Below are 57671 nucleotides of genomic sequence, written 5' to 3'. Positions count from 1 at the left end.
GGACTTGATGGAGCTGATCGGCACCTCGTACGCGTGCTCGCCCAGGCTGCGTTTGAACGCCGCCGTCTCGTGCCGGTCGTTCTGCTTGGTGCCCGAGCCGTGCGCGTTGATGTAGTCGATGGCCCCGGGCTCGAGGCGGGCCTCGTCCAGCGCGACCCGGATCGCCTCGGCCATCTCGCGTCCGTCGGGGCGCAGGCCCGTCATGTGGAAGGCGTTGCTGCGGGTGGCGTATCCGGCGACCTCCGCGTAGACACGGGCCCCGCGCCGCCTGGCGCTGTCCAGGTCCTCCAGGACGAACACGGCCGAACCCTCGCCCAGCACGAAGCCGTTGCGCGTCCCGTCGAAGGGACGCGAGGCGTGCTCAGGGTCGTCGTTGCGCGGGGTGGTCGCCTTGATCGCGTCGAAACAGGCCACGGTGATGGGCGAGATGGGCGCGTCCGTCGCGCCGGCCACCATGACGTCGGCCGAGCCCTCACGGATCAGCTCGGCGGCGTAACCCACGGCGTCGAGACCGGATGTGCAGCCGGTGGAGACCACGGTGGTCGGGCCCTCGGCCCCCACCGACCAGGCCACCTCGGCGGCGAACGAGCTGGGCACCAGGTAGTTGTAGAGGTGCGGCACGGCGTACTCGTGGTCGACGAGGTCGAGCCGGCCGCTGTCGCTGACCGTGCGGTACTCCTGGTCGAGGCCCATCGTCGCACCCACGGCGCTGCCGATGGTCACGCCGGTGCGGTGCGGGTCCAGCGACGTGAACTCCACGCCGCTGTCCGCGACCGCCTCCCGCGCGGTGACCACCGCGAACTGTGCGGCTCGGTCCATCCGCCGGATGTCCTGGGCGCCGAGACCCAGTAGTTCCGCGTCGAAGTCCACCTCGGCGGCGACCTGCGAGCGAAACGGCGACGGGTCGAAGAAGCTGATGCGGCGGGTGGCGGTGCGGCCGTCGGACAGCAGGCTCCAGAAGCTCTTGGCGCCCACGCCGCCGGGCGCGGTGACCCCGATGCCGGTGATCACGACCCGCCGGCCGTGCGGGCCGCTCACCGCGCGGTCCACTGGTAGAAGCGCTGTGCCATGGCGTCGGCGGGGGAGCGCCAGGTGGCGGGATCGTAGGCGGTGATGAACGGCTTGAGGTCCTCGCTGATGCCGATGAACCGCGGGTCCGTCTTCGCGGCCTCTATTCGCTCGCCGCCGTCCTCGGTGTCGAAGTCCTGAAGGTGGAAGTAGAGCCCGCGGTACGAGAAGAGCTGGCGGCGCCGGGTGCCCATCAGATGCGGCATCTCCGTGCCGTCGAACTCACCGAACAGGCGGGCGACGTCCTCGGCAGAACGGGGTTCCATCCGGGCCACGATCAACGTGCTGTGCATGAGTGTCTCCTTGTCAGGACTGCTGGGTCCGGGACGGGCCGAACCAGCGCTCCAGTGCCATGGGCAGGTCGTGATGGCTGCCCGGTGCGACCCAGGCCACATGCCCGTCGGGACGTACCAGGACCGCCGAGGTGCCCGAGAGCGGGCTGCCGGCCAGGACGCCGTGGGGCTCCGCGGTGACGATGTCCACCCGGTCCGCCCAGTCGGCCGCGCGGTCGCGGAGGACGGCGTTGTCCTCCAGGTCGAGCAGCACGCCCCGGCCCGCGCGCAGCAGTTCGGTGCTGCTGGTCTTGCGCCGGTCGCCCACCAGCTCCAGGTGCGGCATGCGCAGCCCCAGCAGCGGATGCCGGCCCGCGCCGACGTCGTAGCGGATCTCCAGGCCGCTCACCATGCCGGCGAGATGACGGCTGACCTCCTCGTAGCGGACCAGCTCCGCCAGCACGTCGCGCAGCGGCTGGACCTCCTCGCCGCTGAGGAAGAGCAGGCCTTGGGCCTTGGTGTTCATCATCAGCCGTTCGCCCACCCGATGGCGCTCGCCGTGGTAGGTGTCCAGCAGTGCCTCGGGCGCGGTGCCGCGGACCACGGCGGCCAGCTTCCACCCCAGGTTCACGGCGTCCTGGACACCGGTGTTCATGCCCTGGCCGCCGGCCGGCAGATGGATGTGCGCGGCGTCCCCCGCCAGCAGCACCCGGCCGCGCCGGTACTCGGTGACCAGACGCGTCGCGTCGCCGAACGCGCTGACCCACTCGTGGTCGGCGTGCGAGATGTCGATGCCGGTGATCCGCTGCCAGGCGGCGGCGACCTCCGCGTAGGCGGGCGGCTCGGTGCGCCGACGGGGCGGGGTGCCGCGCTCGCAGACGATGATGCGGGTGACCCCGCGGTCGCCGAGCGGGCCGCACATGACCATGCCGCCGGGGTACGTCTCGCCGATAAGACGGGGCTCGAGGTCCACACCCTTGATGTCCGCGAGGTACATCTCCATGGTCGCGGCGGTGCCCGGGAAGTCGAAGCCGGCGGCCTTGCGCACGGTGCTGCGACCGCCGTCGCACCCGACGACATAGGGAGCCGTCAGTCGGTTCGCCTCGCCGTCGGGGCCGCGCACCTCGACCTCGACATGGTCGCCGTGGTCGCGCAGGGTGACCAGCTCGTGGCCGCGCCGGATGTCAGCGCCCAACTCACGCACCCAGTCTTCGAGCATGGTCTCGGTGTCCGACTGGGGCACGGTCTTGGCCGCTTGGTGAATGCTGTCGAGCACCCCGAAGTCGACCGGGGTACCGCCGAAGTGCCCGGCGTTGCTGGTCCCCATGTCACCGAAGCGGTGCAGCAGGCCGCGCTGGTCGAAGACCTCCATGGTCCGGGTGGTGAAGCCCAGTCCGCGAGATTCGCCGGTGCGCTCATCGAGCCGGTCCAGCACGATGACGTCGATCCCCGCAAGGCGTAGTTCCCCGGCGAGCATGAGTCCGGTGGGCCCGGCGCCGGCGACGATGACGGAAGCGTCCATGGATGTGTCCTCCGGGGGCGTCGGAAGGGTGGATACGACGAAGCGGCGCACCGGAAGAGGTCATCGGTGCGCCGCCTGGAACGGGCCGCCCGCTGGTGGCCCTGATGGGTGTGCCGGTTGCACAGACACACTGCTGCGGAAGCTAATGAAGAGCTTCTTCGGAATCGCTGCGGATGTCAATGCAGATTTTCCAATTCAACAACAAACTTGTGTCAAACCCGCGTCAAATCAGATTTGTGGCCACCGACAAAGAAGCTCCGCCAGGGGCGGTTCGCCCTTGGCGGAGCTTCCTTTTTTCCGGTGCTTTCCGGCGTTGGTCAGGTGCGGGGACCGAGCGATGCGTGGACGTCCTGCGCGTGATAGTAGGTGCGCCCGTTGCGGGCCTGTCGGCGCCAGCGGTCCTGGCTGGCGCGGCGGTAGACGCTGCCGGGTGCGATGCTCCACAGCAGGGCGATGTCACGGGCGGTCATCCAGCGCACCGCCGGCTCCTGCTCGGGCGTGGGACGGGCGCCGCGCCGCAGCCACTCCTGACCGGACCAGCGGTGCGCGGGATCGCTGTCGCAGCTGATCTCCACGGCGGACTCGGCGCCCTCGCGCCGGGCCGCAGCGGTCAGCAAGCCCGCGCAGTCGGGCACCACGCACCCGCCGACCGGTGTCCGGTGCCGGGGAGCGGGGTCGATCACCCGGCGGGCCCGGCGCACACACTGGGCGACCTCGTCGGACAGCTCGCCCGCGGCCCCATGGGCGACGAGCCAGTCGGTGTGCCGGAGCAGGAACGCGGCGATCTCCTCCGGGGCGTCGCGCGGGGCGCCGGCACCCCGTTCCTCGATCACCAGTGCGGCCCAGGACCGCAGGGTCCCGACGATCGCCGAGCGGGCGTCGGCGGCCGCGGTGTTGAAGGCCATGCCGGGCAGCGGGCCGCCGGAGGTGCGGTCCCGGGGTCGGTCGGCGCCCGTGAGGAGCTGTCCGCACTCGTCGTACAGGCGCGGCAGCCGTCGCAGATCGTGGGTGAGCCGGAGCCGGCAGGTCGGGCAGAGCCGGCTGCCGGCGACGGCGAGATCGCGGGCCCGGCCCGCCGCCTCGCTCCGCCGGCACATGGCGCCCTCGCACTCCAGCGGCCGTGCCGTCGTGTGTGTGGTCTTCGTGGTGTCCGTGAATCCGTGTGTCATTTCCCCCACCGCTTCCAAGTACGGTGAACCTATTTCGCGGATTCCGGAACGGACAAGCGAAAGCCCGCTACATGTAATTTCCCTGTAGCGGGCTTTCGTTTTTCCTGAGTGTGCTGTTCGGGAGATGTGGTCAGACCGACAGACGGGCCGCGATGCCGTCGAGGACGCAGTCCAGGCCGGTCTCGAACTGCCACAGCGGGTCGTCCTTGCGGTCGGCCTCGCCGATGTAGTGCGCGTACATCGGGAAGCGGCCGGTGCTCATGAGCCAGGCCATCTGCGAGGCGAGTCCCGAGCGGGCCTCCTCGCGGCTGGTCCAGCCGCGCACGCTCAGCAGTTGCATCAGACCGACCTCGGAGTCGACCGCGCCGTGCACATACGCGGTGACGGTGCTGTAGACCGCCATTGCCGTGTCCGCGTCGAGCCCGAGACCGTCGAGCGCGGCCAGCGCGGCCTCCGGAACGGCCAGTTGGTTCGGGGTCGGCGCGCACCAGGTCGCCCGGGTCACCCACGAGTGCCGCAGCAGGACCTCCCGGATCCGCAGGGCCAGCGTGCGCATGGTCGTGCGCCAGCCCTCCGTTCCGTCCGGCAGGTCCAGTTCGCCGTAGACGAAGTCGACCATCAGCTCCAGGAGCTCGTCCTTGCCGGTGACGTAGCGGTAGGCGGCCATGGGTGCCACGCCGAGCTCGGTGGCCAGGCGTCGCATGGTGACGGCGTCCAGTCCCTCGGCGTCGGCGATGCCCACCGCGGCCATGGCGATCCGCTGCGGGGTGAGCGTGGTGCGCGGGGCCGGTGCCGGGCGCTCGAGACGTTCCCACACGGAGACGTGGTCCCGGTCCTCGGTCTGTGGCTGTCTCTGCTGGGAGGCCATCGCCTGGGTTCCTTCCTCCGGACGGTGCTGCGTACAGCGTATCAGGAGTGGACAACGTACACGCCCATGTGTACGTTGTACGTGGAAGATACGACGTACACACCCGGAGGTGCTTTCCATGGCTGACGTGACCGGCGGCCCGCTGCGGACCGCGGTGATCATCGGCAGTACGCGGGACGGACGTTTCGGTCCGGTCGTCGCGGACTGGATCACCGAACACATCGCCCAACGCGAGGACATGACGGCCGACCTGGTCGACCTGGTCGACACGCCCCTGCCGACCGTCTTCCCCGCCTTCGGCCAGCCCCCCTCCGACGAGGTCGTGGCCCAGCTCGGCGCGGTGTCGCCGCGGCTCGCCGAGGCCGACGCCTTCGTGATCGTCACTCCGGAGTACAACCACAGCTTCCCGGCGTCGCTGAAGAACGCCATCGACTGGCACAACGAGCAGTGGCACGCCAAGCCGGTCGGCTTCGTCTCTTACGGCGGCCTCGCCGGCGGCCTGCGCGCCGTCGAACAGCTCCGCGTGGTCCTCGCGGAACTGCACGCGGTCACCATCCGCAACACGGTCAGCTTCCACAACTACGGCCAGATCTTCGGCGCCGACGGCAAGCCGACCGACCCCGGCTGCGACGGCGCCGCCAAGGCCATGCTCGATCAGCTCACCTGGTGGGCGCACGCTCTGCGTGACGCCAGGCGTGTCCGCCCGTACGCCGTCTGACGTCCCGCCACTCGCGAACTGGGGGCAGCGATGAACGACCGCCCGACACCCACTCCCGCACCCGCACCCGCACCCGCACCCGCACCCGACCGCCCCGCCTTACCCCGGCTCGGCGTCTTCGGGCTGATGCTCGGCATCTTCCTGGCGACGCTCGACGGACAGATCGTCAGCACCGCGCTGCCCACGATCGTGGGCGACCTCGGTGGCCTGGACCACTTCTCCTGGTCGGTGACGGCGTACCTGCTCACCATGGCCGCCGCCACCCCGCTGTGGGGCAAGCTCGGCGACCTCTACGGTCGCAAGGGCGCGTACACCAACTCCGTGCTGCTCTTCCTGATCGGGACGGTGCTGTGCGGCCTGGCGCAGAGCATGGGGCAGCTCATCGCCTTCCGGGCCGTCCAGGGCCTCGGTGCGGGCGGCCTGATGGTCGGGGCTCTCGCGGTCATCGGTGTGCTGGTGCCCCCGGAGGAGCGCGGTCGCATCCAGTCGATGGTGGGCATCATGCTGCCGGTGTCGTTCGTCGGCGGCCCCCTGCTCGGCGGATTCATCACCGACTACATGGATTGGCGCTGGACGTTCTACGTCAACGTCCCCATCGGCGTCGTCGCCCTGCTGGCCGTCGCCAAGGGCGTACGACTGCCCGCGCAGCGCGTCACGGGACGGGTCGACTACCTCGGCGCGGGCCTGCTGACCACCGGCATCCTCGCCCTCACCCTCCTTGCCAGCTGGGCCGGCACCACCTACGCCTGGATGTCCTGGCAGATCGCGGCGCTCGCGGTGGCCGTCGTGCTGAGCCTCTTCTGGTTCGTCCGCGTGGAACAGCGCGTCGCCGAACCCATCACGCCGCCGCGGCTGTTCAAGAGCCGGGAGTTCACCCTCGCCCAGGTCCTCAGCTTCCTGGTCGGCGCGATCCTGGTGTCCGTCATCAACTACCTGCCGCAGTACATGCAGTTCGTCCAGGGCACCTCGCCCACGGTCAGCGGCATGCTGATCCTGCCGCTGATGCTCGGCATGCTGACGGCTCAGCTGACCACCGGGCGGCTGATGGACCGCGGAGGGCTGGAGCGTGTCGTGCCGCTCACCGGAGGCACCGTCACCGTCGTCGGCGCCCTGCTGCTGCTCCTGGTCGGTTCGGGCACCCCGCTCGCCGCGGCCTCGGCACTGACCCTCGTCGTCGGAGTCGGCGTCGGGATCCTCATGCAGAGCACCCTGCTCACCACCATGAACAACGCCGCCCCCCGCGACATGGGCGCCGCGACCGGCACCGTCACCCTGGTACGTACGATCGGCGGCTCCCTCGGTGTCGCCGTCCTCGGAGCCGTGCACAGCAGCCGCATGGCCGACGTCATGGCGGGGCGGCTCGGCTCGGCCGCCGAGGAGCGGCTGACCGCCGGCGGCGAGCTGACGCCCGCCCTGCTGAAGGACATGTCCGCCGGTGTGCGCCACACCGTCGAGGACGCCGTCAGCAGCGGACTGCACGGTGTCGTGGTCGGCGCCGCCGTGCTGTCCGTGATCACCTTCGCCACCGCGTGGTTCATCCGCGCGGTACCGGCCCACGATCCGGCGACGGCGGCGACCGCCACCGGTAGCGCCCCGGATGCGGACTCCGTCCGCACTCCGCCCGGGGACTGAGCGCGGGCCCGGGCCCCGCCCGGACGCCCCGGTACCGGGCGGCTCCGCCCGCCCCCAGGCTGCACCAACCCATCCGAGCTGCCGACCGCACGGTGTGAATCCAATCCCCCGTCGCGCCGTGCGGTCGGCTCCCTACCGAAGGCAGACACTGATGCCCACGAATCCGGTCGAGCGTGCCAAGGACATCCTGGCCCGTCCCTTCTCCCTGGGAGGCCTCAGCCTGCCCAACCGTGTCGTGATGGCGCCGATGACGCGCGAGTTCTCCCCGGGCGGCGTCCCGGGCGAGGACGTGGCGCGCTACTACGCCCGGCGGGCGGCCGGCGGCGTCGGCCTGATCATCACCGAGGGCACGTACGTCGGCCACGACTCGGCGGGCAACAGTGCGCGGGTCCCGCACTTCCACGGTGACGACGCCCTGGCCGGCTGGACCGCGGTGGCCGACGCGGTCCACCAGGAGGGCGGAAGGATCATGCCGCAGCTGTGGCACGTCGGCATGGACCGCACGGTCGGCAACCCGCCCGTGCCCGACGCTCCGCGGATCGGCCCCTCGGGCATCGCCCTGGACGGCACGCAGCCGGGCCACGCGATGACCCAGGCCGACATCGACAACGTGGTCGCCGCCTACGCCTCCGCCGCTGCCGCGGCCGAGGCCCTGGGCTTCGACGGCGTGGAGATCCACGGCGGACACGGCTACCTCATCGACCAGTTCCTGTGGCCCCACACCAACCGGCGCACCGACGGCTACGGCGGTGACGTCGCCGGCCGTACCCGCTTCGCCGCCGAGATCGTGGCCGCCTGCCGGGCCGCCGTGTCCGACGAGTTCCCGATCTCCTTCCGGTTCTCCCAGTGGAAGGTGAACCACTACCAGGCCCGGGTCGCCGAGACCCCGCAGGAACTGGAGACTCTCCTCGGCCTGCTGGCGGAGGCGGGCGCCGACATCTTCCACTGCTCCACCCGCCGCTTCCACCTCCCCGAGTTCGAGGGGTCCGACCTCAACCTCGCCGGCTGGGCGAAGAAGGTTTCCGGCAAGCCCGCCATCAGCGTCGGCTCGGTGGGCCTGAGCAACGAGTTCCTCCAGGTCTTCCAGGGCGAGCAGGCCAGCGTCACGGCCATCGGGGAGCTGCTCGACCGCATGGAGCGTGACGAGTTCGACCTCGTGGCGGTGGGGCGGGCCCTTCTGGGCGACCCCGAGTGGCTGGCGAAGATCCTCTCCGGGCGCCACGACGAGCTCAGCCCCTTCCACGTGGGTCTCGTCGGCAGCCTCGACTGAAAGCCGTACCACCCGGCGGTCCCAGCGGGTCCCAGGCCCGCTGGGACCGCGGGCCCGACGAACCCCCGTCGCTCCGGCCGGCCTCCGGAGCGGTGGACCGCGGCCCGCAGGCTGCCCGACATCGCCCGTTCGTCACCGCCGAACTCACCCACCGGATCATCCGACGCCGTGAGGAAGGCGCGGCGGCGGCCGACGGTGCCGTGCCCGTTCTCGACTCCCTGAGCCTCAAAGAGGCCTGACGGGCGGCACAGTGCTTTCTCCCTTTCCCCCATGGAAAGCACGCACAGCTCTTGCTAGTGTGTGGGCGAAGCTCCGCCCAGGGACGGGTTTACATACCCGGGGATCCGCGGCAGTTCGCCGAGTCAAGCGGTCATCGGCCCATTGAGAAACGTCAATGGAGCCGTCCAGACGGAGCATTTCTTCCGTGCAGCCGTGAGTGGCCCCGATCACTGTTGGTCAGGTGGTCCCTGGCACGCCTTCACATCTGGTTGCGCGGTTTCCGGGGCACCCGCCTGCGCGGTGTCTCGTTGATCAGCAAAGGGGGAATGTTGATCGCCCTGCTCTCTGGGACCTGGCATGAAGTGGCAGACGGCAGAGGGGAGTCCGGACAGGAGTGGAGACGCATCAGCTCGCTGATAGGTGAAAGCGGTGCCGACTGGGTGGCCGACCCGGTGCGCCGTATCGAGGAACTGACGGACCGGGAATTCGACGTGTTCATCCTCCTCGGCCGAGGGCTGTCGAACCAGGCGATCTCGGCATCCCTCTACGTCACCGAGCGCACGGTGAAGTCCCATGTCACGCGCATCCTCGCCAAGTTGCGTCTGGACTCGCGGCTGCAGGCCGGCCTGGTGGCACAGGCCTACACGCACTGTGTCGCGCTCGGCTCGAAGTAGGCGCGCGACTGTCAAGTGTACTTTCGTCCGGTGCGCCGCGCGTCCGGGCGATGGTTGACTGTTTCGGTACCTATCAAGCTCCTCAAGTACTGGGTTCCGCGAGTGCTTTGACACTTCAATACGAGTGGAGTCACGACGGGGATGACGACAGCGGAAACGGCAGTTCTCTTTCCGGGCCAAGGTGCATTCGACGGAGCGGCGCTGCGTGCCGCCAGAATGAAGTACCAGCAAGTCGACCAAGTTTTCAAGGCAGTTGACACGGTCGCCGAGGAAATCTTCGGAAGCGCGGTTTCCACCGCACTCTTCGAAGGCGCTCCACTGACCGCGGAAGACCTGCTGCAACAGCCGATCCGGGTGTCCCAGCTGGCGATCTACGGCAGTGATGTGGCCGCCTGGCGCATTATGCGGGACAACGGCCTGAGGGCGCGCTTTCTCGTGGGCCACAGCCAGGGCGAGATCGCGGCACTCGTCGCCGCCGAGGCGTTCTCGGTGGAGGACGGAGCGCGCATCGTGGCCGAGCGCCTCCGTGTCCTTCAGGACGCGGAGGCCGCCGTCGGCCGGATGGCGGCCCTGGCGCTCGACGGACAGCGCACGCGGCGACTGCTCGCACTGCTCGACGACCCCGCCCTGGTGGTGGCCGCCGAGAACCACGACCGGCAGACGGTGATCAGTGGCCCCGAGCGCTCCGTGCTGGCCGCGCTGCGCGTCGCCCGTGAGCTGAGCGCCGGCGGCGTGCTGCTGAAGTCGCCGTTCGCATTCCACACCCCGGCGCTGGAGCCCCTGCGGGCGCCGCTCGCCGCCAGGATCGCCCGCCTGCCCCGGCAGGCGCCGCAGGGGGCGGTGTACTCGCCCATCCTGGAGCGGACGTACCGCGCGGACGACGACCTGCCCGCCCTCATCGCCGAACACCTCGTCAGGCCGGTCGGCTTCCTCGCGACGGTGCGCACCCTCCACGGCAACGGCGTCACGACGTTCGTCGAGGCGGGCGGGCTGAATTCCCTCGGCCGCTGTGTCCAACGCGTCCTGGCCGAAGCCGGGGACATCACCGTCCGGTCGACCTTCACGCTGGACTCCGCCGGACGGCTCGGAGTCGAGGAGGCCGTCACCGGGCTCTCCGGTCCCGGGGCGGAGTCCTTCGAACAGTTCTGGGCGAGGTACGGAGCGCAGCTCGTCGAGCGCGTGCGGACACGGTTGTCCGACGGGACAGTGGTGTCCGCCGGGTCTGCCGCACCCGGCGCCGAATCCGCCGCCGCGCCGGCCGCGACCACAGTGCCTGCCGGGCCGGCCGAATCAGCGCCGCCGCCGGATGCGGCCGGTGTGCCCGCCGCCGCCGGGGTGCCGGACCGGACGGAGCTCCTCGCCGCGGTCCGCTCGCTCTACGCTCAGGCGCTGGAGTATCCCGAGGAGGTCTTCACCGAGGACGTACTGCTGGAGGCCGAACTCGGCATCGACTCCGTCAAGCAGGTGGAGCTGCTGAACCGCGTCACCGGCCGCTACGGCATCGTGCCCACGGACAGCGGCTTCCGGCTGTCCGACTGCGACACCGTCGGCAAGGTGGTCGATCTGCTCCAGGCCCGTCTGACGGACAGCGACGTGCCCGTCGCCGCAGTCTGAGCGACCCACCACTTCCGGGTGCCGCGGCCCGCCTCGCCACCCGGTCCCGGACCGCGCGACAAGGAGCAATCCCGCGATGCAGCAGCTCAGTGGCAGACTGGCCCTGGTCACCGGTGGAGCCAGGAACATCGGCCGGAGCGTGGCCAGGGTCCTCGCCGAGCGTGGTGCCCACGTCCTGGTCAACTACTTCCACTCCCACGACGAGGCCCTGCGCACCCGCGCGGAACTCACCGCCCTCGGCGCCCGTGTCGATCTGATCAGGGCCTCCGTGGCACGGCAGGACCAGGTCGACCGGATGTTCGCCGAGATCGACGAACGCTTCGGCCATCTCGACATCCTGGTCAACAACGCGGCGAACGGGGCGCTGCTCCCGCTCGACCGGATCACCGACGCCGCGCTCGACAAGGCCCTCGACACCAACTACAAGGGCAGCCTGCGCTGTGCCCGGGCGGCGGCGCCGCTGATGGCCCGGCGAGGCGGCGGATCGATCATCCAGATGTCGGCTCTCGGCAGTTCGCAGATGGTGATGGCCAACTACCTTGCGTGCGCGCCGGCGAAGGCCGCCGTCGAGGCCGTCACCCGTTATCTGGCCGTGGAGTTCGCCCCGCTCAACGTCAGGGTCAACACCGCGTCCGCGGCCATGCTGGTCAGTGAGGTGGCCGACGCGTTCCCGGACGCCGAGGCGATGCAGAAGGTCGTCCGGGACGCCACTCCGCTGGGCCGACTCGGCTCGCCGGAGGAGTTCGCCGCCCTCGTGGCCTTCCTCGCCTCCGACGACTCCCGCTGGATCACCGGCCAGACCGTTCTCGCCGACGGGGGACTGTCTCTGGGAGCGGCCCTTCTGTCGCCACCGCGCGGAGAGCGGGGGATCGAGCGGGGGCCGGAGCAGGGTGACCCGGCGGCGGAGGCCGACGACGACGACGTCGTTGCCGTGAACGCCGAACCGGCGGTGGGCGACGAGGCCGCGTCCGACGACCCCGTGGCCGACGACATCGCCATCGTCGGTATGGGGCTGGCCGTCGCCGGTGCCAACAGCCCCGAGGAGTTCTGGGAGTTGCGCACCAAGGGGGCAGACCTGTTCACCCCCGTGCCCGCCGACCGCTGGGATCGCTCGACCTTCCACTCGGCAGACGCCACGGCGCTCGACAAGTCGTACCAGGACACATGCGTCTTCATCACCGACTTCCAGCCGGTGACCGGAGCCGCCGAGACGATGGACACGACGGGTGGTGACACGGACGGCGCGGCAGACCAAGAGCTGACGACCACCTGGCTGCGCCACAGCCTGGTGCAGGCGCTGCGCGGCGTACGGCGCGATCCGTCCGCCCGTCATTCCTTCCTGGTGGGCTACACCCCCGACGGCAGCCAGCACCTCGAGGAGGCCGGCGTCCTCGCGGGCACGGACGCACGGGCCCGGCGCGTGGCCGACTCGCTCGACCTCACCGCGCCACAGCGTGGCCACCTCCTGAACGCGGTCCACGACACCCTGGCCCGGCGGTACCGGCGCGGTGCGCACGCCCCGGAGCGGTTCCTGCCGCATCGAGTCGGTCAGCTCGCGATGGCGGGCGTCCTGCCTGCCGACACCGAGTTGCAGATGATCGACACCGCCTGCTCGTCCTCGCTCTACGCCATCGACCTCGGCGCCAAGGGCCTGTTGAGCGGCAAGCACGACATCGCCGTCTGCGGCGGCGCGTTCGCGCTCGCCCCGCGCGGCACCGTGCTGTTCTCGAAGCTGCAGGGCCTGTCCCGGCGCGGGGTGGTCCACTCGCTCGACGCGGACGCGGACGGCGTGGTCTTCGCCGACGGCGCGGGCGTCGTCGTGATGAAGCGGCTCAGCGACGCGCGACGCGACGGCGACCACGTCCTCGGCGTGCTCAGATCGGTCGGAGCCTCCTCCGACGGCCGGGGCAAGGCGATCTACGCGCCGAACCCGTCCGGCCAGGACCTCGCCGTCCGCTCCGCCTTCTCCGAGGGCGGCTCGCCCGCCGACGTCGACTGGATCATCGCGCACGCCACGGGCACCCCGGCCGGGGACCTCGCCGAGTTCAGCACGCTCCGCGAGCACTTCGGCAGGGTACGACCGGCGTACGTCACCTCCAACAAGTCCCTCATCGGACACACGGGCTGGGCGGCCGGCGTGGTGTCCGTCATCGAGGCGCTGCTGGCCATGGAGCACGGCACGATTCCGAAGCAGTTCCGGTTCACCCGGGCGCCCGAGTCGTTCGGCCTGGACGACACCCTCCTGGAGATCCCGACCGAGAACGTCACCTGGCCCGCGTCGGACGGCCGGCCCCGTACCGTCGCCGTGTCCGGCTTCGGCTTCGGCGGTACCAACGCGCATCTCCTCCTGCAGGAACACCGCGGGCGGGAACGCCGCCCACGGGCCCTGCCTCCCGCGGCGCCCGCCGGCACCGGAGACCGGGTGGTCGTCGTCGGATGGTCGGCGCACGTCCCCGGCCTCGACCGGGACGGTGTCGTCGAGTGGATCGCCGGGCGCGGCAGCGGACCGGCCGACAGCTTCGGCTCCGCCTACCCGACGCCGCCCCTGCACCGGGTACGGCTGCCTCCCGCGACGGTCCGCACCATCGACCGCTGCCAGCTGATGATCCTGGAGTGCGCCCACGACCTGCGCGGTCGGCTCACGGAGTTCTGGGACAGCACCACCGCCTCGGCGGGTGTGTTCGTCGGTCACATGGGCCCCACCCGGGCGGCCATGCTGTACGCCAACCGCTGCTTCCTCGACGACATCGGGAAAGCCCTCACCGAGGACCCGGCCACGGCGGCGCTGCCCGGACTGCCCGAGCTGCTGACGGGGCTGCGGCAGCTCGTGCGCGACGAGATACCGGCGTCGAACGAGGACGCGTTCCCCGGCATGATGCCCAACGTCATCTCGGCCCGGGTCGCCAACTACTTCGACCTCAAGGGCCCCAACATCACCCTCGACTCCGGGTACGCCTCGAGCCTCACCGCCGTCGAGACGGCCGCGCGCTACCTCCGGTCCGGCCGGCTGGACTTCGCCCTGGCGGGCGGGATCAACGGCAACAGCCTCCCGGAGTACGCGACCCTGCTGGCCGGGCTCCCCGAGGGCGGGCCCGGTGCGGAACTCTCCGAGGGCGCCTTCATGTTCGCCCTCACCACCGAGTCCCGGGCCCTCGCGGAGGGGCTGCCGATCCTCGGCCGGATCGCGGACCTCACGGTCGGTGACATCCCGCCCGGCGACCGCGGCGTCGACCTCCTGCCGCCCCCGACGCCCAAGAGCTCCGCTCAGGCGGGGCCGGCCGCGCCCCCCGCAGCCCGTTACCTCGGCGCCGCCGGTGCCCTGAGTATCCTCCGGGCCCTGCTGGGCAAGCCCGGCACCGTGGGCGTCACCTGTGCGACAGGAGCCCCGAAGAGCACAGTCGGCCTCACCCTCGACATCCCCGCCGTACCCCACCCCGACCCCCTGCCCGCCCGCCGCTCCCAGCCATCACCACCGCCTGTCGCGACCCCCGCCGTCGCGTCGGCCCCCCGCGGCGAGCCGCGGCCCGGGCCCCTGCCCGTCCGCCGCCCGCGGCCATCGGCACCCGACCTCTCCCTCCGGGCGGCGCGCTCCGGGGCGTTCCAGCTGCCCGCAGTCTTCCTCGATGGAGAGCGGGCGGCCACGGGGGACGCGCTTGAGACGGTTCGTCACGTGGCCGAGCTGACCGAACTGAGCGGACCCGAGCCGCACGAGCGCGTCGACTTTCTGCCTCCCGGTGCCGTCGTCCTGACCGATCTGCCCGACCTGGACGCCGCCCTGCAACACATGCCGCCCGACGTCACTGTCCTGTCCACCGCACCGGCGGGCGCGACCGGGACCCGCCGGCACCACCTGCCGGAGCCCACCGCGGAGGCGGTGCGCGCGGCCCTCGCCGACCACGGCCCCGTACGGCATCTGCGGATCGTCACCGACCTCGCCCGCCCGGCACCGCTGGACGGCTCCACCGGCACTCCGGACGGCCTCGTCCCCTCCCTCACCGCCCTGCACGACGTGGCGTTCCTCGTACTGCAGGCCGCCCACCCGGACTTGGCGACCTCCGGCGCTTCGTTCCTCACCCTCCTCCTCGGCGCCGTCACCGACGGTGTTCCGCACCCCTGCACCGGCCTGTTCTCCGGGCTGGTCAAGTGTGCGGGCCTGGAGCTGCCCGACGCCCTGGCGTTCCTGCTGGCCACCGACGAACGGGAGCCGCACACGGGCGCCCTCCTCGTGGAGCGGGAGACACGGGCCGTACGCACCTTCCCCGTCGTCATCCACCTGGACGGCCGGCGCCACGCCCCCGCGCTCCGGCCGGAGAAGGCCCTCCCGGACGCCGAGGGCCGCGGGACCGTCGCGGCCCGCCTCGGCCTCGACTCCGTGGTGGTCGCCGTCGGCGGTGCCCGCGGCATCACGGCCGAGGTGGTCACCGCACTGGCCGAGCACTTCGCCCCGCGGGTCTATCTGCTCGGCAGCAACCCGCTGGACGACTACCCCGACGACGTGTTCGACGGCAGCGACGACACCTTCGCCGCCGGCCGACAGGCGTACATCCGCGAGCACCTCGCGGCCGGCGGCCGCACGGTGGCGGACATCAACCGCGCCTTCGACCGGCTGCTGGACGCACGCGCCGCCCGCCGCACCATCCGCCGCCTGGAAGAATTCTGCGGACCCGGCCGGGTCACCTACCTGACCTGCGACGTCCGGGACGAGGCAGCGGTCGCGCGGACCGTGGACCGGATACTGGCGGAGCAGCCCTCCGTGGACCTGCTCATCAACGCGGCCGGACGCAACAGGTCCGCCCTGATCAAGGACAAGGACTTCGCCGAGTTCCGGGCGATCCGGGACCTGAAGACCCTCGGCTACCGCAACCTCAAGCGCGCGTTCGCCCGCAGGCCGCCGACGACCTGGTGCAACTTCGGCTCGCTGCTCGGTCACTTCGGTCAGCTCGGCGAGCCCGACTACGCGGCCGGCAACGACTACCTGGCGACGGCCGCGGCCTCGGCCGCCGCGCAGGGCACCGACGAGTTCACCATCGGCTGGACGCTGTGGGACGGCGTCGGCATGGGAGCCGGCGAACTGACCAAGGCGTACTTCAAACGCGCCGGGTCCTACAGCCACATGCCGGTCGGCGAGGGCGTCCACCACTTCCTGCAGGAACTCCACGCGGACCGCCGCAGGGCGTCCGTGGTGCACATCGGCGCGGCGGAACGGGAGACCGTCGAGCGTTTCTACCCCGGCTATCTGGCGACCGGCGCCGCCCTGCCCGGCGTACCCGGCAAGGGCACCTTCTACCTGCGCCGGCCGGTCTCCGCGGACGCCGACTCCACGGTCTTCGACTGCACCTTCGACCTGGGCACCGACGGCTACCTCGCCCACCACACCGTCGGTGGCGTACCGACCCTTCCGGGCACGTTCGTCGTGGAGATCGCCGTCGAGGCGGCACGCCATCTGGTGCCCGGCTGGAAGGCCCTCGCCCTGGAGGACCTCCGGTTCGACAACTTCCTGCGCGTCCATGCGGGCGTCCGCTCCGCGCCCAAGAAGATCACCGGCCGGGTGGTGGACCGCGGGGACGACCTCACCGTGGTCGACGTGGCCGTCACCGGAGACGTACGAGCCCCCGGCGGCGTCCTGCTGGTCGAGAACAAGGTGCACTTCACCGCACGCGTGCTGCTGCGCCGCGACACCCCCGACGCCCCTTCCTGGGAGCACTGGGACGACGGCGACGACACCCCGGTCGCCGACCCCTACCACGTACCGGCGTCCCCGGTGTCCCTGACGGGCCCCTTCGTCTCCACCGGGCGCACCCGGCTGCACCCCCTCGGCAAACGCTCCCTCTACCGGGCCGCCGTCCCCGACCGGGACCCCGCCCTGTCCCGGTTCCTCACCCCCGCGATCCTGCTGGACGGCCTGGCCCGCACCGGGGTCCTGCACCTGGAGGACGGCCGGCTCGTGCCCATCGCCGCGCCCCTGTCCATCCGCCGGGTGGACCTGTACGAGGAGGCCAACGACATCGAACTGACCAGGCGATACGGCCGGCTCCACCTGTACGCCACACCGCCCGCGTTCGACATGACGGGGCCCGCGCCCCACAACCGGTTCGTCGCCGTGACACCGGACGGCCGGGTCGTCGCCCAGATGCAGGACATGACCGCCACCGTCGTCGGATATGCGGACGCGGTCTCCGGGCGTCTGTACTCCCCGGACAAGCAGCCGCTGTCCGACCCCGCCGACACCGAGACGCTCAGGAAGGCCGGCTGATGCGGCACCGAACGACGATCACCGATCCCGGTGGGAAGCAGCAAGAGCAGGCCCCGGGCCCCACCGGCAGTGTGCTGTTCGGCGCGCTCAGCAGCTTCAGGAAGGACACCCTGCGCCTGCTGACGGAGCTCCAGCGTCAGTACGGCGGCGTGGTTCGGATGAAGATGGGTCCCTACCTGGTCCACCAGGTCACCGACCCCGAGGCGGTCAAACACGTCCTGCAGGACAATGCGCGGAACTACGTGCGCGGAAGGTTCTACCGGGGCTTCAACCTGTTCTTCGGCCGGGGCATGCTCACCACCGACGGCGCCGAGTGGCGGACCCGGCGTGCGGTCAGCCGGCCCTTCTTCCACCGGGCCGCGCTGCGCGCACGGTCCGCCACCGTCACCGACACGGTGGAGGAACTGCTGGACCGATGGGAGCCCCACGCGCGCAGCGGCCAACCCGTCGACATCACCGACGACATGATGTGGCTGGCCATGGGCGTCCTGGGCCGCATGATGTTCGGCGTCGACCTGCGCCCGTACGCCGACCGGCTGTTGCCCGCGGTCCGCTTCTCCCTGAAGGCCATGATCCTCACCGGCGAGGTCAAGCAGATGCTGCCCCGCTGGGTGCCGACTGCGTACCAGCGCAGGCTCAAGCGGCACCAGCGGACCCTCAACGACGTCATGGACGAGATCATCGACCTCCACCGGTGCGGCGGGGGCAGCCCCGACAGTGTGGTGGCCGCCCTCCTGAAGGCGACCCACGAGGTCACCGGAGAACCGTTCACCCAGCGGCAGATACGCGCCGAGCTCAAGACCCTGTTCCTCGCCGGCCATGAGACCACCGGCTGCGCCCTCGCCTGGACCCTTCACGCGATCGCCCGGCAGGAGGACGTCCGCACCCGGCTCGACGCCGAAGTGACCACGGTGCTCGGCGGCCGGGTGCCCACGGCCGAGGACGTCGACGACCTGCCGTATCTGCGCGCGGTCGTCGACGAGTCGCTGCGCCTGTATCCGCCGATCTGGCTGTTCCCCCGGGACACCGTCGCCGACGACCGCATCGGCGGCCACCACGTCCCGGCCGGCAGCACGGTGCTCGTCCCGGTGTACGCCGCCCACCACAACCCCGACGTCTGGGACGACCCCGAGGCCTACGCTCCGGAGCGGTTCTGCCCCGCGCACGCGGGCCGCGGTGCCGACGGCGCCGGCCGGGCCGGGGGGACGCCGCGGCAGCGCGACCGCTACGACTACTTCCCCTTCGGCGGCGGCGCCCGCAAGTGCATCGGCATGGACCTCGCCCTGCTGGAACTGCGGCTCGCGGTCGCCATGGTGGTACAGCGCTACCGGCTCCAGCCGGCCGAGGGCCACCCGGCACGGCCCACGGCGCTGGTCTCCCTGCGCCCGCAGCCCGGTGTCGTCGTGCACATCAGGCACCACAGCCCGGGGGAGCGGAAGGCCCCCGCGGCATGAGCCGTCTCGCCCCGGCGCACCCCACGGCGACCCGCCCGGTGGCGCCGGTCCACCGCGTCCGCTGGCGGACCGTGGCCGAACCCGACCTGCCCCCGCCCGCGCCGGTCCTGCGCGGGGCCAAGGTCCTCGTGCTCGGCGGAACGCCGCCGCTCGCCCGGGCCGTCACCGAGGCCCTGCGCGCCGCCGGCGCCGTCGCCCGCGTCGCCGGGGACGGGATCTGGCCGGTGCCGGGCGAGGTGCCCGACGGCCTGCTGGACCTGGGCCACGCCGAGCCCTTCGTACCCGGGGAACACCATGGCTACCGTCGTGCGCTGCTGCGCTCGGTGACCGCGTTGCGGGCCTGCTATCCGCACTGGCGCAAGGAACGGGACGCGCGCCGCCTGTTCTACATGGCCGTCACCTACCTCGGCGGATCCATGGGGTACGACACCTCCGACGAGCCGTCGGCGGTGCAGCCGCTGGGCGGGGTCTGGGCCGGCCTCGCCAAGACGGTGCACCGGGAGATCCCCAACTGCAACATCCGCGTCGTGGACACCAGCCTCACCGATCTGGCGGACCTGCCCCGGCGGATCACTCGGGAGCTGTACCGCTGGGGCCCGTTCGAGATCGGTCACCGGGCCGGGCGCCGCCGCACCCTTCAGGCGGTCCAGGAGGAGGCCGGCCCGTCGCAGGTGTCCCTGGGCGCCGGAGACCTGGTGCTGCTCTCGGGCGGCGGACGCGGCATCGGCTGGCGGCTCGCGCGGACGCTGGCGGCCCGCCACGGCTGCGCGGTGGTCGTCACGGGGCGCGCTCCGCTGCCCGGCGCGGACGCCCCGTCCCGGACGCGCGACGACGAGCGGTTCACGGCGTACGAGCGGAGCCTGTGGGCGCGGCGGCGCCAGGGGCGCCCACTGGCCGATGTGCGCGCCGCGATCGACGCAGCCCGGCGCGACCGGGAGCTGATCCGCCACCTGGACGAGGCTCGAGAGGAGGGATTGCGCATCTCCTACGAGGTGTGCGACGTCACGGACCCCGATCAGACCGCGGCCCTCGTCGCCCGGTACGGGACGGCGATCACCGCTGTCGTGCACAACGCGGGCGTCGACACGCCGGCCCGGCTGCCCAAGAAGACCGACGAGGACTTCCTTCGCACCGTCGCCACCAAGGTCGACGGCTTCGTCAACCTGTTCTCCGCCGTACGCGGGCTGCCTCTGAAGTTCTTCTGCAACGTCGGTTCCCTCACCGGTCGGCTCGGCGGCATGGTCGGCCAGCTCGACTACGCCGCCGCCAACGACGGACTCGCCCGTCTCGGCCTCTGGGCGCAGACCCGGGTCGCCTTCCCCGTCATGACGCTGTGCTGGCCCACCTGGGACCGGCTGGGCATGGTCGCCAACTTCGAGGCCACTCTGCGCTACATGGCCGCGCTCGACGTGACGGAGGGCATCGACCTGTGGACGCGGGAACTGACGGCGGGCTCCCGCGGCGAGATCACCTACGTCGGCCCGCTGGGCCGTGCCCTCGGTCCGCAGCAGAGCCGCGGATACCGCGTGAGCGCGGACCTGCCGGGCCACCGTGAGCTGCTGTCGGCGGTCTTCCATCTGGGCGAGCCGCGTACACATGTGCCGCATGCGGAACAGACCGCGCTGATCACCCTGGACCGCGCGCACGCTCCGGTCCTCACCGACGTACTGGTCGGTGAGGAGGCGGCACTGCCGGTGTCGTTGCTGCTGGAGAACGCGGTGCGGGGCGCGGCCTGGGTGCAGCCGGAGGACTACGCCCCCCTGACCCTGCGGGGCGTGCGCGACGTACACGTCACCCTCGCGCACCTTCGCCTGCGGCACGGCCGGATCGCCCTGTACCGGTCCGTCACCGCGGGCTACACCGACGGTACCTGGACCGCGGACGTCCACTACCGCACCGCCGACGGCGACCGTCCGGCCGCACGCCTGCGGCTCGTGTACGCCCGCGAGACACAGGACGACGGCCCGCACACCGAGCGCCCGGCGTACGCCCGGCCTCTCGACGGGGACGGGCCGGGCGCGTCGTACGGCCGGCGGCTCGACGGGGACGGCGGCGTGCGGCCGGACGATGGTCTGTCCCTGCGGTGGCCGGGCCTCGTGCTGCGGACGGCCCGCTGGCGCACCGGGCCGCAGGGGACCTGCGAGGCCGAGGTCCTCGAGACCCCGGCCGGCGATCTGTGGGTGCTGCCCAGCTGGCCCGTCAACGCCCTTCCGCTGACCGCCCTGGAGAACACCTTCCGGCGCACGGCCGAGCACTCCCCGGGCCCCGTGCTCACGATCCGCCACATCGACGTACGGGAGGGGATTCCCACGCCGGACCCGGGCGCGGCTCTCGTCGTCCGGGGCAGTCCGCGCTCCGGCTGCTGGACGGTCTCCGGCGCCGGCGGCGACCGCCCCGCCCTCCGGCTTTCTGGTGTCAGCTACCGAGGAGACCTTCGATGACGCAGCCGACCGACCCCGATGTGTCGCTGTCCGACGTCTACCGCCCCGAGTTCATCGACGACCCGTATCCGCTCTATCGGCGGGTCCGTGAGACGGACCCGGTGCTGTGGGACCCGCGGATGGGCGACGTGGGCGCCTGGATGGTCACCGGCTACGACCCCGCGCTGACCGCGCTGCGTGATCCGAGGCTGTCCGCCCGCCGCCCCCAGTGGGATCCGGCGACCGGCACCGAGCAGACCGCGTCCGCCCTGCGCGCCCTGGACGCCCAGGTCTTCGTCAGCGACCCACCGGACCACCAGCGCCTGCGCAGAGCGATGTCCCAGCCGTTCCTGCCACGGGCCGTGGACGCGATGCGCCCCGACCTGGAGCGGGCCGCGCACCGCCTGCTCGACGCGGTCCTGCCCCGTGGCGGTATGGACTTCATGGCGGACTATGCCCTGGCCCTGCCCTCGGAAACGGTGTGCCAGGTCCTCGGCATCCCCGAGGAGGACCGGGACCGGATCTGGAAGTTCATCCTCAGCTGGGGGCTGCTCGTGGACGACGGGCCGTTCGGCAAGGAGAACCCCGAATACCACCTGGCCGGGATCGGGGGGTACATGGACTACTTCCGGCGCCGGCTGGACCTGCGCCGCACCCGGCGCACCGGAGACCTGATGCAGATCGCGCTGGATGCCTGGGACAACGGCGAGTTCCGCAGCGAGGAGGAGCTGCTCGGCAATCTGATCTTCCTGCTGACGGCCGGTCAGACCACGACCGCCCACCAGATCGGCAACACGGTGCTGGCGCTGCTGTCCCAACCGGACGTGTACACCACCGTGGCCGCCGATCCGTCCCTCGTGCCGGCGGCCACGCCCGAGTTCATGCGGTACGACAGTTCGGTGCAGCTGACCCGTCGGCGGGCGACGGAGCCGGTCGAACTCGGCGGCCGGACCGTCGATGCGGGCCAGGAGGTGTTCGTCTGGATCGGCGCGGCCCATCGCGACCCGGAGGCCTTCCCCGACCCCGACCGGATCGATCTCCACCGGCCCCGCAACACGAACCTCGCACTGGGGCACGGTGCCCACTACTGCCTGGGCGGCCGGCTGGGCCGGCTCGTCAACGAGATCGCCGTACAGGTCTTCCTGGAACGGGTGGCCCGGCCGAAGGCCGACACGTCCGGTGTCCGGCGTGCCCGCACTCCTACGTTCCGCGGTCCTCACGTCATGCCGATGACCTTCGAGGCGAAGAAGACCTCATGAGTACGGCCGGCCAGGGCGACAGAGATCAAGCTCTCCCAGGGGGCCGAGCCGGGCCTGGGCGGGATGTTGCCCGGTGCGAAGGTGACGCCGGAGATCGCCGAGATCCGCGGCATCCTCCAGGGCAAGGACTGCGCCTCGCCGTCGCGCCGCACCGCGTTCAGCGACGTCGGCTCGATGCTGGACTTCGTCGAACTGATCGCCGCCGAGACCGGGGTGCCGGTCGGCATCGGGAGGCGAAGCTGCCGTAGACCCGGGAGAAGCCCATCCGGAAGGGCAGCGACACGGATGCGCAGGGAGCTGACGAAGATTTCGGCGGCCGTCGGCGTGGCCCACCCGGGGCTCGTCACGGCCACGGACATCGAGATACGGACGCCGTCCGGGACGCTCGGCAGCCCTGACAGGCCCTCCCGCGGTGCCGGTCCTGCCGGGGCGGGGCGCCGCCGTCCCGCCCCGGGAGGCTCACGCTGCCGACGGGGCTACTCCACCGCCATCTCGCCCAGCTCCGACCAGCCGTCCTGGTCGACCTTCGTGTTCAGCACGCGCGGCGTGCGGGCCAGGTGGCGGGGCAGCTTGTCCTGGGCGGCGCGGAAGTGCGCGGACTGGACGTGGGCCGCGCCCGCCTCGTCGTCGCGGAAGGCCTCCACCAGGACGTATTCCGTGGGGTCGTCGAGGCTGCGCGACCAGTCGAACCAGAGGCAGCCGGGTTCCGCCCGGGTGGCCCGGGTGAACTCGCCGGCGATCTGTGGCCACTGGTCCGCGTGTTCCGGGAGTACCTGGAACTTGGCGGTAATGAAGATCATGTGTGTGCCTTCCGTGGTCGCGCGGGCCGGGGACGGAGCGAGTACCTCGCCGTGCGCATCCGTACCCCGTCCCGCGCCGCGGGCACCGTCGGCTCCGCCGGGCGGGTGCGGCCGCCGGCGCTGCCGTCCCGTACGGCGCCGGGGATCAGGCGTTCGCCCGCGTCCGTCCCCGGCCCACCAGCCGCTTCACCAGCGGCCAGGCAAGGAGCAGCACGATCACCGCGTAGACCGTCACCGAGAACGGCGTGTTGACCAGGCCCGACACACTGCCGTCGCTGATCTGCAGGGCGCGGCGCAGCTGCTGCTCGGCGTTCGGGCCGAGGATGACGCCGATGACGGCGGGCAGGATGGGCAGCCCGTAGCGGCGCATGCCGAAGCCGATCAGACCGATGACCAGCAGGATCACCAGGTCGATCACCTCACCGCCGACCGCGTACGCGCCGACCGCCGCGAAGAACATGATCCCCGCGTACAGGTACGGCCGCGGGATCCGCAGCAGCTTGGCCCACACCGGTGCCAGCGGCAGGTTCAGCGCGAGCAGCAGCACCATGCCGACGAAGAGCGAGGCGATCAGACCCCACACCAGCTCGGGCTCGCGTTCGAAGAGCAGCGGGCCCGGCTGGATGCCGTACTGCTGGAAGGCGGCGAGCATGACCGCCGCGACCGCGGTGGTCGGCAGGCCCAGGGTCAGCATGGACACCAGCGTGCCCGCGGCCGAGGCCGACGCCGCCGACTCGGGACCGGCCACACCCTCGATGGCGCCCTTGCCCCACTCGTCCTTGTGCTTGGACAGCCGCTTCTCCGTGACGTACGACAGGAACGTCGGTATCTCCGCGCCGCCCGCCGGGATCGCGCCGAACGGGAAGCCGATGAACGGGCCGCGCAGCCAGGACTTCCAGGTGCGCTTCACGTCACCGCGGCCGAGCCAGGGACGGCCCACCGGGATCGGTTCGGCCGCCCCGCGCCGCAGATGGGCCGCCACCCACAGCGCCTCGCCGATCGCGAACAGGCCGACCGCCACGATCACCACGTCCACGCCGTCGGCGAGTTGCAGCGAACCGAAGGTCAGCCGCTGCTGGCCCGTCATCTGGTCCAGGCCCACCAGGCCGATCGTCAGACCGATCAGCAGCGAGGCCAGGCCTCTGATCCGCGACGAACCGAGCACCGACGTCACGGCGATGAACGCCAGCACCATGATGGCGAAGTAGTCCGGCGCACCGATGTCCACCGCCAGGTCGGCGACCGTCGGCGCCAGCGCCACCAGCAGGACCGTGCCGATCATGCCGCCCGCGAAGTGACCGATGGCCGCGGCCGCCAGCGCCTGTGCGCCGCGCCCCGCCTTGGCCATGGGGTTGCCCTCCATGGCCGCGACCACGGCGGCGCTCTCGCCGGGGGTGTTGAGCAGGATGGAGGTGGTCGAACCGCCGAACATCGCGCCGTAGTAGATGCCGGCGAACATGATGAACGCCGCTACCGGATCCAGCCCGTACGTCACCGGCAGCAGCAGCGCCACGGCCATCGCCGGGCCGATGCCGGGCAGGACGCCGATGGCCGTGCCGAGCAGCACACCGAGGGCGGCCCACAGCAGGTTGAGCGGGGTGAGGGCGGTACCGAACCCGTCCATGAGGGAGTTGAGGGCATTCACGTCAGAGCACTCCCATCAGCGGACCGCCGGGCAGCGGCACGCCGAGCAGCTTGTCGAAGACGACGTAGGTGATCAGGGACAGCACCGCGGCGATCAGCGGATCGCGGTCCACGCGGCGGCTGCCGAGGGCGAAGGCGGCGCCCCAGAAGAGCAGTGCGCCGGCGACGGGGAAGCCGGCCGGCTCGATCAGCGCCGCGGCGCCGAGGAAGATCCCGGAGAGCAGCAGCACCGTGCGCCAGTCGGCCGGTTCGGACAGGTCGATGTCCTCGCCGCCCTCGGCCTCGCCCCGGCCGCCGCGCAACACGTCGACGGCGAGGAGCGCGGCGATCACCAGCAGGCCGATGCCGACCACGACCGGCACGGTCTTGGGGCCGACCGGGCCGCGCTGGGTGATGTCGACGTCCATGGTGAGCGCGTCGGTCAGGACGAGCACACCGAGCGCCAGCAGCAGGACGCACACGCCGAGTTCGGAGTGCTCGCGCAGCCACGAGCGCCGGTCGGCGGCCGTTTCCTCGCGGTCGTCGGGAAGTTCGGTCCGCGTCGTCACAGTCCCAGCTCCTTCAGCACCGACACCACACGCTCGTCCTGCGCGTCCAGGAAGTCGCCGAACTTCTCACCCGTAAGGAAGGCGTCGTCCCAGCCGTTCTGGTCCATGGACTTCTTCCACTCGGGCGAGTCGTGCAGCTCCTCGAACAGGCGGGTCAGCTTGTTGCGCTGCGCCTCGGACAGGCCGGGCGGGGCGACGATGCCGCGCCAGTTGGTGAAGTTCACGTCGTAGCCGGACTCCTTGAGAGTCGGCGCGTCCTCGAGGTCGTCCACCCGCTCGGGACCGGTCACCGCGAGCACCCGCAGCTCGCCGGCCTTGATCTGGTCCAGGTACTCGCCGACGCCGGAGACCCCGAAACCGACCTTGTTGCCGAGGATCGAGGCGAGCAGCTCGCCGCCGCCGTCGAAGGGGATGTAGTTGACCGACTTCGGCTGGATCCCGGCGGCCTGCGCCATCAGCATCGGCGCGAGGTGGTCGGGCCCGCCCGGCGACGAACCACCGCCGACGGGAATCTTGCCCGGGTCCTCCTTCCAGGCGTCGATCAGCTCGTCGATCGTCTTGTACGGCGAGTCCTTGGCGACCACGACGACGTCCTGCTCCTCGGTGAGCCGAGCGATCGGCGTGGCGTCGGCGAGGGTCTTGGGGGCGTGGTTGGAGCGCACGGCGCCCACGACGCCGAGGCCCATGGACATGGCGACCTTGCCGTTGCCGTGCTCGCTCACCAGCCGGCTCAGGCCCACGGTGCCGCCCGCGCCCGGCAGGTTGAACACCTCGATGTTGTGGGTGAGCCCGGCGTCCTCGGCGTTCTTCGCGGCCGTGCGGGCGGTGATGTCGTAGCCGCCGCCGGGCGTGTTGGGAACCATGAAGCGCAGGCCCGGAATCTTGGTGCCGGAACCGGAGTCGTCGCCCGAGGAGAGCAACGGCGGTCCGGCCAGCACGAGCACGGCGGCCCCGAGCAGGGCAAGGGGAGTGCGCAGGCGCACGTATGACACCACCTGTCGGTTGGGTAGAGCGGTACGGGGGGAGCCCTGTGGGGGAGGGTGACGTGGGCCACATGGTGCCCGCGCGTCCGTCGCCTGTCTTCCTTGCGGAACCAAGGGAGGTTGTGTTCATTGCGGTCGCCGGAACCGCGTGACCGACATCGCTGTCGGATCGCCGGTTCATTGCGATGCAGGCACATCCCTTTCCCTTGCCGCAGGTGGGCGCCATGATGGCGTCCCGGCACACCCGCCGGTCACCCCGCCGGTCACCGCATCCCCGCCCCCGCCCCCCGCCCCCAACGTGAGCCGAGAACGAGTCCGCCGTGGCCCCCACCTTCCGCCGTCAGACCCTCGCGGGCGAGATGCTGGTCCTCCAGCTCGCCATCGTCGTGGTCGTCCTGCTCGCGGTCGCCGCCGTCTCGCTCGCCCAGTCCAAAGCCACCTTCAACCGCGTCGAGGGCCGCCGGGTCACCGCCCTGGCCGAACAGCTGGCCGCCACGCCGCTGGTCCGCAGCCAGCTGCTGCGTCCCGTGCCGCAGGAGGCCCTCGCCCCACTGGTCAACTCCACGCAGACCCAGTCCGGGGTCACCTCCGTCACGGTGGCCGACGCCGACGGCCGCGTCGTCAGCTCAACCGACCCCACGCTGATCGGCGTCCGGCTGCCGCGCGGGAAGGGCGCCGGCGTCAGAAGCGGCTGGTCGGGGCCGCTGACCGTGCAGGGCAGCCGGGAACTCGTCGCCCAGGTCCCGGTGCTCGGGGCCACCCGGCAGACCCTCGGCCGGCACCTGGGCACGGTGATGGTCGGCGAGGCCGACCCGACGGTGTGGCAGCGTCTCAGCGGCGCCTCCTCCTACCTCCTCGCCTACCTCGGCATCGCCAGCGGCCTCGGCGTGGCCGGCTCCTGGCTGCTGGCCCGGCGCGTCAAACGGCAGACCCTCGGCCTGGAGCCGCGCGAGATAGCGGGCCTCGCCGAGCACCGGGAGGCCATGCTGTACGGCATCGCCGAAGGCGTCGTCGCCCTGGATCCGCAGCACCGGCTCACCCTGGTCAACGAGATGGGCCGGCGCCTGCTCGACCTGCCCGCCGACTGCGTGGGCCAGAGCCTGGACGGGCTCGGCATCGACGGACGGCTGCGCGACGTCCTCGCCGGTGCCACGTCCGAAGCGGCCGAGCCGCGCGACGAGGTCGTCGTCCGCCACGGCCGGGTCCTGGTCATGAACCGCATGACCGTCACCAAGGACGGCCGCCCGCTCGGCTCGGTCACCACCCTGCGCGACCGCACCGAACTGGCCCGCCTGGAACGGGAGATCGGTTCCTTCCGCAGCACCTCCGAGCTGCTGCGCGCCCAGGCCCACGAGTTCGCCAACCAGCTGCACACCATCTCCGGGCTCATCCAGATCGGCGAGCAGGAGGAGGTGGTGCGCTACATCCGCGGGCTCAACCAGCGCCGCCAGTCCCTGGACGTCACCCTCAGCCGCCGGGTCCGGGACACCGCCGTGGCCGCGCTGATCACGGCGAAGTCCTCCCTCGCGGCCGAACGCCGGGTCGCCCTGCGCGTCTCGGACCGCACGGCGCTGGACCGGCTGGAGCCGGCGGACGCCGCCGACGTGGCGACCGTGGTCGGCAACCTCGTCGACAACGCCGTGGACGCCGCCGCTGCCCCGGGTGACCAGCACGAGGCCTGGGTCGAGGTCGAACTGCGGCAGGATGCCGCGAGCGTCGAGATCGTGGTCCGCGACTCCGGACCCGGCGTGGCGCCCGAACTGGCCCGGGAGGTCTTCTCCCACGGCTTCACCACCAAGGCCGCCCGGCAGGGCGAGCGCGGCATCGGCCTGGCGCTGACCCGGCTGGTCTGCGAACGTCACGGCGGTGAGATCTCGGTGACCAACACCCCCGAGGGGGCCATGTTCACCGCACGCATGACCGTCAGCCACCTCACCGACGCGGTGACGGAAGGAGCAGCACCATGACGGCTACGAGCGGCACGTCCGACGCGACCGCCCCGACCGCCGCGAACCCGAGGACGCCCCCTGCCGCCGGCCCGATCGGCGTGCTCGTGGTCGACGACGACTTCATGGTGGCCCGCGTCCACCGCGCGTTCGTCGAACGGGTCGAGCCCTTCCGGGTCGTCGGGGTCGCCGGCACCGGGGAACAGGCGCTCACCGCCGTCGGCGAGCTGCGCCCCGACCTGGTCCTGCTGGACCTGTACCTGCCGGACGTCTTCGGCCTCGACGTCATCCCGCGGCTGCGCGCCGCGGGGCACGACTGCGACGTCATGGTCATCAGCGCGGCCCGCGAGGCGGACGCGGTGCGCGGCGCCGTGCGGCAGGGCGTGGTCGACTACCTGCTCAAACCGTTCGAGTTCGAGGACCTGCGGATCCGGCTCGAGCGCTACGCCGTCCAGCGGGGCCGGCTGCTCGGCACGGTCGTGCGCAGCCAGGCCGACGTCGACCGCGTGCTGGCCGGAGCCGCGGCGCAGGCGGCCACGGCCCCCGCGCTGCCCAAGGGCATGAGCGTGGAGACCGCCGAACTCGTCGAGCGCACCCTGCGTGAGGCGGACGGCACCCTGTCCGCCAGCGAGTGCGCGGCGCTGACCGGCATCTCCCGGGTGAGCGCCCGCAGGTACCTGGAGTACTTCCACACCGTGGGCAGCGCGGAGGTCTCCCTGCGCTACGGCGTGGCCGGGCGGCCCGAGCGCCGCTACCGCTTCCGGGGCGCGGTCACCGGCCTGGCGCTCCCGCGCGCAGGGCGTCCATGACGAAGTCGAGGAACCGGGTGACCCGCGGCTGCCAGTCCTCGCCGGGATCGATCAGCCAGAGGCCGCCGATGACGAGGAAGAAGTCGTCCGCGGAGACGCCGGGGCGGATGGTGCCGGCCTCCTCGTTGGCGCGCAGCAGAAGTGCGGCCGCGTCCGTCACCGGGGCGGGTTCCGGTTTCGCCGGTCCCCCCGGCGCGCTCGTGACCAGACGGATCGCGTCCGCCAGTCCGACCTTGGTCATGGCGAACCGGGCGAGGTGGTCCAGCCACTCGCGCAGGGCGCGCTCGGGGTCCCGCGTGGCCAGCAGCTCGGGCGCGGCGCCGGCCACCTGCGCCATCTCGTAGCGGTAGACCTCCAGGACGAGCGCCTCGCGGTGCGGGAAGTTGCGGTAGAAGGTGCCCTGCCCGACGCCCGCCTTCTTGGCGATGGCACTCAGCGGGACGTCCGCACACCGCGTCAGCTCCTCCGTGGCCACGCGCAGGATGCGCTCGCGGTTGCGCTGTGCGTCCGAGCGCAGAGGCGTGTCCGCCTTGTCCCTCTTCGACGGCGACACCCGTCCTCCTTCCGGGTTCGTGGCCGAATCCCGTCCTTGCTGACCGGACAACTGTCCGTTACGTTTTCCAGTGAGCGGACAGTTGTCCGGTTCCCCGCCCAGTCTAGCGGCGGACGCGGCCGGAAGAACCGGCCGGTGGCCGACCGGCCACGGACGACCCCCACTGCCTACAGCCCATTTTCTCCCTGTCAACAGACATCCCCCTGTCACGGACACCAAAGAAGGCTGACCATGGCCCCAGCGCCCTCGTCGACGTCCAGCGCCGTCACCCTGAACATCAACGGCGAGAAGCACCTGCTGACCGTCGACCACCGCACCACCCTGCTCGACGCCCTGCGCGAGCGCCTGGATCTCACCGGTACCAAGAAGGGCTGCGACCAGGGCCAGTGCGGCGCCTGTACCGTCCTGGTCGACGGGCGCCGCGCCGTCTCCTGCCTGAACCTCGCCGTCGCCGCCGAGGGACGCGAGATCACCACCATCGAGGGCATGGCCGACGGCGACCGGCTGCACCCGGTCCAGCAGGCCTTCCTCGACCTCGACGGCTACCAGTGCGGCTACTGCACACCCGGGCAGATCTGCTCGGCGATCGCCGTCATCGAGGAGCACGCGGCCGGCTGGCCCAGCGCCGCCACCGAGGACGTACGTCCCGAGGCCGGGCCGCCACCCCTGACGCCGGACGAGATCCGCGAACGGATGAGCGGCAACCTGTGCCGCTGCGGCGCCTACGTCTCCATCGTCCAGGCGGTCACCCGCGCGGCCGAGGCCCACCGGGCAGCCGCCCGTGACGACGACGGCGCCCCGGCCGAGACGGTGAAGGAGGCGGCGGCATGAGGGAGTTCGGATACCAGCGCGCCGACGACGTCTCCGGTGCCGTGGCACTGCTCGCCGCCGACCCGGACGCCCGCTTCCTCGGCGGCGGCACCAACCTCGTCGACCTGATGAAGTCCGGCGTCGAACGCCCCGCCCGGCTCGTCGACGTCCGTGAACTCCCCCTGGACGGCATCGAGGAGACCGCGGACGGCGGTCTGCGCATCGGCGCCACGGTCACCAACAGCGACCTCGCCGCCCACCCCGAAGTGCGCCGCCGCTACCCGGCCCTGACCCAGGCGGTGCTGGCCGGTGCCTCCGGCCAGCTGCGCAACATGGCCACCGTCGGCGGCAACCTCCTCCAGCGCACCCGCTGCGGCTACTTCACCGACCTCAGCAAGCCCTGCAACAAACGCGCCCCCGGCAGCGGTTGCCCCGCGATCGCCGGCGAGCACCACAACCACGCCGTCCTGGGCGCCTCCGACCACTGCGTGGCAGTCCACCCCTCCGACATGGGCGTGGCGCTCGCCGCCTTCGACGCCGTCGTCGGCTACGAAACCCCCGACGGCCCGGGCGAGTTGCCGCTCGCCGACTTCTACCTCCCCGTCGGCGACACCCCGCACCGGGAGACCGCCCTGCCGCCCGGCGCACTGATCACCGGCGTCGCCCTGCCGCCCGCCCCGGTCGCCGCCCGCTCCCGCTACCGCAAGGTGCGCGAACGCGCCTCGTACGCCTTCGCGATCGGCTCGGTCGCCGCCGCACTCGACATCGAGGACGGCATCGTGCGCGAGGCCCGGCTGGCCTTCGGCGCGGTCGCCTCGCGGCCCTGGCGGGCCCGCGCGGCCGAGGCCGTGCTGACCGGAGCACCGGCCGACGGCAAGACCTTCGCCGCCGCCGCGGACGCCGAACTCGCGGCCGCCAGGCCGCTGTCCGAGAACGGATACAAGGTGACCCTCATGCGCAACCTCGTCGTGGCCGTCCTGACCGAACTCGCCGGGGAGGCCGCCCGATGACGACCGCCACGACCGGCCGCACGACGGCCCAAGGCTCCGTCGGCACCGCCCACACCCGCGTCGAGGGCCGCGACAAGGTCACCGGAGCGGCCCGCTACGCCGGCGAGATCCCCTTCGCCGACCTCGCGCACGGCTGGCTGGTGCTGTCCACCGTGGCCCGCGGCCGGGTCCGTTCCATCGAGACCGAGCCCGTCCTCGCCATGCCCGGCGTACTCGCCGTCCTGCACCACGGCAACGCCCCGCGCGTCGACACCGACTACATCGGCCTGCTGGGCATCCCGCCGGACCCCACGGCCGCCGTCTTCCAGCAGGACCGGGTGCACCACGCGGGCTGGCCGGTCGCACTCGTCGTCGCCGAGACGTCCGAGCAGGCCCGGGAGGCCGCCGAGGCCCTCGTCGTCGCCTACGACGAGGAACCGCACGACACCGAACTCACCACCGGCCACCCGGGTGCCCACCCGGCCGGCGGCGTCATGCCCGGCGAGACCGCCAAGGGCGACCTGGCGGCCGGCCTCGCCGCGTCCGCCGTCGTGGTGGACGAGGAGTACACCACTCCCGAGGAGCACCACAGCATGATGGAGCCGCACGCCGCCACGGCCCTGTGGGACGGCGGCCGGCTGGAGGTCGTCGACTCCAACCAGGGCACCACCTGGATCCAGGGCGAACTGGCCAACATGTTCTCCCTCGAGGCGTCCGCGGTCCGGGTGCGCTCCGAACACATCGGCGGCGGCTTCGGCAGCAAGGGCCTGCGCGCCCACCAGGTCGCCGCCGTGATGGCCGCGACCGAACTGCAGCGGCCGGTACGCGTGGTGATGACGAGGCGTCAGATGTTCTCGCTGGCCGGCTACCGCAGCCCCACCGTCCAGCGCGTACGGCTCGGCGCCGACGCCGACGGCCGGCTGCGCGCCCTGGAGCACCGCTCGCTGAACCAGACGTCCACCGTCTACGAGTTCGTCGAGCCCAGCGCGGGCGTGGCCCGGGTGATGTACGACGCCGACGCCCACCACACGGCCAACGAGGTCACGCCGCTCGACGTGCCGTCGCCGACGTTCATGCGCGCGCCGGGCGAGGCGCCGGGGTCCTTCGCCATCGAGTCCGCCCTCGACGAACTCGCCGAGCGCTGCGGCGTCGACCCGATCGAGCTGCGCCTGCGCAACGAGCCCGAGGTCGGCCCGGTGTCCGGCCTGCCGTTCAGCAGCCGCAACCTGGACGCCTGCTTCCGTGAGGGTGCCCGGCGGTTCGGCTGGGCCGAGCGCGACCCGCGCCCCGGGGTGCGCCGCGACGGACGCTGGCTGCTGGGCACGGGCACGGCCGCCGCCTCCTTCCACTCGGGCGCCGGCCCCTCCACGGCCCTGATGACGGCCGAGGCGGACGGAACCTTCACCGTGCGGATCGCCGCCGCCGACATCGGCACCGGCGCCCGTACCGCGCTCACCCTGGTCGCGGCCGACGCGCTGGAGGTCGCGCCCGAGCGGGTCCGGGTCCGCATCGGCGACAGCGACTTCGGACCGGCGATGATCGCGGGCGGCTCGATGGGCACCCGCTCGTGGGCCTGGGCGATCACGGCCGCGGCCGCCGAACTGCAAGAGCGCCTCGCACTGGGCGCCGACATCCCGGCCGAGGGCATCACCGTACGGTCCGACACCACCGAGGCCCTCGGCGGCCTCGCGCAGAAGGAACGGCACTCCTTCGGGGCGCAGTTCGCCGAGGTCGCCGTGGACACCGCCACCGGCGAGGTGCGGGTGCGGCGCATGCTCGGCATCTTCGCGGCGGGCCGGATCGTCAACCCGCTCACCGCCCGCAACCAGCTCGTCGGCGGCATGGTCTGGGGCATCTCCATGGCCCTGCACGAAGAGGCGGTACGGGACCGGGCGAGCGGCGCCCTGTACGCCCCGGACCTCGCCGGCTACCACGTGGCCACCAACGCCGACGTGGGCGACGTCCAGGCGGACTGGGTGGACGACCCCGACCCGGACGACCCGGTGGGCATCAAGGGCGTCGGCGAGATCGGCATCGTGGGCGCCGCGGCGGCCGTCGCCAACGCGGTGCGCCACGCGACCGGCGTCCGCCACCGGAACCTGCCGATCCGGCCCGACCGCGTGCTGGCGGCGGGGGTGCCCGGGGCCGGGGGCGGCACGGATGCTTGACATCGCCGACGAGCTGAACGGCTGGCTCGCGGAAGGCCGGGAGTTCGCCGTCGCCACCGTCGTCTCCGTCGGCGGCAGCGCACCGCGCGGGCCCGGCGCCGCCCTCGCCGTCGACAGCGGGGGCACGGTGATCGGCTCGGTCTCCGGCGGCTGTGTGGAGGGCGCGGTGTACGAGCTGTGCACCGACGCCCTGCGCAGCGGCGAGACGGTGCGCGAACGCTTCGGCTACAGCGACGAGGACGCCTTCGCGGTCGGGCTGACCTGCGGCGGGGTCGTCGACGTCCTGGTCACGCCGGTCGGCGCCGACGCGCCGTCGCGGGAGGTGTTCCGGGCGGCGCTGGCCACCGCCGCCCGGGGCGGGACCGCGGCCCTCGCCCGGGTCGTGCGGGGCCCGTCCGGTCTGCTCGGCCGGGCGCTGCTCGTCCGCCCCGACGGCACCCACGAGGGCGGTCTCGGCGGCCGTCCCGAGCTGGACCGGACCGCGGCCGCCGAGGCCGGTGCCCTGCTGGACGCCGGACGCACCGGCACGGTCGGGCTGTCGGAGGACGGTTCGCACTGCCCCGGCGGGCTCACCCTGCTCGTCGAGTCCAGCGTGCCGCCGCCCCGCATGATCGTCTTCGGGGCGGTCGACTTCGCGGCGGCGCTGGTGCGGGCGGGGAAGTTCCTCGGACACCACGTCACCGTCTGCGACGCCCGGCCCGTCTTCGCCACGCGGGCCCGCTTCCCGGAGGCCGACGAGGTCGTCGTCGACTGGCCGCACCGCTACCTGCGCAGCACCGCGACCGACGAGCGCACGATGCTGTGCGTGCTCACCCACGACGCCAAGTTCGACGTGCCGCTTCTGACGGAGGCACTGCGGATGCCGGTCGCGTTCGTCGGCGCGATGGGCTCGCGCCGCACCCACGAGGACCGCGACCGACGGCTGCGCGAGGCGGGCCTGACCGAGGACGAGCTCTCCCGGCTCCGCTCACCGATCGGCCTCGACCTCGGCGCCCGCACCCCCGAGGAGACGGCCCTGTCCATCGCGGCGGAGATCGTCGCACTCCGCCGCGGCGGCACGGGCGCCCCCCTGACGGGCGGTGCGACACCGATCCACCGGGAGGTGACGGAGGCGGCCGCCTGAGGGGTGGGGCGGGCCGGGGCGGGACGCCCGAAGGTCAGGGCAGGGTCGACTCGTCGGCCAGGCGCACCGCGCACTCCAGCATCATGGCGTGCACGAAGGCCTGCGGGAGATTGCCGCGGAGCTGGCGCTGGCGTACGTCGTACTCCTCGGCGAACAACCCGGGCGGTCCGCAGGCCGCCCGGGTGCGTTCGAACCAGCGGAACGCGCCGACCCGGTCGCCGACCCGGTGCGTGGCGAGCGCCATCGTGAAGCCGCAGAGCAGGAAGGCCCCCTCGGCGTCCCCGAGCGGCATACCGGGGTGTTCGAAGCGGTACAGGTACCCGTCCTCGGCCAGGCGGGACTCGACGTACGCGCGGGTGGCCGCGTCGCGGTCACCGTCCCCGAACGCGCACCCGCGGGCCATCGGCACCAGCAGCGCGGCCTCCGCCCCGTCGTCGTCCTCGGCCCGCCGCCAGCGGCCGTCGGGGAGCAGGCACCGGCGCCGGGTCTCCCGCAGCACCGTGTCGGCGAGGTCGGCGCACCGGCGCCCCGCGTTCGCGGGCAGTACCTCGGCCATCCGCCGCAGACCGCACACCACGCTCAGCCGGGAGTGGGTCCACCACCGGTCCTCCAGCTCCCACAGACCGGCTTCCGGTTTCGGCCACTGCCGCTCGACGACGTCCACGGCGAGGACCGCGGCCCGTTCCGCTTCCTCGGTCAGCCGGTCGTGCGCGGCCGCCGCGGCGAACAGCTGCAACGCCTCGCCGAAGGTGTCCAGCTGGAACTGGGCACCCGCGTCGTTGCCGACGTGGTCGTTGCCGCCGGGATACCCGGGCAGCCGCAGGGACCGCTCGTGCCCGACCGGCCGGCCGTCGACCGTGTACGCGGGGCGCACCTCGTCGCCGTCCGCGAGGATGCGCTCGGCGACGAAGCGCACGGCGTCGTCGACCAGCGGGTGCGGCCCGTGCGCGGCGACCGCCAGACCGGCATAGCACTGGTCGCGCAGCCACGCGTAGCGGTAGTCGTAGTTGCGCCCGCTGTTGGCCCGCTCCGGCAGGGACGTGGTGGCCGCGGCGACCATCCCCCCGGAGACGCTGGTCAGCCCGCGCAGCACGGCGTACGCGTGGCGGGCGTCGCGGGGCGCGACCAGCCGCGAGCAGTCCGGGACCGCCCGCCGCCACTCCCGTTCCGTGGCCCGCCACAACGCGTCGGCGTCGAGCGGTTCGGTCTCCCGCCCCGTGGACAGTTCCAGGACGAGGTCGTGGGTCTCGCCCTCGCGCAGCCGGAAATCGCCGCACAGCCCGGCCCCGTCCCGCCACACCGCGTCCGGCGCCCCGGCGAGCCGCATCCGCAGGCCCTCCGCCTCGGCCGTCCACACGCCCCGTTCCCGCCGGGGCTCGCGCATCCGGACCTCACCGAAGCCGGGGCGCGGGTCCAGATCCAGGTTCAGCCGGGCCTCGCCCCGCTCCACCCGCATGCGGCGCAGCAGCACGAGGCGGTCCGTGCGGGCCGGCAGGGCCAGGGCCTCGCGGCACTCGACCACGCAGCCCGCGGTCACCCACCGGCTCACCCGGATCAGCGTGCCCTCCTCGTAGGAGCCGCCCCAGACGTGCCAGGGGTCCGCGGGCTCCACGGTGAAGTGACCGGCTCCGCCGATCAGCGCGGAGAACACCGCGTCGTCGTGCCACCGCGGGGCGCACAGCCACACGATCCCGCCCCTGGGATCCAGGACCGCTCCCCGCTCGCCGTCGGCGAGTACGGCGTACTCGCGCAGCGCCCAGGGCGGACACGACGTGTCCGGCGCCGTCGCGCGCTGATCGTCGCTGTCCTCCATGACGCTACGGCTATCCCGGCGCCGGTGACCGAAACGGTGCCGTCCACCCACTGTGCGCAGTGTCCGCCGTCACCGAGGCCCCGTCCGTCCCGTGCTCGGCCAGCGGGCCCACCGCCAGCCCCGCGTCGCGGCAGTCGCGCACGATGTCCGGCAGCGCGCCGAGCGTGGCCCGCCAGCTGCCCGGAGCGGAGGCGTGGTCGGTGTCGTGGAGGAGGACCGTGCCGCCGCCGCGCAGGTCCGCCGCGACGGTCGCACGCACCGAGGCGGGCGTCGCGTCGTGCCGCCAGTCCTTGCCCCACGCCGTCCACAGCACCGGCCGCAGCCCGGCCCGGCGGGCGGCCGCCCAGCGTCCGGAGGTGAGGATGCCGTAGGGCGGCCGGTACCAGCGGGGGGCCCGGCCGGCCACCTCGCCCACCACCTGGACGGCACCCAGCAGCTCGCGCGCGTCCCGCGCAGGCGACGGCCACCAGGGACGGTCGTGCCTCCAGCCGTGGACGGCGAGTTCGTGTCCGCGCCGGACCAGCTCACGGGCCACCGCCGGGTGCCGTACGGCGTTCTCGCCCAGGACGAAGAACGTCGCCCGTACCCCGAGTACGTCCAGTACGTCGAGGAAGTGCGGCGTGGACACCGGATCCGGGCCGTCGTCGAAGGTGAGGGCGACATGACCGGTGCCGCCCTGCCCGGCCAGCCCGGGGAACCGGCGCCGGCGCAGCCCCGGCAGCCAGGTCGCGGCCGGTCCGACGTGGGCCAGCGCGGCCGCGGCGACCGGTGCGACGGCGTACGCCGCCCGTCCGGCGTGGAACCCCTGACGCATCCGTGGTGCCTCCGGTCCGTTCAGTACGTTCGGTTCGGTACGTTCGGTACGTTCGGTTCAGACGTTCGATGTCGACAGGTGCTCGGCGTGCGCGCTCGAGGTGTGGTCGACAGACGCTCGACGTGCGCTCGGCGTGTGGCCTCGACGTTCGGTCCTCGGTCCGGTCATCCCGTGCTGCGGTGACGCTCACCGCCGCACCGCCTGCCCGGGGCCGTCCCGCGCCGCGGTAGCGGTGTCCCAGGCGCCGTGGACCGAAGGAGCCCGGGCCAGTCCGACGCTGCCGAGGCCGATCAGCGCCACGCCGATCAGCTCGGGCAGCACCCGCACCCCGAGCAGGATCTCCTCGCCGAACAGGGCCCAGCCCAGCGCGACGCTGGTCAGCGCGTCGCCGAGAGTCAGCGCCGGCTGCGAGGCCGCCAGGGTTCCCGCCCGCAAGGCGCTCTGCAACAGCAGGAAGCTGACCACGCCCACCACCGCCGTCGCGTACGGCGGCCACTGGGTCAGCACCTCGCCCACCCCCTGGGGGAGCCGTCCGGTGAGTTCCTTGAGCAGTGCCGCCGTACCGCCGAACCCGACCGCGGAAGCGGATCCGAACAGCGCCGCGCGGGGCGCGCCGTGCACCAGGCTGCCGACCGAGGCGAGGACCGTGATCAGGACGAACAGCGCCAGCCCCGCCCAGATCCACCGGCCCGCGGTGGCGGTGTCGTGGCCGGCAGACGGAGCGGCGGAGCCCAGGAACAACGCGAGCCCCACGGCAAGGGCCGCGAACGCCAGCCATGTCCGCGAGTCCGGACGCCGGTGGAAGACCGCACTGCCCACCACCAGCGTGAACAGCAGTTCGGTGGCCATCAGCGGCTGGACGACGGCCAGACTGCCCACCGCCAGCGCGGCCGCCTGCAGCACCGTCGTCAGCGCGAGCAGTGCCGCCCCGCCGACCCAGTACCGGTCGCGCACCATCCGCAGCAGCGAGCGCAGCGCCGTGTGTCTGGCCCCCGCCCGGTCCTCGTCCTGCGCCGCGGCCCGGCGCTGCAGTACCGACGCCGCCGCGTTGGACAGCGCCGCGAACAGGGCGAGGACGACGGTGAGGACACTCACCGCGGCGGGCTCCCGGTCATCCGAACCGCGCGGCCAGCCGCCGGTACAGTCCCGGAGCCGCGCCCCGGACCCGGCACGGCAGACGCAGCCACGAAGGCACGTACACCTCGTCCCGGCCCCGTACCACCGCGCTCCGCACCGCGTCGGCCACGCGCTCGGGAGGCACCGGACGCGGCCTGGACCGCCGGTAGGGAGCGCCGCGGCGCTCGAAGAACGGTGTGTCGACGACGCCCGGCACCACATGGGTCACCCCCACGCCCGTGCCGCGCAACTCGTAGCGCAGCGAGTCGGCGAAGGCGCCGACCGCGGCCTTGGCGGCGGAGTACACGGCCTCGTCGCGCACCGCGACACTGCCCGCCAGCGATCCGATGAGCACCACCCGCCCCGAACCCGCCGCCACCATCCCCGGCAGCAGCAGGCGCACCAGGCGCAGCGTGGCCAGCACGTTGATGTCGAACACCTCTTCGATGGTGTGCGGGGGCATGTCCAGGAACTCCCCGGCCCAGCCCACACCGGCTCCGGCCACCAGCAGGTCCACCGGTCCCGACGTGGCCATCGTGAAGTCGGTGAGCTGACGGTCGGCACCGGGGAGGGTGAGATCCGCCGCGAACGCGGTGGCCGAGGTGTCGTCGGCGACCTGACGCAGCCGCACCGGGTCGCGTCCGGTGAGCACCAGCCGCCAGCCGTCCTCGTCACCCAGCCGGCGGGCCACGGCCGCGCCGATGCCGGAGGAGGCCCCCGTCACGAGTGCCGTGCGGGTCCGCGTGCCCCGGTCCCCGACGGGCCGGGGCCGGGGCCTCGCGTGGTCCGCGTCGGGGGCGACGACCTGCGGTCCGGGTACGGACCGGGGACGGGAGAACGCATGGACCATGAGGACCACCTTGGTTCGGGGCGGGCTCCGGAAGCGTCCGACCGGACGGTCGGGCTCCGGCGTCCGGCCGGACGGGCGGTCACGGAGTATCCCCGGCGGCGCGTCCGAAACAGCCGTATGTGGAATGGTTTGGAACCTGCCGCGTCGGCTACCTGGTCCGCTGTGCATCCTCGCAGCTCGTCAGCGCCCCGCCGCTCCGGTGCCCCGCGCGATCCGCAGGACGGCGGACGTCTGCTGGTGATCAGCGCGAGCATGGGCGCCGGTCATGACACGGTCGCCGCGGAACTGGTCCGCCGGGCGCGCGAGCGCGGCGACGCCGCCCAGGCCGTCGACGTCCTCGCCCTCCTGCCGTACGGCCTGGGCGCGGTCCTCAGGTGCTTCTACCGCGGGTCGGTACGGCACTTTCCCTGGGCGTACGCCGCCGTGTACCGCCTCTTCCTGCGGCCCGGCGCCGGACGCCGCCCCAGCGGGACGCCCCTGGCCCGGCTCGCCGGGAGCAGACTGCGCGAGCTGGCCGAGCGCACGGGTGCGGACGTCGTCGTGCCCGTCTTCCACCTGGGCGCCCAGCTGACCGGCCACTTGAGGGACCGCGGGCTGCTGCCCGTGCCCACAGTCGTCCTCGTGATCGACTTCGAGCCGCACCGGCAGTGGCTCCACTCCGGCAACGACCACTACCTGTGCCTCACCGAGGACGCGGCGCGCGCGGTGCGGGGGAGCACCGGCAGGCCGACGGGACGGTGCGGTCCCGTCGTGGCGCCGGAGTTCTTCGCCGGCACCACCGACGTTCCCGGGGCGGCCGAGTGGCGGGACATGTTCGACCGACTCGGCCCCGGGCGGCCCGCCGTGGTGCTGTCCGCCGGCGCCTGGGGCGTCGGCTCGCACCTCGACGCCACGGTCCGGCTCCTGACGGACCACGGCTTCCTGCCGGTCGTGCTCTGCGGCGACAACCAGCGGCTGCGCCGCACGCTGTCCGGCACACCGGGCGTCCTCGCCCTGGGCTGGGTGACGGACATGCCCGGCCTGCTCCACGCCGCCCGGGCACTGATCGACAACGCGGCCGGACAGACCGCCGTACAGGCGCTCGCGGCCGGACTGCCGGTCGTGGGCCACCGCCCGATACCCGGCCACGGCGCCGACGGCGTCCGGCGGATGGCCGCGCTGGGCGTCTCCGAGGTCGCCGAGGACGAGACCGCGCTGCTGGACGCGTTACGGCGGCTCACCGCACCGGGCTCGGCCCGGAAGCAGCGGATCGCCGCCGGACGCGCGCTGTTCACCGAGAACGCGGACGCCCTGACCCTGGTGACCGACATCGCCGACGACGCCCGTGCGGGCGCACGACGCTGAGTGCGCACGTACGACGGGAGCACGACGTATGACGATGAGGGCACGTACGACGGTGAGGGCACGTACGACGGTGAGGGCACGTACGACGGCGAGGGCACGCACGACGGTGAGCGCGCCCGTTTTCCCGCCCGCCCCCAGGGCACCCGGCCCGGAGCGCGAACCGGCACAAGGAGGCGACGCCGTGCGGCTCGACGAATTCCTCACCCGGGTCCGCGACCGCGGTGAGTTCCACAGCGACGACGAAGCCGAGCAGGTCACCACGGCCGTCCTGTGGGTGATCGCGTCCCGTGTCACACCTCAGGAGGCCGCCGGTCTGGCCGCCGAGCTGCCCGCACCACTGGACGACGCGCTCCGCCTGGAACGCGGGCGTCCCGAGTCCTTCGGCCGCGAGGAGTTCCTCCGGCGGGTGGCCCAGCAGACCGGCGCCCGGCCGCGCACCGCCGAATGGGACGCGGGCGCCGTGCTGGCCACCCTCGCCGAAGCGGTGGCCCCCGAACGGGTCGACCAGCTGCTGGCCCACCTGCCCGCGGACTGTGCCGACCTCTTCGGCGGCCCGGCACCCCACCGAGAGCGCCCCACCGGAGCATCCCACTGAGATCGAGGAGACACTCATGACGGACGTTGAGCAGCGCTACGCCGACGGGGAGGAGACGCCTCTCGCCGGATACGCGGCGCTCGCGACGACCTTCGCGGCGAGTGCCGGTGTGTTCGCGGTCACTGCTCGGCGCCGTGGGGTCCGGCTGCCGGACACCGTCCCCGCCTGGGACGTGGCCCTGCTGGGAACGGCGACGTTCAAAGCCTCCCGGCTGCTGACCAAGGACAAGGTCACCAGCTTCCTGCGGGCGCCGTTCACCAGCCGGGAGGGTCAGGGCAACGCCAACGAGGTGATGGACGCCGGGCGCGGCACGGGCCTGCGCCGTGCCGTCGGTGACCTGGTCTCCTGCCCGTTCTGCACCTCCGCCTGGGTGGCCGGCGGACTCGTCGGCACCTACGCCGTCGCGCCCCGGGCGGGACGGCTGCTGTGCGCGGGCCTGAGCGCGGTCGTGGTGTCGGACTTGCTGCAGTACGCGTGGAGCCTGACGGCGCAGAAAGCCGAGGAGTGAGCGGGGTGGGGGCCGCCGAGACCGGGGAGTGAGCAGGAGCCGCCGGGCGGGGCGGCCCGGTCAGTCGCGCTCGGCGCGTTCCGCCTGCTCCGCCCGCTCGGCATGCAGCTTCTTCACGCGTGCCGCCTCCTTGCGCACGTCCGCCTGCACGGCCTGCTCCCGCTCCAGCCACTCCGGGCGCTCCTGCTTCAGCGCGTCGATCTGCTCCGTGGTGAGCGGCTCGGCGACCCCGCCCCGGTGCAGGCCCGCGATGGAGACGCCCAGCTTGGCCGCCACCACCGGGCGCGGGTGCGGACCGTCGCGCCGCAGCTCGCGCAGCCACGCGGGAGGGTCGGTCTGAAGCGCGTTCAGCTCGGCGCGCGTGACGACGCCCTCCCGGAACTCGGCGGGTGTGGCCTCGAGGTACACACCCAGCTTCTTCGCCGCGGTCGCGGGCTTCATGGTCTGGGTGTTCTGGTGCGACGTCATGCCGTCAAGGGTATCGATCGTGTGAGTGGTCCCCGACCACGCCCGGTAACCTGGCCGGGTGACAGGCTCGGAAGCTCCCCCCTCGTTCCGGCTCGCGTACGTCCCGGGGGTGACGCCCGACAAATGGGTGCGCATCTGGAACGAGCGGCTGCCGGACGTCCCCCTCTCCCTCACCCAGGTCCCCGCCGCCGGGGCGGCCGGCGTGCTGCTGGACGGTGACGCCGACGCCGGACTGGTGCGGCTGCCCGTCGACCGGACCCTGCTCAGCGCCATCCCGCTCTACACCGAGACCACGGTCGTACTGGCCCCCAGGGACCACCTCGTCACCGCGGCCGACGAGGTGACCGTCGAGGACCTCGCCGACGACATCGTGCTGCACCCCCTGGACGACGTCCTCGGGTGGGAAACACTGCCGGGCAGGCCCGCACTGGAGCGTCCGGACACCACCGCGGACGCCGTCGAACTGGTGGCGGCCGGGATCGGCGTGCTGCTCGTGCCCCTGTCGCTGGCCCGGCTGCACCACCGCAAGGACCTCACGTACCGCACGGTCACGGACGCCCCCGAATCGAGCGTGGCCCTGTCCTGGCCCGAGGACGCGCACACGGACCACGTCGAGGACTTCATCGGCATCGTCCGGGGCCGGACCGTCAACAGCTCCCGGGGCCGGCAGCCCGAACCGGCGCGCTCGAAGGACGGGCGCGCAGCAGCGACGGCTCCCGCGCGCCGCAAACCGGCGGGCGGCAGGACGGGCGGCGGTAAATCGGGCGGAACGGGCGGGAAGACCGGCGGAAAGCAGGCCGGCGGCGTCGCCCGGCGCGGCACCGGTGGCAACCGCCGGGGTGGAAGCGCCGGCAAGGGCAAGGGCGGCGGACGCGGCGGCGGGCCGCGCCACCGCTGACCCCGCCGGCAGGCGACCCGTCAGCGCACCGTCGGACTCGGCGTCGGCGCCGACGTGTTGACGTCCAGCCCGGGCGGCGCGGTGAGCGAGAGCATCGGCTCGCCGGGCTGCGGAGCCGGCGGCGTGAGCTGCGCCTTGGGCAGGTTCGGCGGGGCGGTCTGCTGGAAGTTGACCTGGTCGAAGTTGACCAGCCCGGTCTTCTCCAGCACGGTGATGTGGTCGAGGACGGTGTCGTTGGCCTGGTCGGCGAGCTGCCGCACCAGGGAGTTCTTGGTGTTGGCGCGGATGTTGGCGATGGCCGGGAAGATCTGGCCGTGGGTGACCCGCATGATGTTGACCGCGGTGGTGTCGAACTGCTTGCCCGTGGTCCCGTTCACGGTCGCCACGAACTGCTGCTGCTGCGGGGACGCCAGATTGGGCAGGGTGATGCCCAGTTCCGGCGCGATCTTCCGGCAGGTCGCGTCCAGCCGGGAGTGACCGACGACCAGGTGCTCACCGGCCTCCCTCATTTCCGGTGTCGTCCCCCGTTCCATCGCCATCAGCCCCAGCGGGTGCTCCCACAGCCCCGCGGCACGCACCTTCACCACGAAGTCCCGGTCCTGCTCGGTGAGCGGCCCGTACCGCGTGTTGGCGACGACCCGCGCCTGGTCACTGCCCGCGTTCTGCACCCCGAGCATGGTCGGGTAGGCGAGTGCGGTGAGGGTGAGGACCAGGGCACCGGCCACGAAGGCGGTCCCTGCCGTGGTGCGCGTGATGCGCATCGTGCCTCCTGGGGCGAAGACAGGCTCGGACACCAGGAGATACGGACGGGAGCGGTGGTCTGATCACCACGTCGGGTAAAACCTGCGACGAGAGACGTGCTTCATCTCACCCCGAGGCGTGTCACCTGAGGGCCTGCGCACCTCAGGGCGTGCGCGCCGTCCGCACGAGCCAGTCGTACGCCGCCCGCGCGGTGAACTCTTCCTGGCCCCCGCGCAGCAGCAGCCCCGCGGTGGCGAACTCCGGGGCGTCGGCCTGCGCCGCGACGTACGGGACCGCGATGCAGCGCATCCCGGCCGCGTACGCGGCGGCGGCCCCGGGAGCGGCGTCCTCCAGTACCACGCAGCGGGCCGGTTCCGCCCCCAGCCGCCGGGCCGCCTCCAGGAAGACGTCGGGGGCGGGCTTGCCCTGCGCGACCTCGTCGGCCGAGACGACCGTGCGCAGGTGTGCGTCCAGACCGGTGCGGGCGAGGATCGTGCCGATCGCCTCGGGCGACGAACCCGACGCCACCGCCATCGGTACGCCCTCGCCCGCCAGCAGCTCGACGAACTTCCGCATCTCGGGATACGCGCGGGCCGAGGTGCGGGCGAGCGCCAGGTAGTGGCGGTTCTTGACGGCGAGCAGTTCCTCGACCGGGGCCCGCAGCCCGTACCGCCGCTTCCAGTCGGCGACCGTCTCCTGGGTGCTGATGCCCACGTACGCCTCGTGGTCGGCCCAGGTGAAGTCCGGCACGCCGTACTCGGCGAGGGTGCGCCGGCCCGCTTCGTAGTAGTTCGGCTCGCTGTCCACGAGAGTTCCGTCGAGATCGAAGATGACCGAGATGCCGCCGAGTCCGCCCATGGTGCTCATGGCCTCCAGGATGCCAAGGATCACCTGCGGGCCGAGCGCCCGATCGACTCCACGAGCGGGAGCAGCCGGTGCGGCACGCGCTCGCGCAACGCCACCTCGCTGCGGGTGCGGACCACGCCGGGCAGGCTGATCAGCTTCTGCACCACGTCCTCCAGGTGCGCGTTGTCGCGGGCCACGACGCGGGTCAGCAGGTCCCCGCCGCCGGTGATGGAGAAGGCCTCGACGATCTCCGGCACGGCCGCCAGTGCCTCGCCCACCTCGTCCAGATGCCCTTGGGTGACCTCGATGTGCACGAACGCGAGCACCGGATGGCCCAGGGCGGCGGGGGAGAGGGAGGGAGCGGTACCGGTGATCACGCCGTCCCGCTCCAGGCGGTCCAGCCGGGCCTGGAGCGTGCCGCGGGCGATCCCGAGGAGGCGGGCGTACTCGCGCACGCTGGTGCCCGGCTGCTCCAGCAGCAGCCGCAGGATGCGGGTGTCGAGCTCGTCGACGGCCATCGCGGATCCGGCCCCCTCTCGTCGGCCGTTGGACTACCGGTGGCCTTGTTCATGCCGCCATCACTGTACCAATGGCCCATTCAAGCAGCGGCCTGTTGAGCCACTGGTGGCGGAGATGCTCCTATAGACGTGTCGATGGCGCTGCGGACCCCGCGGCGCCTTTTGCATGCGGTGACTTCCGGGCCAGTGGGCGTGAGTGAGCGAGGGGGCGGTAATCAGTGCTGAAGAAGGTGTTCGTGAGCCCGGACCCGGGACGGTCCCGGCTGCGGTTCGCCGCGCGGGCCGTCCTCGGCATCGGGGCGGCCGTCGTGGTGTGCGGGCTGGCCGGTACCTCCCTGATCGGCGCGGTCATCGGCGGGCTCGCCGCCCTGCTCGCGCTCTTCACCGTCACCGACGCCACCGTGCGCGGCCAGGCCGTCACCACCGCGCTGCTGCCGGTCGCCGGACTGCCCGTGCTCACCGCCGCCGCCGCGCTGCACGACCACCCCGTCGTCCGGGACCTCACCTTCCTCGCCGTCGTCGGCGCGGGCGTGTACGCGCGCCGCTGGGGGCCGCGCGGGCACAGCCTCGGCGTGTTCGCCTTCATGACCTTCTTCATCGCCCAGTTCCTGCACGCGACCACGGGGCGGCTGCCCGAGATGTACGCCGCCGTCCTGCTGTCCGTGGCCACCGCCGCGGCGGTGCGCTTCGGCCTGTGGTGCTACGAGCGCCGTCGGCCCGCGCCCGCCGTCCCCGCGCCGCCCGCCGGCACCGGTCTGGCCCGCATCACCACGCGTCAGGCAGTGCAGGCCACCGCGGGCGCCGGTTTCGCCCTGGTGGTGGGCCAGCTGGTGTCCGGCGACCGCTGGTACTGGGCCGTCGGCGCGACCTGGTGGGTGTTCGTCAACACCACGTCGCGCGGCGAGACGCTGGTGCGCGGCTTCCGCCGGGTCCTCGGCACGGTCGTCGGCATCGGCCTGGGCTTCCTCGTCGCCGTGCCGGTGGCCGGGGCCCCGGTGCCCACCGCCGTACTCGCCGCCGGCTGCGTCTTCGGCATCTTCTACACCGCCGCGGTCTCCTACACCTGGATGATGCTCTGCGTGACCCTGCTCGCCGAGCTGCTCTACGGCCTCCTGGGCGTCCTCAGCCCCGGCCTGCTCGCGCTGCGGCTCGCCGAGACCGGCGTGGGCGCGCTCGGCGCCGCGCTCGCCGTGCTCTTCGTCCTGCCGGTCACCACGCACGCCGTCACCGACGCCTGGATCCAGCGCGCCCTGCGCTGCGTGCACGCCTGCACCGCCGAGGCCGCCGCCCGTCTCGCCGGAACGGAGGGCGCCGACCCGGCGCCGCGCGTGGCGGAACTGGAGCAGCTGCTCGGCCGGGTACGGCTGTCGGTCGCTCCGCTCGTGCACCCACTGAGCCCCATGTACGGCCGCAGGCGGCGGGCCCGCCGGGTCCTCGACCTGCTCGACGACTGCGCCCGGGAGATCCGCGGCCTCGTCGCCGTCGCCGCCGACCCCGAAGCCTCGCACGACGCCCGGCTGGCCGCCGCCTGCTGGCGCGTCGAGGCCGCGGTCGAAGCACTCACGGGCGGGGGCGCCGTCCCCGCCCGCGCGGGCGGGGAGCGCGCCGTCGAACCCGCGTTGGCCCACCTCCACGACCTGGAACACGCCCTCGCCGAACTCGCCGCGCCCCTGCGAACCCCCTCCGGTTCACGCCTGGCCGGCGCCTGAACCGTCTCACCCGCCGCACCCGCGACACCCATTTGGTCTAGACCGCAAGTGATCGACTGCTACCGTCGCTCCCGGGCGGACGATCAGGTCGGACGACAAGATCGGCACTCGACGCGACGCAGGACGAAGCGGGCAGACGAAGCGGGACGAGAGGGGCAGCGGTGACGGACGGCGGCAGGCGGCAGCGGCGGGCATACATCGGGTCGTTCACGGCGGCCGGCGGCCCCGGCATCCTGACGGCGACCGTCGCCCCCGACAGCGGCGCCCTCACGGTCGTGAGCGGCACGGACGGTCTGGCCGACCCCTCCTACCTGGCCCTGGCACCCGACGGGGACACGCTCTACGCCGTCAGCGAGACGGCCGAGGGCGCGGTGGCGGCCTACCGGGTGAGCGGGGACAGGCCCGAGCCCACCGGGCGGCCGGTGCCCGTCGAGGGTGACGGACCGACCCACCTGAGCCTGTACGCCGGGCACGTGCTGACCGCCAACTACGGCTCCGGCACCGTCACCGCCGTGCCGGTCCGCGCCGACGGCACCCTCGCCCGGTCCGCGTCCGGCGTCCTGCGGCACACCGGCTCCGGCCCGCACGCCCAGCGGCAGCAGGGGCCGCACGCCCACCAGGTGCGGCCCGACCCCAGCGGGCGCTGGGCCGTCAGCGTGGACCTCGGCACCGACTCGGTGCGGGTCTGCGCCCTCTCGGACGGTGCCCCCGCCGTGCACCGGGAGATCGCGCTGCGCCCGGGGTCGGGGCCGCGGCACCTGGCCTTCCACCCGGACGGCTCCCACGCCTACGTCGTCAACGAACTCGCGCCCACCGTCACCGTCTGCCACTGGGACGCCGCCGACGGCACCCTCAAGCCCCTCACCGAGGTGCCGGTGCTGCCGGGGGCCCCGGCGGGCGACGCCTACCCGTCCGGCATCGCCGTCTCGCCCGACGGCCGTTTCGTGTGGACCGCGACCCGCGGCGAGGACGTCCTGTCCGTGCTCGTCGTGGAGCCGGACGGACTGCGACTGTCCGCCACCGTGCCCTGCGGCGGACACTGGCCCCGCGACATCACCGTGTCGGACGGCTTCCTGTACGCGGCCAACGAACGCTCCGGAGACGTGACCTGGTTCGCCCTGGACCCGACCACCGGCGTCCCCCGCCGCACGGGCTCCCTCGCGGTCCCGGCGGCATCCTGCGTGATCTTCGACCCCGCGTCCTAGCTCCGGGCAGGCGTCGGCCGCTGTCGCTGCGGGCAGTCGTGCCTCCCCCAGCGCCTGGGGCGGCACGCGTGGGCGCAGCGGCACCCCGGCAGCGCCGGGCAGCGCGTCCCACCCTCGCGCCCAGACCCGCGCCGGGCTCGATCCCGACCGACGGTGCCGTACCCCCGGACCGTGCCGAAGGGGCCCGCTCCTCTCCGGAGCGGGCCCCTTCACACACGTCTGGACGCGCACGCGCACCTCACCGAACCGGCGCCCCCTGCGCCTGCTGCGGCGAGATGCCGAGCGCCGTCGTGTACTTGGCCAGCGCCAGCTTGCCGATCGCCGGGTACGGACCGAGCGGCTCGGCGGTGGAGCAACCCGCCTCCTTGGCCGCCTCCTCCAGCACGGACGCCTCGATCTCCGGGCCGATCAGATACGGCGCGAGCGCAAGCTGCTGGGAGCCCGAGGAGCGCAGCTGCTCGGCCACGGACGCGATCGAGCCCTCCTCGTCCAGCGCCGCCGCGATCACCGGCACGGCGAGGCGCGCGGCGAGCAGCATGCCGGTGATGCCAGCCGCCTGCACGGCCTCGTCACCGCCGACGGAAGCCAGGATGATGCCGTCCGCGGCGGTCGCCACGGTGAACAGGCGGGCACGGTCGGCGCGGGCGAGACCGGCCTCGGAGAGCCGCACGTGCAGTGCCTCGGCCAGCAGCGGGTGCGGCCCGAGCACGTCGGTCAGCTCGGCCGCGATCTTGCTGTCCATCACGGCCTGCCGGATCCGGCGCAGTAGCGCGTTGTCCGGCCCGGCGAGCAGCGGCACGACGACCGCGACGGGGCCCTCGGGCTCCTTCACGTCCAGGCCGGCGGCGCGCGCCTGCTCGAAGCGGGCGGTGCGCTCCTCGGCGGCCTGGACGAGCACGGCGGACAGGGAGGGGAACTCGGCGTCGTCGCCCCCGTCGAGGTGACCGATCCGGGCGTCGAGCCCGGGCAACTCGGAACGGGCGATGCTGATGACCTCGTCGGCGAGGCTACGGGTGGCGCTGCTGGGCGTCCCCGGCACCGCGAGGACGAGCGCCGGCGCGCCCTCGGGAGCCACCAGGGGTTCGGGACGGCGGTGCCGTCCGGGCTGGCGGGGGCGCGGCATTCGTACTGGCAGGCCGGACGCGGGCCCAGTGGGGGAGCTCATGGCGCCGCATGTTACTGGTTTCCGGGGTTTCCCTGTTCGGGGAGGGTGCAGGTGAGCGGTATCCGTCCGGTTTTGTCTGATGAGTGATGTACGGATCGGCCGACATCGGCACGATTCACCTCGTCGGCGGACCACTTCTCAGCCGCCCGGCGCGCTCGTCACCCACAGCATCCTGTCGTCACCCGGAAGCGTGAGTGAGCCGGTCGCCAGGTCGGTCGCGATCCGGACCGAGCCGTCCAGCGGATCACCCTCCGCGGTCGTCCGCCGCGCCCGCGGCAGCCGCTTCGCCAGCTCTTCCTCCAGGGGTACGAGGAGCGGATCGCCCAACCGCAGCAGCCCGCCGGTGACCGCGACCCGGGGCTCACCGCCGGCCGGGCAGACCGCGGCGGCCGAGTCGGCCATGTGCCGGGCGGCGGCCCGCAGGATCCCCGCGGCGACGGAGTCGGCGGCCGCGCAGGCGGCCACCTCGGGCGCGAAGGAGGCGAGGACGGCTGGACGGTCGGAGCGCGGATACACCTGCCCGGGCAGCTGCGCCGCCGGACCGAAACGCGCCTCTGCCCGGGCCAGCAGCGGCGCGGAGCCGCCCTCCCGTCCGTCATGGGCGCGCAGCGCCGCCTCGAGACCGGCCCGCCCGATCCAGGCGCCGCTGCCGCAGTCGCCCAGCAGATGTCCCCAGCCGTCCGCCCGGTGCCAGCGGGACAGGTCGGTGCCGACGGCGATCAGGCCGGTCCCGGCGGCCACCACCGCCCCGGCCCGAGCGCCCAGGGCGCCCACGTACGCGGTCACGGCGTCGGCGGCCAGCCCGACTGTCCGCACGCCCAGCTCCCGGGCCAGCGCGCCCGGCAGTTCGGCGCGCAAGGCATCGCCCAGGGTGGCCAGCCCGGCGGCACCCACGACGACGGTGCCGAGCCGGGCGACGCCCGTCTCCTCCATCAACGCCCTGGCCATGGGCAGAAGTTGCCCCAGGAGGTGCCCGGGGTCGATCCCGCGTGGACCGGTGCGGACGGGCTCCCCCGAGACACGCCGGCCGAGCGGACCGGGTCCGTCGGCGCCGACGGAGCCGACGACCACACGCAGCCCCGAGCCGCCGGAGTCCACGGCCAGGAAGCCGACGCTGCTCACGGCAGACGCCAGTCGACCGGCTGACCTCCCAGACGCATCAGCAGGTCGTTGGCCCGGCTGAACGGACGCGAACCGAAGAAGCCCCGGTCGGCCGACATCGGGGACGGGTGCGCGGACTCCACGGCCGGCAGGTCACCGAGCAGCGGTCGCAGATTGCGGGCGTCGCGGCCCCAGAGGATGGACACCATCGGCTTGCCGCGCGCCGCGAGCGCGCGTATCGCCTGCTCGGTGACCTCCTCCCAGCCCTTGCCGCGATGGGCCGCGGGCTTGCGCGGGGCCGTGGTGAGCGCCCTGTTGAGCAGCAGCACCCCCTGCTGTGTCCAGGGCGTCAGATCCCCGTTGGAAGGCTGCGGGAGGTTCAGGTCGGTGTTCAGCTCACGGAAGATGTTGACCAGGCTGCCGGGCAGCGGGCGCACCTCCGGGGCGACGGAGAACGACAGTCCGACGGCGTGCCCCGGGGTGGGGTAGGGATCCTGTCCGACGATCAGGACCCGTACGTCGTCGAAGGGCTGCTGGAAGGCCCGCAGGACGTTCGCCCCGGCCGGGAGGTAGGTGCGTCCGGCGGCGATCTCCGCGCGCAGGAACTCACCCATCGAGGTGATCCGTCCGGCGACGGGTTCAAGGGCCTTCGCCCAGCCCGCTTCGACGATTTCGTTCAAGGGTCGTGGTGCCACGGGCGTCACCCTACTGCCGTACGGGTGACGCCGATCAACCGGTGGCCACGGCCGGTCCCCCCGGTCCGGTTCATCCGACGACCGCGGCCCGCACGCACAGCACGTCCGGCAGGTGGGAGGCCAACTGCCGCCAGCTGTCGCCGTCGTCGGCCGACGCGAACACCTCGCCGTTGCGGTTGCCGAAGTAGACGCCCGCCTGCTCCGCGTCGTCCGTGGACAGCGCGTCGCGCAGCACCGTGCCGTAGTGGTCCTCCTGGGGGAGGCCCGCCGAGAGCGGCTCCCAGCTCTTGCCCGCGTCCGCGGTGCGGAAGACCCGGCACCGGCGGTCCGCCGGCACGCGGTCGGCGTCGGCGTTGATCGGGAAGACGTACGCCGTGTCGCCGCGGTGCGGGTGGGCGGCCACCGCGAAACCGAACGTGGACGGCAGGCCCTCGCCGATGTCCGTCCAGTGCGCGCCCGCGTCGTCGCTCCGGTACACCCCCCAGTGGTTCTGGAGGTACAGGCGGTCCGGGGTGGCCGCGTCCCGCGCGACCTTGTGCACGCACTGGCCGAACTCCGGGTCGGGGTCCGGCAGGAAGACGGCGGAGACCCCGGAGTTCGACGGCGCCCAGCTCGCTCCGCCGTCGGCCGTGCGGAACACACCCGCGGTCGAGACGGCGACCGTCACCGACCTGGGGTCGCGCCGGTCGGTGAGGACGGTGTGCAGGCCCTCACCGCCACCGCCCGGCACCCACTTCGACCGCGTCGGGTGCTCCCACAGCGGGCGGACCAGCTCGAAGCTCTCCCCGCGGTCCTCCGAGCGGTACAGCGCGGCCGGTTCCGTGCCCGCGTACACCACGTCCGGCTCGGCGGCCGCCGGGTGCAGCTGCCACACCCGCTCCAGCGAGGCGCCGGTGTCCTTGGGGAACTTGACGGCCGGCGCGGCCGGTTCGGTCCAGGTCCGGCCGAGATCGTCGGAGTGGAACACCGACGGCCCCCAGTGCGCGCTGTCGCCGCCGGCCAGCAGTCGCGGGGTGTCGCCGCGGGTGTCGAGGGCGACCGAGTAGACCGCCTGTGCGTTGAAGCAGGGACTTTCGTCGAACTCCCAGGTGCCACCCCGCCGGCGCCCGATGAACAGGCCCTTGCGGGTGCCCACGGCGAGCAGTACCTCGGTCATGCCGATCACCTCCGCGGCGTCCTCGTCGACGCCTTTGTCTCGGACACGGGCCAGTCTGCACCCAGCCACTGACAGTCACCCCTGGGAGAGATGTCGTCGCAGATCAGGCCGGTGGTGTCGGGTCCGAAGAGGTGCCTGGGCGCCGCCCGTTCAGCCCTCGCCCGGCAGCGCCCGCGCCAGGATCCCGTCGAGGTCGGCCGTGTCCGGCAGCGTGCCGAACGCGTGCCCCCAGTCGCCGCCGAGCCGGGTCGCGCAGAAGGCGTCGGCGACGGCGGGCGGGGCGTGCCGGACCAGGAGGGAGGCCTGGAGGGTGAGGGCCATCAGCTCCACCAGCCGGCGGGCACCGGTCTCGGACGCCTCGCCGAGCCCCGCCTCCAGCCGGGCCACGGCCGTGTCCAGCCGGGCGTCCGCCCCGCGCGCGAGGGCGAGTTCGTCGAAGAGGGCGTGCGCGGTGGCGGGGGAGCGGCCGAGCGCCCGCAGCACGTCGAGGGCGTTGACGTTCCCCGAGCCCTCCCAGATCGACAGCAGCGGGGCCTCGCGGTAGTGGCGGGGCATGCCCGACTCCTCCACGTAGCCATTGCCGCCCAGGCACTCCAGGGCCTCCGCGGTGAACGCCGGCCCCCGCTTGGTCACCCAGTACTTGCCCACGGCGGTGGCGATCCGCCGGAACGCCGCCTCCCCGGCGTCGCCGCGCACGGCACGGTCGGCCGCGCCGGCGAGCCGCAGGGTGAGGGTGGTCGCGGCCTCGGACTCCAGGGCGAGGTCGGCCAGGACGTTGCGCATCAACGGCTGGTCCACCAGCCGGGCGCCGAACGCGCTGCGGTGCCGTACGTGGTGACCGGCCTCGACGAGGGTCTTGCGCATCAGTGTCGCCGAGGACATCACGCAGTCCAGCCGGGTGCAGTTGACCATCTCGATGATCGTCTTGACACCCTGCCCCTCCGGCCCGACCAGCCAGGCCACCGTCCCGTCGAACTCGGGCTCGGAGGAGGCGTTGGACCGGTTGCCGAGCTTGTCCTTCAGGCGCTGGATGCGGAAGGTGTTGCGGGTGCCGTCGGGCAGCACACGCGGCACCAGGAAACAGGAAAGCCCTTCGCGTGCCTGGGCCAGCACCAGAAACACGTCGCACATCGGTGCCGACGTGAACCACTTGTGCCCGCGCAGCGTGTAGACGCCGGGTTCGGCGGTCGCAGTGGCCGTCGTGGTGTTCGTACGGACGTCCGAGCCACCCTGCTTCTCGGTCATCCCCATGCCGGCCAGCAGACCGCGCTTGTCCGTGGGCGTCCGCAGCCCCGGCTCGTACTCCCGGGAGGTCAGCAGCGGCTCGTAGACCTCCGCCAGCCCGGGCTGGGCGCGCAGGGCCGGGACGGCCGCGTACGTCATCGAGGTCGGGCATCCGTGCCCCGCCTCCGTGTGGCCCCAGACGAGTCCGCCGGCGGTCCGCGCGACGTGGGCGCCCGGCCGGTCGTCGGCCCACGGCGCCCCGGCCAGGCCCTCGCCGACCGCGACCCGCATCAGGTGGTGCCAGCTCGGGTGGTACTCGACCTCGTCGACCCGGTTGCCGTACCGGTCGTGCGTGCGCAGCACGGGCTCGTGCCGGTTGGCGAGGTCGCCCCACTCCTGCGCCTCGGCGCTGCCCGCCCGGCGGCCCAGCCGCCGCAGGTCGTCCGCCGCCCATCCGGCGCCCTCCCGCCGCACGCCCTCCAGCAGGGCGGTGTCGTCGGAGGCGTCGTAGGGGGCCAGAGGAGGGGGCTGATTGGTGACGTCGTGCGTCGCGTACCCCTCCGGACCGTTCCAGGGCTCCTCGGACGGCTCGTACGACTCGTACGGCGGCTCCTGCGCGAGTGTCGTCATGACCCGAGTGTTGCACTATCTCTGCGGTCGCAGCAATAGTGCAACACGGTCGGCGCACGTACAGTACGTGCCCATGTGGACGAACGACACCTGCCCGCGCGGATGAGCGGTTCCGAGGCCTCCGGTGGGCTCATGCTGCGTCCGCTGTCCGCGCGGTCGGTGGTCCTGAGCCTGCTGCTCGGCACCCACCCCCCGGAACTGCCGGGGCGGGAACTGGTGCGGCTCGTGGAGGGGTTCGACGTCGGCGCCTCCACCGCGCGCGCGGCGCTCAGCCGGATGGCCGCCGCCGGGGACCTGCGGCGCACGGAGACCGGCTACCGGCTCAGCGAGCGGCTGCTGGAGCGTCAGCGTCGCCAGGACGAGGCGCTGCGGCCGCACACGCGCGCGTGGGACGGCGACTGGGAGACGCTCGTGATCACCGCGACGGGGCGCGACCCCGCCGCCCGCGCCGAACTGCGCACCCGGCTGACCGCCCTGCGCCTGGCCGAACTCCGTGAGGGCGTCTGGCTGCGCCCCGCCAACCTCGGCCGTCCACTGCCCGCCGCTCTTGACCGGGTGGCCGAGCGGCTCGTCTCACGCCCCGGGTCCCCGGCCGCCGAACTGGCCGCGCGGCTGTGGCCGCTGGGCGACTGGGCGGACACGGCCCGGGCACTGCTCGTCCATGTCGACCGGGCCCGGCGTCCGGCCGACCGCCTCGCCGCCTTCGCGGCCGTCGTACGGCACCTGCTCGCCGATCCGGTGCTGCCCGCGGAGCTGCTCCCGCCGCACTGGCCGGGAACGGTCCTGCGGGACGCCTACACGCGGTACCAGCGGGAGCAGTCCGGACAGGTCCGGGCGCACGGCATCCGGACCTGACGGGTCGCGCTGTCGCCGTAGTTGGTGTTGATGCCGGCGATCCGGCCGCCCTTCCAGTTCACCTCGATGCCGCTGAGGCTGATCGTCCGCTTGTACTGCGTCGAGCAGTTGCCGCAGGAACGGACGAAGGTGCCGAAGTCCTTGACGGCGAAGCCGGAGATGCTCAGCGTGCCGGCGCCGTCGAACTGGAACACCTTGTCGCCGGCCTCCTTGGCGCCGCCGCCGATGATCACGTTCGTGAGGACAGCGCCAGGGGCGAGTTCCAGGATCGGGCCCTGGTCCTCGTCCTGGCCGCCGGAGCCCAGGTCGCCGGTGCCGTACAGGTCGCCGGTGCCGTACAGGCCGCGGCCGCCCGCCAGGCCGCCGTCGTCGGAGACCGCTGACCGGCGGGGTGAGGGTGCCTGCCGGGCACGGCCCGCTGCGCTGACAGGGTGCCGCGTCCGTTGAGCGGAGCGTGTTCTGTTCGTATGGAATGTGATCATTCGGTTACGTTGCGTATGTGCTCGAAGCATCCTTCGTTGATCGTTCTCTTCAGCTTTCCGACCGCTGTCCGGACGACGGTGAGATGTCCGTGCGCCACGCCTGGGTGGTGAGCGAGGGCGGCACCACGACCTCGTGGTTCGACGTCCGCCTGGCCTTCGCCGACGGCGCCCGGCTGGACGCGCTCGCCGTGCTGTCCGGTCAGAGCGTGCGGGTCGAGGACGTGCGGGCCCAGCCGCCGCTGTCCCTGGACGACCTGGCCGTGCTCGCCGAGTGGCTGGAGAACCCGCTCTTCGAGGCCTGCGTGCCTGCCCCCGCCCGGGGAGCGCCGGCCGCGTCGCGGCGGGCCCGGCCCGGGTGGCCGCGCGGGCGGGAGGGGCGCAGGCTCGTCGCCCAGGAGTACCGGGCGGCCCGGGAGGAGGGCGGCGATCCGGTTCTCGCGGTGATGAGCGCGACCGGGCACAGCAGGCGCAAGTCGCTCAGGCTGATCGGCCAGGCGCGCGACGAGGGGTTCCTGACGCCGCGTCGCGCGCGCCGCTGAGCAGCGTCCGAGGGCCCGCGCCGCCGTCCGATCCGAGGGTCCGTCCTGCCGTCCGAGGGCCCGCTCCGCCGTCCGTCCGAGGCTCCGTCCCGCCGCCTGGCTGCAGCGTCGTCACAGCATCGCGCGCATCCGTGAGATCTCGCTCGTCTGCTGCGCGACCACGTCGTCGGCCATCTCCTCGACCAGCACGTTGTTGCCCTCGGACTTCACGTCCGTGGCCATGCTGACGGCCCCCTCGTGATGAGTGATCATCAGGGTGAGGAAGAGCTGGTCGAACGCCTTGCCCCGCGCCGCGCGCAGCTTCTTCAGCTGTGCCTCGGTCGCCATGCCCGGCATCGCGGTGTGGTCGTGTCCGCCGCCCGTCACCTTCTCGCCGTGGGTCTCGAGCCAGCCCTCCATCGCCTTGATCTCCGGCCCCTGCGCGGCCGAGATGCGTTCGGCGAGCTTCTTGACCTGGCCGGACCCGGCCTGCTTCGGCGCCAGTTCGGTCATCTCCAGTGCCTGGGCGTGGTGCTGGATCATCATCCGCGCGTAGGAGACGTCCGCCGAGTTGGGGGAGTCGTCGTCGGCGCGCTGCTTCTCGGCGTCCTCGGCGGACAGGGTCCGGTTGCCCTCGCCCGGCTTGCCCGGAGCGATCACCGAAGGCCCGGCGGCCGCCGCCGATCCGGTGTCCGAACCCGAGTCGCAGGCCCCCAGCGCGAGCACGGCCAGTGCGGTCAGTGAGGCCGTGACGAGTGACGCGCTGGACAACCGGGGGCGAAGGGACACGACGACCTCCTGTGGCTGGGGCGCACTCTCCGGGGAGGGGTGCGGAACACCTTGTGGGTGCGATGACCGTCCTAGCACGCTTCCGCGCGACAGTGATCAAAAAACTTCATTGCGTGTTTGTTGCCCCCTGTTGATATGAGCATGGCGAAGACGATACTGCGGGGAGCGTGAACCGTTCCAAACGGAACGGACGTTGGGAGGAAACAGTGACCCTGTTGAACGACCCGCGAGCGCGGCGCAGACGACTGGGGGTGGCGGCCGCGGCCGCCGGACTCCTGTCCGCCCTGCTGACCGCCGGCCCGGCCGTCGCCACCCCCGACCCCGGGGACACTCCGGCCACGTCGAAGGACGTGTCCAAGAGCGCGCGCGCAGAGGTGCGCGACGCCATCGAGAGCGGCGAGATACCCGGTCAGGACGAGACAGTCCACTCCGACAACATCGAGCACCTGACCAACATCCCCAAGGACGCGCTGTCCGGCTTCAACTCGGACCTGGCCTTCCAGGGCCGGTACGCCTTCGCCGGCAACTACGACGGGTTCCGCATCTTCGACATCAAGAACCCGAAGAAGCCGAAGACCGTCGCCCAGGTGCTGTGTCCCGGCTCGCAGAACGACATCTCGGTCTCCGGGGACCTGCTGTTCCTGTCGACCGACTCCTCGCGCAGCGACAGCAGTTGCAACAGCACCACACAGCCCGCGACCGAGAAGTCCTCCTGGGAGGGCATGAAGGTCTTCGACATCAGCGACAAGCGGAACCCGAAGTACGTCGCCGCGGTCGAGACGGCCTGCGGTTCGCACACCCACACGCTGGTCCCCGAACGCAAGAACGTCTACATCTACGTCTCCT

General features: G+C 72.8%; 49 protein-coding genes and 1 pseudogene (2 of these 50 cut by a window edge). 25 read left to right on the top strand and 25 right to left on the bottom strand.

Going from position 1 to position 57671, the window contains the following annotated elements; translation table 11 throughout:
- The 5 genes from ABS735_RS21875 to ABS735_RS21855 form a co-directional block, all read right to left on the bottom strand.
- Positions 1-1038 carry the 5' portion of a beta-ketoacyl-[acyl-carrier-protein] synthase family protein gene (locus tag ABS735_RS21875; RefSeq protein ID WP_373900925.1) on the bottom strand. The gene continues 243 nt to the left of window position 1, outside the view, so 1038 of the gene's 1281 nt are visible here — the first part of the coding sequence; it begins with the start codon at positions 1036-1038; its stop codon lies beyond the left edge, outside the window.
- Positions 1035-1361, bottom strand: coding sequence for a TcmI family type II polyketide cyclase (locus ABS735_RS21870; protein WP_373900926.1), 327 nt, complete (start codon positions 1359-1361; stop codon positions 1035-1037). The genes ABS735_RS21875 and ABS735_RS21870 overlap by 4 nt, the downstream gene beginning before the upstream one ends.
- A gap of 13 nt (positions 1362-1374) precedes the next feature.
- Entirely contained in the window at positions 1375-2862 is a 1488-nt protein-coding gene (locus ABS735_RS21865) for an FAD-dependent monooxygenase (RefSeq protein WP_373900927.1), read from the bottom strand.
- A 317-nt stretch (positions 2863-3179) separates the two neighbouring features.
- A complete protein-coding gene (locus ABS735_RS21860; protein ID WP_373900928.1) occupies positions 3180-4031 on the bottom strand; it encodes a hypothetical protein in 852 nt (283 codons plus the stop codon).
- 130 nt (positions 4032-4161) lie between these two features.
- A complete protein-coding gene (locus tag ABS735_RS21855; RefSeq protein WP_373900929.1) occupies positions 4162-4899 on the bottom strand; it encodes a TetR/AcrR family transcriptional regulator in 738 nt (245 codons plus the stop codon).
- A gap of 118 nt (positions 4900-5017) precedes the next feature.
- On the opposite strand from ABS735_RS21855, the gene ABS735_RS21850 reads away from it, so the two are divergent.
- From ABS735_RS21850 to ABS735_RS21805, 10 genes and pseudogenes are all read left to right on the top strand, one after another.
- A complete protein-coding gene (locus tag ABS735_RS21850) occupies positions 5018-5617 on the top strand; it encodes an NADPH-dependent FMN reductase (protein ID WP_373900930.1) in 600 nt (199 codons plus the stop codon).
- 30 nt (positions 5618-5647) lie between these two features.
- Complete coding sequence (locus tag ABS735_RS21845) at positions 5648-7249, top strand: MDR family MFS transporter (protein WP_373900931.1); 1602 nt, start codon at positions 5648-5650, stop codon at positions 7247-7249.
- Between the two features lie 151 nt (positions 7250-7400).
- A complete protein-coding gene (locus tag ABS735_RS21840; RefSeq protein WP_373900932.1) occupies positions 7401-8519 on the top strand; it encodes an NADH:flavin oxidoreductase in 1119 nt (372 codons plus the stop codon).
- A gap of 545 nt (positions 8520-9064) precedes the next feature.
- Entirely contained in the window at positions 9065-9412 is a 348-nt protein-coding gene (locus tag ABS735_RS21835; RefSeq protein ID WP_373900933.1) for a response regulator transcription factor, read from the top strand.
- Between the two features lie 141 nt (positions 9413-9553).
- Positions 9554-11026 carry an acyltransferase domain-containing protein gene (locus ABS735_RS21830; protein ID WP_373900934.1) on the top strand — a complete coding sequence of 491 codons (1473 nt, stop codon included), beginning with the start codon at positions 9554-9556 and terminating at the stop codon, positions 11024-11026.
- A 76-nt stretch (positions 11027-11102) separates the two neighbouring features.
- Entirely contained in the window at positions 11103-17279 is a 6177-nt protein-coding gene (locus ABS735_RS21825; protein ID WP_373900935.1) for an SDR family oxidoreductase, read from the top strand.
- Entirely contained in the window at positions 17279-18733 is a 1455-nt protein-coding gene (locus ABS735_RS21820; protein WP_373900936.1) for a cytochrome P450, read from the top strand. Before ABS735_RS21825 ends, ABS735_RS21820 begins: the two co-directional genes overlap by 1 nt.
- Positions 18730-21174 (top strand): SDR family NAD(P)-dependent oxidoreductase, encoded by a 2445-nt coding sequence (locus ABS735_RS21815; RefSeq protein ID WP_373900937.1) that lies wholly within the window; start codon positions 18730-18732, stop codon positions 21172-21174. Before ABS735_RS21820 ends, ABS735_RS21815 begins: the two co-directional genes overlap by 4 nt.
- Positions 21171-22412, top strand: coding sequence for a cytochrome P450 (locus ABS735_RS21810; RefSeq protein ID WP_373900938.1), 1242 nt, complete (start codon positions 21171-21173; stop codon positions 22410-22412). The genes ABS735_RS21815 and ABS735_RS21810 overlap by 4 nt, the downstream gene beginning before the upstream one ends.
- 6 nt (positions 22413-22418) lie before the next feature.
- Positions 22419-22640 (top strand): annotated as a pseudogene (locus ABS735_RS21805) (glutamate synthase-related protein); the annotation flags it as partial.
- 248 nt (positions 22641-22888) lie between these two features.
- Here the strand turns inward: ABS735_RS21805 and ABS735_RS21800 are convergent.
- The 4 genes from ABS735_RS21800 to ABS735_RS21785 all read right to left on the bottom strand — a co-directional run bounded on the left by ABS735_RS21800 (position 22889) and on the right by ABS735_RS21785 (position 26387).
- On the bottom strand, positions 22889-23212 hold the full coding sequence (locus tag ABS735_RS21800; RefSeq protein WP_373900939.1) for a putative quinol monooxygenase: 324 nt from the start codon (positions 23210-23212) through the stop codon (positions 22889-22891).
- A gap of 145 nt (positions 23213-23357) precedes the next feature.
- Positions 23358-24857 carry a tripartite tricarboxylate transporter permease gene (locus ABS735_RS21795; protein ID WP_373900940.1) on the bottom strand — a complete coding sequence of 500 codons (1500 nt, stop codon included), beginning with the start codon at positions 24855-24857 and terminating at the stop codon, positions 23358-23360.
- Position 24858: 1 nt separating this feature from the next.
- On the bottom strand, positions 24859-25404 hold the full coding sequence (locus ABS735_RS21790; protein WP_373900941.1) for a tripartite tricarboxylate transporter TctB family protein: 546 nt from the start codon (positions 25402-25404) through the stop codon (positions 24859-24861).
- Positions 25401-26387: a Bug family tripartite tricarboxylate transporter substrate binding protein gene (locus tag ABS735_RS21785; RefSeq protein WP_373900942.1), complete on the bottom strand. Its 987-nt coding sequence runs from the start codon at positions 26385-26387 to the stop codon at positions 25401-25403. Before ABS735_RS21785 ends, ABS735_RS21790 begins: the two co-directional genes overlap by 4 nt.
- A gap of 320 nt (positions 26388-26707) precedes the next feature.
- Between ABS735_RS21785 and ABS735_RS21780 the strand changes: the two genes are divergently transcribed.
- A complete protein-coding gene (locus tag ABS735_RS21780; RefSeq protein WP_373900943.1) occupies positions 26708-28354 on the top strand; it encodes a sensor histidine kinase in 1647 nt (548 codons plus the stop codon).
- Positions 28351-29142, top strand: a complete 792-nt coding sequence (locus ABS735_RS21775; RefSeq protein WP_373900944.1) for a response regulator — start codon at positions 28351-28353, stop codon at positions 29140-29142. Before ABS735_RS21780 ends, ABS735_RS21775 begins: the two co-directional genes overlap by 4 nt.
- Here ABS735_RS21775 and ABS735_RS21770 read toward each other — a convergent pair.
- A complete protein-coding gene (locus ABS735_RS21770) occupies positions 29105-29695 on the bottom strand; it encodes a TetR/AcrR family transcriptional regulator (protein WP_373900945.1) in 591 nt (196 codons plus the stop codon). The two genes, ABS735_RS21775 and ABS735_RS21770, sit on opposite strands and share 38 nt — an antisense overlap.
- Positions 29696-29926: 231 nt before the next feature.
- On the opposite strand from ABS735_RS21770, the gene ABS735_RS21765 reads away from it, so the two are divergent.
- Genes ABS735_RS21765 through ABS735_RS21750 form a run of 4 tightly spaced genes read left to right on the top strand, consistent with a single transcriptional unit; the run spans position 29927 to position 34785 of the window.
- On the top strand, positions 29927-30526 hold the full coding sequence (locus tag ABS735_RS21765) for a 2Fe-2S iron-sulfur cluster-binding protein (protein ID WP_373900946.1): 600 nt from the start codon (positions 29927-29929) through the stop codon (positions 30524-30526).
- Complete coding sequence (locus ABS735_RS21760; protein ID WP_373900947.1) at positions 30523-31515, top strand: FAD binding domain-containing protein; 993 nt, start codon at positions 30523-30525, stop codon at positions 31513-31515. The genes ABS735_RS21765 and ABS735_RS21760 overlap by 4 nt, the downstream gene beginning before the upstream one ends.
- Positions 31512-33662, top strand: coding sequence for a xanthine dehydrogenase family protein molybdopterin-binding subunit (locus ABS735_RS21755; RefSeq protein ID WP_373900948.1), 2151 nt, complete (start codon positions 31512-31514; stop codon positions 33660-33662). Before ABS735_RS21760 ends, ABS735_RS21755 begins: the two co-directional genes overlap by 4 nt.
- Positions 33655-34785, top strand: coding sequence for an XdhC family protein (locus ABS735_RS21750; protein ID WP_373900949.1), 1131 nt, complete (start codon positions 33655-33657; stop codon positions 34783-34785). The genes ABS735_RS21755 and ABS735_RS21750 overlap by 8 nt, the downstream gene beginning before the upstream one ends.
- A 34-nt stretch (positions 34786-34819) precedes the next feature.
- On the opposite strand, the gene ABS735_RS21745 is transcribed toward ABS735_RS21750, so the two are convergent.
- From ABS735_RS21745 to ABS735_RS21730, 4 genes are all read right to left on the bottom strand, one after another.
- Positions 34820-36598 (bottom strand): glycoside hydrolase family 15 protein, encoded by a 1779-nt coding sequence (locus ABS735_RS21745; RefSeq protein WP_373900950.1) that lies wholly within the window; start codon positions 36596-36598, stop codon positions 34820-34822.
- A 10-nt stretch (positions 36599-36608) separates the two neighbouring features.
- A complete protein-coding gene (locus tag ABS735_RS21740) occupies positions 36609-37412 on the bottom strand; it encodes a polysaccharide deacetylase family protein (RefSeq protein ID WP_373900951.1) in 804 nt (267 codons plus the stop codon).
- Between the two features lie 186 nt (positions 37413-37598).
- Positions 37599-38507, bottom strand: a complete 909-nt coding sequence (locus ABS735_RS21735; protein ID WP_373900952.1) for a DMT family transporter — start codon at positions 38505-38507, stop codon at positions 37599-37601.
- A 16-nt stretch (positions 38508-38523) separates the two neighbouring features.
- Positions 38524-39378 (bottom strand): SDR family NAD(P)-dependent oxidoreductase, encoded by an 855-nt coding sequence (locus ABS735_RS21730; protein ID WP_373900953.1) that lies wholly within the window; start codon positions 39376-39378, stop codon positions 38524-38526.
- 162 nt (positions 39379-39540) lie between these two features.
- On the opposite strand from ABS735_RS21730, the gene ABS735_RS21725 reads away from it, so the two are divergent.
- The 3 genes from ABS735_RS21725 (at position 39541) to ABS735_RS21715 (ending at position 41825) form a co-directional block, all read left to right on the top strand.
- Positions 39541-40722, top strand: a complete 1182-nt coding sequence (locus ABS735_RS21725; protein ID WP_476755845.1) for an MGDG synthase family glycosyltransferase — start codon at positions 39541-39543, stop codon at positions 40720-40722.
- A gap of 181 nt (positions 40723-40903) precedes the next feature.
- Entirely contained in the window at positions 40904-41317 is a 414-nt protein-coding gene (locus ABS735_RS21720; RefSeq protein ID WP_373900954.1) for a DUF2267 domain-containing protein, read from the top strand.
- A gap of 16 nt (positions 41318-41333) precedes the next feature.
- On the top strand, positions 41334-41825 hold the full coding sequence (locus ABS735_RS21715; protein WP_373900955.1) for a DUF1360 domain-containing protein: 492 nt from the start codon (positions 41334-41336) through the stop codon (positions 41823-41825).
- A gap of 60 nt (positions 41826-41885) precedes the next feature.
- On the opposite strand, the gene ABS735_RS21710 is transcribed toward ABS735_RS21715, so the two are convergent.
- Positions 41886-42293 carry a DUF5997 family protein gene (locus tag ABS735_RS21710; protein ID WP_373900956.1) on the bottom strand — a complete coding sequence of 136 codons (408 nt, stop codon included), beginning with the start codon at positions 42291-42293 and terminating at the stop codon, positions 41886-41888.
- A 58-nt stretch (positions 42294-42351) separates the two neighbouring features.
- On the opposite strand from ABS735_RS21710, the gene ABS735_RS21705 reads away from it, so the two are divergent.
- Entirely contained in the window at positions 42352-43191 is an 840-nt protein-coding gene (locus ABS735_RS21705) for a LysR family transcriptional regulator substrate-binding protein (RefSeq protein ID WP_373900957.1), read from the top strand.
- 20 nt (positions 43192-43211) lie between these two features.
- Here ABS735_RS21705 and ABS735_RS21700 read toward each other — a convergent pair whose 3' ends face one another.
- The 3 genes from ABS735_RS21700 to ABS735_RS21690 all read right to left on the bottom strand — a co-directional run bounded on the left by ABS735_RS21700 (position 43212) and on the right by ABS735_RS21690 (position 45296).
- Positions 43212-43952: a DUF4142 domain-containing protein gene (locus ABS735_RS21700; RefSeq protein ID WP_373900958.1), complete on the bottom strand. Its 741-nt coding sequence runs from the start codon at positions 43950-43952 to the stop codon at positions 43212-43214.
- 142 nt (positions 43953-44094) lie between these two features.
- A complete protein-coding gene (locus ABS735_RS21695; RefSeq protein ID WP_373901281.1) occupies positions 44095-44790 on the bottom strand; it encodes an HAD family hydrolase in 696 nt (231 codons plus the stop codon).
- 29 nt (positions 44791-44819) lie between these two features.
- Entirely contained in the window at positions 44820-45296 is a 477-nt protein-coding gene (locus tag ABS735_RS21690; protein WP_373900959.1) for an Lrp/AsnC family transcriptional regulator, read from the bottom strand.
- A gap of 218 nt (positions 45297-45514) precedes the next feature.
- Between ABS735_RS21690 and ABS735_RS21685 the strand changes: the two genes are divergently transcribed.
- Together ABS735_RS21685 and ABS735_RS21680 are read left to right on the top strand one after the other, a co-directional pair.
- On the top strand, positions 45515-47005 hold the full coding sequence (locus tag ABS735_RS21685; protein WP_373900960.1) for an FUSC family protein: 1491 nt from the start codon (positions 45515-45517) through the stop codon (positions 47003-47005).
- A gap of 161 nt (positions 47006-47166) precedes the next feature.
- Positions 47167-48210, top strand: a complete 1044-nt coding sequence (locus ABS735_RS21680; protein ID WP_373900961.1) for a lactonase family protein — start codon at positions 47167-47169, stop codon at positions 48208-48210.
- 238 nt (positions 48211-48448) lie between these two features.
- Here ABS735_RS21680 and ABS735_RS21675 read toward each other — a convergent pair whose 3' ends face one another.
- From ABS735_RS21675 to ABS735_RS21655, 5 genes are all read right to left on the bottom strand, one after another.
- Positions 48449-49375 carry a sirohydrochlorin chelatase gene (locus ABS735_RS21675; RefSeq protein WP_373900963.1) on the bottom strand — a complete coding sequence of 309 codons (927 nt, stop codon included), beginning with the start codon at positions 49373-49375 and terminating at the stop codon, positions 48449-48451.
- Between the two features lie 138 nt (positions 49376-49513).
- The gene (locus tag ABS735_RS21670) at positions 49514-50497 is read right to left on the bottom strand and encodes an N-acetylglucosamine kinase (protein ID WP_373900964.1); all 984 of its coding nucleotides are present in this window, start codon (positions 50495-50497) and stop codon (positions 49514-49516) included.
- Positions 50494-51171, bottom strand: a complete 678-nt coding sequence (locus tag ABS735_RS21665; RefSeq protein ID WP_123621931.1) for a uracil-DNA glycosylase — start codon at positions 51169-51171, stop codon at positions 50494-50496. Before ABS735_RS21665 ends, ABS735_RS21670 begins: the two co-directional genes overlap by 4 nt.
- A gap of 70 nt (positions 51172-51241) precedes the next feature.
- On the bottom strand, positions 51242-52396 hold the full coding sequence (locus ABS735_RS21660) for a WD40/YVTN/BNR-like repeat-containing protein (protein WP_373900965.1): 1155 nt from the start codon (positions 52394-52396) through the stop codon (positions 51242-51244).
- Between the two features lie 81 nt (positions 52397-52477).
- Positions 52478-54181 (bottom strand): DNA alkylation response protein, encoded by a 1704-nt coding sequence (locus tag ABS735_RS21655; RefSeq protein ID WP_373900966.1) that lies wholly within the window; start codon positions 54179-54181, stop codon positions 52478-52480.
- Positions 54182-54283: 102 nt separating this feature from the next.
- On the opposite strand from ABS735_RS21655, the gene ABS735_RS21650 reads away from it, so the two are divergent.
- A complete protein-coding gene (locus ABS735_RS21650) occupies positions 54284-55036 on the top strand; it encodes a PaaX family transcriptional regulator C-terminal domain-containing protein (RefSeq protein ID WP_373901282.1) in 753 nt (250 codons plus the stop codon).
- Here the strand turns inward: ABS735_RS21650 and ABS735_RS21645 are convergent.
- Complete coding sequence (locus ABS735_RS21645) at positions 54976-55518, bottom strand: pectate lyase (RefSeq protein ID WP_373900967.1); 543 nt, start codon at positions 55516-55518, stop codon at positions 54976-54978. The two genes, ABS735_RS21650 and ABS735_RS21645, sit on opposite strands and share 61 nt — an antisense overlap.
- Before the next feature lie 83 nt (positions 55519-55601).
- On the opposite strand from ABS735_RS21645, the gene ABS735_RS21640 reads away from it, so the two are divergent.
- On the top strand, positions 55602-56057 hold the full coding sequence (locus tag ABS735_RS21640; RefSeq protein WP_373900968.1) for a DUF6214 family protein: 456 nt from the start codon (positions 55602-55604) through the stop codon (positions 56055-56057).
- 111 nt (positions 56058-56168) lie between these two features.
- On the opposite strand, the gene ABS735_RS21635 is transcribed toward ABS735_RS21640, so the two are convergent.
- Complete coding sequence (locus ABS735_RS21635) at positions 56169-56825, bottom strand: DUF305 domain-containing protein (protein ID WP_373900969.1); 657 nt, start codon at positions 56823-56825, stop codon at positions 56169-56171.
- 206 nt (positions 56826-57031) lie between these two features.
- Between ABS735_RS21635 and ABS735_RS21630 the strand changes: the two genes are divergently transcribed.
- On the top strand, positions 57032-57671 hold the 5' end (the start) of the coding sequence (locus tag ABS735_RS21630) for an LVIVD repeat-containing protein (protein WP_373900970.1). It continues 863 nt past the right edge of the window; only the first 640 of its 1503 coding nucleotides appear in the window; it begins with the start codon at positions 57032-57034; the stop codon falls past the right edge of the window.

Source organism: Streptomyces sp. MMCC 100, from assembly GCF_041538145.2.
In the GTDB taxonomy this organism is placed as follows: Bacteria; Actinomycetota; Actinomycetes; order Streptomycetales; family Streptomycetaceae; genus Streptomyces.
The sequence above is the reverse complement of the archived record's forward strand: the minus strand, read 5'-3'. Positions and strand labels throughout refer to the sequence as shown.

Coding starts and splice junctions, on each gene's coding strand:
- ABS735_RS21710 (WP_373900956.1), bottom strand. CDS start 42,293: ATGACGTCGCACCAGAACACCCAGACCATGAAGCCCGCGACCGCGGCG.
- ABS735_RS21655 (WP_373900966.1), bottom strand. CDS start 54,181: ATGACGACACTCGCGCAGGAGCCGCCGTACGAGTCGTACGAGCCGTCC.
- ABS735_RS21855 (WP_373900929.1), bottom strand. CDS start 4,899: ATGGCCTCCCAGCAGAGACAGCCACAGACCGAGGACCGGGACCACGTC.
- ABS735_RS21645 (WP_373900967.1), bottom strand. CDS start 55,518: ATGATCACATTCCATACGAACAGAACACGCTCCGCTCAACGGACGCGG.
- ABS735_RS21640 (WP_373900968.1), top strand. CDS start 55,602: ATGTCCGTGCGCCACGCCTGGGTGGTGAGCGAGGGCGGCACCACGACC.
- ABS735_RS21695 (WP_373901281.1), bottom strand. CDS start 44,790: ATGGGCGGACTCGGCGGCATCTCGGTCATCTTCGATCTCGACGGAACT.
- ABS735_RS21815 (WP_373900937.1), top strand. CDS start 18,730: ATGAGCCGTCTCGCCCCGGCGCACCCCACGGCGACCCGCCCGGTGGCG.
- ABS735_RS21675 (WP_373900963.1), bottom strand. CDS start 49,375: ATGAGCTCCCCCACTGGGCCCGCGTCCGGCCTGCCAGTACGAATGCCG.
- ABS735_RS21690 (WP_373900959.1), bottom strand. CDS start 45,296: ATGGCCGTCGACGAGCTCGACACCCGCATCCTGCGGCTGCTGCTGGAG.
- ABS735_RS21750 (WP_373900949.1), top strand. CDS start 33,655: ATGCTTGACATCGCCGACGAGCTGAACGGCTGGCTCGCGGAAGGCCGG.
- ABS735_RS21840 (WP_373900932.1), top strand. CDS start 7,401: ATGCCCACGAATCCGGTCGAGCGTGCCAAGGACATCCTGGCCCGTCCC.
- ABS735_RS21755 (WP_373900948.1), top strand. CDS start 31,512: ATGACGACCGCCACGACCGGCCGCACGACGGCCCAAGGCTCCGTCGGC.
- ABS735_RS21810 (WP_373900938.1), top strand. CDS start 21,171: ATGACGCAGCCGACCGACCCCGATGTGTCGCTGTCCGACGTCTACCGC.
- ABS735_RS21765 (WP_373900946.1), top strand. CDS start 29,927: ATGGCCCCAGCGCCCTCGTCGACGTCCAGCGCCGTCACCCTGAACATC.
- ABS735_RS21820 (WP_373900936.1), top strand. CDS start 17,279: ATGCGGCACCGAACGACGATCACCGATCCCGGTGGGAAGCAGCAAGAG.
- ABS735_RS21835 (WP_373900933.1), top strand. CDS start 9,065: ATGTTGATCGCCCTGCTCTCTGGGACCTGGCATGAAGTGGCAGACGGC.
- ABS735_RS21870 (WP_373900926.1), bottom strand. CDS start 1,361: ATGCACAGCACGTTGATCGTGGCCCGGATGGAACCCCGTTCTGCCGAG.
- ABS735_RS21830 (WP_373900934.1), top strand. CDS start 9,554: ATGACGACAGCGGAAACGGCAGTTCTCTTTCCGGGCCAAGGTGCATTC.
- ABS735_RS21860 (WP_373900928.1), bottom strand. CDS start 4,031: ATGACACACGGATTCACGGACACCACGAAGACCACACACACGACGGCA.
- ABS735_RS21740 (WP_373900951.1), bottom strand. CDS start 37,412: ATGCGTCAGGGGTTCCACGCCGGACGGGCGGCGTACGCCGTCGCACCG.
- ABS735_RS21715 (WP_373900955.1), top strand. CDS start 41,334: ATGACGGACGTTGAGCAGCGCTACGCCGACGGGGAGGAGACGCCTCTC.
- ABS735_RS21800 (WP_373900939.1), bottom strand. CDS start 23,212: ATGATCTTCATTACCGCCAAGTTCCAGGTACTCCCGGAACACGCGGAC.
- ABS735_RS21775 (WP_373900944.1), top strand. CDS start 28,351: ATGACGGCTACGAGCGGCACGTCCGACGCGACCGCCCCGACCGCCGCG.
- ABS735_RS21845 (WP_373900931.1), top strand. CDS start 5,648: ATGAACGACCGCCCGACACCCACTCCCGCACCCGCACCCGCACCCGCA.
- ABS735_RS21760 (WP_373900947.1), top strand. CDS start 30,523: ATGAGGGAGTTCGGATACCAGCGCGCCGACGACGTCTCCGGTGCCGTG.
- ABS735_RS21865 (WP_373900927.1), bottom strand. CDS start 2,862: ATGGACGCTTCCGTCATCGTCGCCGGCGCCGGGCCCACCGGACTCATG.
- ABS735_RS21850 (WP_373900930.1), top strand. CDS start 5,018: ATGGCTGACGTGACCGGCGGCCCGCTGCGGACCGCGGTGATCATCGGC.
- ABS735_RS21730 (WP_373900953.1), bottom strand. CDS start 39,378: ATGGTCCATGCGTTCTCCCGTCCCCGGTCCGTACCCGGACCGCAGGTC.
- ABS735_RS21650 (WP_373901282.1), top strand. CDS start 54,284: ATGAGCGGTTCCGAGGCCTCCGGTGGGCTCATGCTGCGTCCGCTGTCC.
- ABS735_RS21825 (WP_373900935.1), top strand. CDS start 11,103: ATGCAGCAGCTCAGTGGCAGACTGGCCCTGGTCACCGGTGGAGCCAGG.
- ABS735_RS21745 (WP_373900950.1), bottom strand. CDS start 36,598: ATGGAGGACAGCGACGATCAGCGCGCGACGGCGCCGGACACGTCGTGT.
- ABS735_RS21700 (WP_373900958.1), bottom strand. CDS start 43,952: ATGCGCATCACGCGCACCACGGCAGGGACCGCCTTCGTGGCCGGTGCC.